General features: G+C 69.2%; 57 protein-coding genes (2 of these 57 only partly in view). 25 read left to right on the top strand and 32 right to left on the bottom strand.

All coding sequences use genetic code 11. The features are described 5' to 3' along the window. Positions 1-258, top strand: partial view of an MFS transporter gene (locus tag OG555_RS23645; protein WP_329474709.1) — the 3' portion only. It extends 990 nt beyond the left edge of the window; only the last 258 of its 1,248 coding nucleotides appear in the window; the start codon falls outside the window, past its left edge; its stop codon occupies positions 256-258. 108 nt (positions 259-366) lie between these two features. Here OG555_RS23645 and OG555_RS23640 read toward each other — a convergent pair whose 3' ends face one another. Genes OG555_RS23640 through hpnC form a run of 8 tightly spaced genes read right to left on the bottom strand, consistent with a single transcriptional unit; the run spans position 367 to position 10,601 of the window. After that, entirely contained in the window at positions 367-2,151 is a 1,785-nt protein-coding gene (locus tag OG555_RS23640) for a 1-deoxy-D-xylulose-5-phosphate synthase (RefSeq protein WP_329474708.1), read from the bottom strand. Next, positions 2,148-3,146: an adenosyl-hopene transferase HpnH gene (gene hpnH / locus OG555_RS23635; RefSeq protein WP_329484860.1), complete on the bottom strand. Its 999-nt coding sequence runs from the start codon at positions 3,144-3,146 to the stop codon at positions 2,148-2,150. Before hpnH ends, OG555_RS23640 begins: the two co-directional genes overlap by 4 nt. Positions 3,147-3,154: 8 nt before the next feature. After that, the gene (ispH, locus tag OG555_RS23630) at positions 3,155-4,621 is read right to left on the bottom strand and encodes a 4-hydroxy-3-methylbut-2-enyl diphosphate reductase (protein WP_329474707.1); all 1,467 of its coding nucleotides are present in this window, start codon (positions 4,619-4,621) and stop codon (positions 3,155-3,157) included. After that, the gene (shc, locus tag OG555_RS23625; RefSeq protein ID WP_329474706.1) at positions 4,618-6,525 is read right to left on the bottom strand and encodes a squalene--hopene cyclase; all 1,908 of its coding nucleotides are present in this window, start codon (positions 6,523-6,525) and stop codon (positions 4,618-4,620) included. The genes ispH and shc overlap by 4 nt, the downstream gene beginning before the upstream one ends. Then, positions 6,522-7,535 (bottom strand): polyprenyl synthetase family protein, encoded by a 1,014-nt coding sequence (locus OG555_RS23620; protein ID WP_329474705.1) that lies wholly within the window; start codon positions 7,533-7,535, stop codon positions 6,522-6,524. The genes shc and OG555_RS23620 overlap by 4 nt, the downstream gene beginning before the upstream one ends. Next, positions 7,532-8,869, bottom strand: coding sequence for a hydroxysqualene dehydroxylase HpnE (hpnE, locus tag OG555_RS23615; protein WP_329474704.1), 1,338 nt, complete (start codon positions 8,867-8,869; stop codon positions 7,532-7,534). The genes OG555_RS23620 and hpnE overlap by 4 nt, the downstream gene beginning before the upstream one ends. Beyond that, positions 8,866-9,729 carry a presqualene diphosphate synthase HpnD gene (hpnD, locus tag OG555_RS23610; protein WP_329474703.1) on the bottom strand — a complete coding sequence of 288 codons (864 nt, stop codon included), beginning with the start codon at positions 9,727-9,729 and terminating at the stop codon, positions 8,866-8,868. The genes hpnE and hpnD overlap by 4 nt, the downstream gene beginning before the upstream one ends. Further along, complete coding sequence (hpnC, locus tag OG555_RS23605; RefSeq protein ID WP_329474702.1) at positions 9,726-10,601, bottom strand: squalene synthase HpnC; 876 nt, start codon at positions 10,599-10,601, stop codon at positions 9,726-9,728. The genes hpnD and hpnC overlap by 4 nt, the downstream gene beginning before the upstream one ends. A 176-nt stretch (positions 10,602-10,777) precedes the next feature. On the opposite strand from hpnC, the gene OG555_RS23600 reads away from it, so the two are divergent. Continuing rightward, a complete protein-coding gene (locus OG555_RS23600) occupies positions 10,778-11,962 on the top strand; it encodes a PucR family transcriptional regulator (protein WP_329474701.1) in 1,185 nt (394 codons plus the stop codon). Here the strand turns inward: OG555_RS23600 and OG555_RS23595 are convergent. The 4 genes from OG555_RS23595 to OG555_RS23580 all read right to left on the bottom strand — a co-directional run bounded on the left by OG555_RS23595 (position 11,918) and on the right by OG555_RS23580 (position 15,122). Further along, positions 11,918-13,222, bottom strand: a complete 1,305-nt coding sequence (locus OG555_RS23595; RefSeq protein ID WP_329474700.1) for a wax ester/triacylglycerol synthase domain-containing protein — start codon at positions 13,220-13,222, stop codon at positions 11,918-11,920. The genes OG555_RS23600 and OG555_RS23595 overlap by 45 nt on opposite strands. A 27-nt stretch (positions 13,223-13,249) precedes the next feature. Then, positions 13,250-13,993: an SDR family NAD(P)-dependent oxidoreductase gene (locus OG555_RS23590; protein ID WP_329474698.1), complete on the bottom strand. Its 744-nt coding sequence runs from the start codon at positions 13,991-13,993 to the stop codon at positions 13,250-13,252. A gap of 85 nt (positions 13,994-14,078) precedes the next feature. Then, positions 14,079-14,543, bottom strand: coding sequence for a hypothetical protein (locus OG555_RS23585; protein ID WP_329474697.1), 465 nt, complete (start codon positions 14,541-14,543; stop codon positions 14,079-14,081). 111 nt (positions 14,544-14,654) lie between these two features. Next, positions 14,655-15,122: an SRPBCC family protein gene (locus OG555_RS23580; RefSeq protein ID WP_329474695.1), complete on the bottom strand. Its 468-nt coding sequence runs from the start codon at positions 15,120-15,122 to the stop codon at positions 14,655-14,657. Between the two features lie 215 nt (positions 15,123-15,337). Between OG555_RS23580 and OG555_RS23575 the strand changes: the two genes are divergently transcribed. The 3 genes from OG555_RS23575 to OG555_RS23565 all read left to right on the top strand — a co-directional run bounded on the left by OG555_RS23575 (position 15,338) and on the right by OG555_RS23565 (position 17,208). Then, positions 15,338-15,637, top strand: a complete 300-nt coding sequence (locus OG555_RS23575; protein WP_329474694.1) for a hypothetical protein — start codon at positions 15,338-15,340, stop codon at positions 15,635-15,637. 61 nt (positions 15,638-15,698) lie between these two features. Then, on the top strand, positions 15,699-16,430 hold the full coding sequence (locus OG555_RS23570) for a GAF and ANTAR domain-containing protein (RefSeq protein ID WP_329474693.1): 732 nt from the start codon (positions 15,699-15,701) through the stop codon (positions 16,428-16,430). A 49-nt stretch (positions 16,431-16,479) separates the two neighbouring features. Continuing rightward, positions 16,480-17,208, top strand: coding sequence for a GAF and ANTAR domain-containing protein (locus tag OG555_RS23565; RefSeq protein ID WP_329474692.1), 729 nt, complete (start codon positions 16,480-16,482; stop codon positions 17,206-17,208). A gap of 98 nt (positions 17,209-17,306) precedes the next feature. Here OG555_RS23565 and OG555_RS23560 read toward each other — a convergent pair whose 3' ends face one another. From OG555_RS23560 to OG555_RS23535, 6 genes are all read right to left on the bottom strand, one after another. Beyond that, entirely contained in the window at positions 17,307-17,978 is a 672-nt protein-coding gene (locus tag OG555_RS23560) for a GAF and ANTAR domain-containing protein (protein WP_329474691.1), read from the bottom strand. After that, complete coding sequence (locus tag OG555_RS23555; protein ID WP_329474690.1) at positions 17,971-18,741, bottom strand: YihY/virulence factor BrkB family protein; 771 nt, start codon at positions 18,739-18,741, stop codon at positions 17,971-17,973. The genes OG555_RS23560 and OG555_RS23555 overlap by 8 nt, the downstream gene beginning before the upstream one ends. Next, the gene (locus OG555_RS23550) at positions 18,692-19,324 is read right to left on the bottom strand and encodes a DUF3618 domain-containing protein (protein WP_329474689.1); all 633 of its coding nucleotides are present in this window, start codon (positions 19,322-19,324) and stop codon (positions 18,692-18,694) included. The genes OG555_RS23555 and OG555_RS23550 overlap by 50 nt, the downstream gene beginning before the upstream one ends. After that, positions 19,300-19,725 carry a phage holin family protein gene (locus OG555_RS23545; RefSeq protein ID WP_329474688.1) on the bottom strand — a complete coding sequence of 142 codons (426 nt, stop codon included), beginning with the start codon at positions 19,723-19,725 and terminating at the stop codon, positions 19,300-19,302. The genes OG555_RS23550 and OG555_RS23545 overlap by 25 nt, the downstream gene beginning before the upstream one ends. Before the next feature lies 1 nt (position 19,726). Beyond that, positions 19,727-20,413 (bottom strand): hypothetical protein, encoded by a 687-nt coding sequence (locus OG555_RS23540; RefSeq protein ID WP_329474687.1) that lies wholly within the window; start codon positions 20,411-20,413, stop codon positions 19,727-19,729. 237 nt (positions 20,414-20,650) lie between these two features. Then, positions 20,651-21,628 (bottom strand): GlxA family transcriptional regulator, encoded by a 978-nt coding sequence (locus OG555_RS23535; protein ID WP_329474686.1) that lies wholly within the window; start codon positions 21,626-21,628, stop codon positions 20,651-20,653. A gap of 92 nt (positions 21,629-21,720) precedes the next feature. Here OG555_RS23535 and OG555_RS23530 point away from each other — a divergent pair, with 92 nt between their 5' ends. Together OG555_RS23530 and OG555_RS23525 are read left to right on the top strand one after the other, a co-directional pair. After that, the gene (locus OG555_RS23530; RefSeq protein ID WP_329474685.1) at positions 21,721-22,518 is read left to right on the top strand and encodes a dienelactone hydrolase family protein; all 798 of its coding nucleotides are present in this window, start codon (positions 21,721-21,723) and stop codon (positions 22,516-22,518) included. A gap of 71 nt (positions 22,519-22,589) precedes the next feature. Further along, positions 22,590-23,219 (top strand): MSMEG_1061 family FMN-dependent PPOX-type flavoprotein, encoded by a 630-nt coding sequence (locus OG555_RS23525; RefSeq protein WP_329474684.1) that lies wholly within the window; start codon positions 22,590-22,592, stop codon positions 23,217-23,219. Here the strand turns inward: OG555_RS23525 and OG555_RS23520 are convergent. Beyond that, entirely contained in the window at positions 23,216-23,956 is a 741-nt protein-coding gene (locus OG555_RS23520) for an SDR family NAD(P)-dependent oxidoreductase (protein ID WP_329474683.1), read from the bottom strand. The genes OG555_RS23525 and OG555_RS23520 overlap by 4 nt on opposite strands. A gap of 158 nt (positions 23,957-24,114) precedes the next feature. Between OG555_RS23520 and OG555_RS23515 the strand changes: the two genes are divergently transcribed. Further along, entirely contained in the window at positions 24,115-25,116 is a 1,002-nt protein-coding gene (locus tag OG555_RS23515; RefSeq protein ID WP_329474682.1) for a sigma-70 family RNA polymerase sigma factor, read from the top strand. A gap of 438 nt (positions 25,117-25,554) precedes the next feature. Here OG555_RS23515 and OG555_RS23510 read toward each other — a convergent pair whose 3' ends face one another. Both OG555_RS23510 and OG555_RS23505 read right to left on the bottom strand, forming a co-directional pair. Next, positions 25,555-26,793 (bottom strand): IS30 family transposase, encoded by a 1,239-nt coding sequence (locus OG555_RS23510; RefSeq protein WP_329474681.1) that lies wholly within the window; start codon positions 26,791-26,793, stop codon positions 25,555-25,557. Between the two features lie 314 nt (positions 26,794-27,107). Then, positions 27,108-27,347: a PaaI family thioesterase gene (locus tag OG555_RS23505; protein WP_329474680.1), complete on the bottom strand. Its 240-nt coding sequence runs from the start codon at positions 27,345-27,347 to the stop codon at positions 27,108-27,110. Between the two features lie 377 nt (positions 27,348-27,724). On the opposite strand from OG555_RS23505, the gene OG555_RS23500 reads away from it, so the two are divergent. Continuing rightward, a complete protein-coding gene (locus tag OG555_RS23500; protein ID WP_329474679.1) occupies positions 27,725-28,741 on the top strand; it encodes an SDR family oxidoreductase in 1,017 nt (338 codons plus the stop codon). A 10-nt stretch (positions 28,742-28,751) separates the two neighbouring features. Beyond that, the gene (locus tag OG555_RS23495; RefSeq protein WP_329474678.1) at positions 28,752-29,237 is read left to right on the top strand and encodes a DUF6328 family protein; all 486 of its coding nucleotides are present in this window, start codon (positions 28,752-28,754) and stop codon (positions 29,235-29,237) included. Between the two features lie 2 nt (positions 29,238-29,239). Here the strand turns inward: OG555_RS23495 and OG555_RS23490 are convergent, their stop codons facing one another. The 10 genes from OG555_RS23490 to OG555_RS23445 form a co-directional block, all read right to left on the bottom strand. After that, on the bottom strand, positions 29,240-30,412 hold the full coding sequence (locus OG555_RS23490; RefSeq protein WP_329474677.1) for a serine/threonine-protein kinase: 1,173 nt from the start codon (positions 30,410-30,412) through the stop codon (positions 29,240-29,242). Between the two features lie 37 nt (positions 30,413-30,449). Further along, a complete protein-coding gene (gene groL, locus OG555_RS23485; protein ID WP_329484859.1) occupies positions 30,450-32,144 on the bottom strand; it encodes a chaperonin GroEL in 1,695 nt (564 codons plus the stop codon). A gap of 20 nt (positions 32,145-32,164) precedes the next feature. Then, positions 32,165-33,190 carry an NAD(P)-dependent alcohol dehydrogenase gene (locus OG555_RS23480; protein WP_329474676.1) on the bottom strand — a complete coding sequence of 342 codons (1,026 nt, stop codon included), beginning with the start codon at positions 33,188-33,190 and terminating at the stop codon, positions 32,165-32,167. Beyond that, positions 33,187-33,891 (bottom strand): iron-sulfur cluster assembly protein, encoded by a 705-nt coding sequence (locus tag OG555_RS23475; protein ID WP_329474675.1) that lies wholly within the window; start codon positions 33,889-33,891, stop codon positions 33,187-33,189. The genes OG555_RS23480 and OG555_RS23475 overlap by 4 nt, the downstream gene beginning before the upstream one ends. An 11-nt stretch (positions 33,892-33,902) precedes the next feature. Then, on the bottom strand, positions 33,903-34,946 hold the full coding sequence (locus tag OG555_RS23470) for an amidohydrolase family protein (RefSeq protein WP_329474674.1): 1,044 nt from the start codon (positions 34,944-34,946) through the stop codon (positions 33,903-33,905). Between the two features lie 12 nt (positions 34,947-34,958). Beyond that, complete coding sequence (gene mimD / locus OG555_RS23465; RefSeq protein WP_329474673.1) at positions 34,959-35,333, bottom strand: propane 2-monooxygenase effector subunit MimD; 375 nt, start codon at positions 35,331-35,333, stop codon at positions 34,959-34,961. Continuing rightward, positions 35,330-36,514 (bottom strand): hypothetical protein, encoded by a 1,185-nt coding sequence (locus OG555_RS23460; RefSeq protein ID WP_329474672.1) that lies wholly within the window; start codon positions 36,512-36,514, stop codon positions 35,330-35,332. The genes mimD and OG555_RS23460 overlap by 4 nt, the downstream gene beginning before the upstream one ends. Next, complete coding sequence (locus OG555_RS23455) at positions 36,511-37,554, bottom strand: NADH:ubiquinone reductase (Na(+)-transporting) subunit F (RefSeq protein ID WP_329474671.1); 1,044 nt, start codon at positions 37,552-37,554, stop codon at positions 36,511-36,513. The genes OG555_RS23460 and OG555_RS23455 overlap by 4 nt, the downstream gene beginning before the upstream one ends. Before the next feature lie 93 nt (positions 37,555-37,647). Next, positions 37,648-39,297, bottom strand: a complete 1,650-nt coding sequence (locus tag OG555_RS23450; RefSeq protein ID WP_329474670.1) for a hypothetical protein — start codon at positions 39,295-39,297, stop codon at positions 37,648-37,650. A 93-nt stretch (positions 39,298-39,390) separates the two neighbouring features. Next, on the bottom strand, positions 39,391-39,636 hold the full coding sequence (locus OG555_RS23445) for a hypothetical protein (protein WP_329474669.1): 246 nt from the start codon (positions 39,634-39,636) through the stop codon (positions 39,391-39,393). 162 nt (positions 39,637-39,798) lie between these two features. Here OG555_RS23445 and OG555_RS23440 point away from each other — a divergent pair, with 162 nt between their 5' ends. From OG555_RS23440 to OG555_RS23430, 3 genes are all read left to right on the top strand, one after another. Beyond that, complete coding sequence (locus OG555_RS23440; RefSeq protein ID WP_329474668.1) at positions 39,799-41,604, top strand: sigma-54-dependent Fis family transcriptional regulator; 1,806 nt, start codon at positions 39,799-39,801, stop codon at positions 41,602-41,604. Positions 41,605-41,695: 91 nt separating this feature from the next. After that, the gene (locus OG555_RS23435; RefSeq protein ID WP_329474667.1) at positions 41,696-42,913 is read left to right on the top strand and encodes an MFS transporter; all 1,218 of its coding nucleotides are present in this window, start codon (positions 41,696-41,698) and stop codon (positions 42,911-42,913) included. Further along, positions 42,910-44,112: an MFS transporter gene (locus OG555_RS23430; protein ID WP_329474666.1), complete on the top strand. Its 1,203-nt coding sequence runs from the start codon at positions 42,910-42,912 to the stop codon at positions 44,110-44,112. Before OG555_RS23435 ends, OG555_RS23430 begins: the two co-directional genes overlap by 4 nt. 6 nt (positions 44,113-44,118) lie before the next feature. Here the strand turns inward: OG555_RS23430 and OG555_RS23425 are convergent, their stop codons facing one another. Beyond that, positions 44,119-45,081: a helix-turn-helix domain-containing protein gene (locus OG555_RS23425; protein WP_329474665.1), complete on the bottom strand. Its 963-nt coding sequence runs from the start codon at positions 45,079-45,081 to the stop codon at positions 44,119-44,121. Between the two features lie 109 nt (positions 45,082-45,190). On the opposite strand from OG555_RS23425, the gene OG555_RS23420 reads away from it, so the two are divergent. The 12 genes from OG555_RS23420 to OG555_RS23365 all read left to right on the top strand — a co-directional run. Continuing rightward, on the top strand, positions 45,191-46,318 hold the full coding sequence (locus OG555_RS23420) for a hypothetical protein (RefSeq protein ID WP_329474664.1): 1,128 nt from the start codon (positions 45,191-45,193) through the stop codon (positions 46,316-46,318). A gap of 34 nt (positions 46,319-46,352) precedes the next feature. Further along, positions 46,353-48,272, top strand: coding sequence for a putative Ig domain-containing protein (locus tag OG555_RS23415; protein WP_329474663.1), 1,920 nt, complete (start codon positions 46,353-46,355; stop codon positions 48,270-48,272). A 79-nt stretch (positions 48,273-48,351) separates the two neighbouring features. Beyond that, positions 48,352-49,380 carry a LacI family DNA-binding transcriptional regulator gene (locus tag OG555_RS23410; protein ID WP_329474662.1) on the top strand — a complete coding sequence of 343 codons (1,029 nt, stop codon included), beginning with the start codon at positions 48,352-48,354 and terminating at the stop codon, positions 49,378-49,380. A gap of 78 nt (positions 49,381-49,458) precedes the next feature. After that, positions 49,459-50,559, top strand: a complete 1,101-nt coding sequence (locus OG555_RS23405; RefSeq protein ID WP_329474661.1) for a glycoside hydrolase family 172 protein — start codon at positions 49,459-49,461, stop codon at positions 50,557-50,559. A 9-nt stretch (positions 50,560-50,568) separates the two neighbouring features. Beyond that, a complete protein-coding gene (locus OG555_RS23400; protein ID WP_329474660.1) occupies positions 50,569-51,921 on the top strand; it encodes a glycoside hydrolase family 32 protein in 1,353 nt (450 codons plus the stop codon). Further along, on the top strand, positions 51,918-52,913 hold the full coding sequence (locus tag OG555_RS23395) for a hydroxyacid dehydrogenase (RefSeq protein ID WP_329474659.1): 996 nt from the start codon (positions 51,918-51,920) through the stop codon (positions 52,911-52,913). Before OG555_RS23400 ends, OG555_RS23395 begins: the two co-directional genes overlap by 4 nt. A gap of 72 nt (positions 52,914-52,985) precedes the next feature. Then, a complete protein-coding gene (locus tag OG555_RS23390; protein ID WP_329474658.1) occupies positions 52,986-53,633 on the top strand; it encodes a fasciclin domain-containing protein in 648 nt (215 codons plus the stop codon). Positions 53,634-53,635: 2 nt separating this feature from the next. After that, positions 53,636-54,253 carry an ECF RNA polymerase sigma factor SigK gene (sigK, locus tag OG555_RS23385; protein WP_329474657.1) on the top strand — a complete coding sequence of 206 codons (618 nt, stop codon included), beginning with the start codon at positions 53,636-53,638 and terminating at the stop codon, positions 54,251-54,253. Next, a complete protein-coding gene (locus OG555_RS23380; protein ID WP_329474656.1) occupies positions 54,246-54,968 on the top strand; it encodes an anti-sigma factor in 723 nt (240 codons plus the stop codon). Before sigK ends, OG555_RS23380 begins: the two co-directional genes overlap by 8 nt. A 20-nt stretch (positions 54,969-54,988) precedes the next feature. Then, positions 54,989-55,429 carry a PaaI family thioesterase gene (locus OG555_RS23375; RefSeq protein ID WP_329474655.1) on the top strand — a complete coding sequence of 147 codons (441 nt, stop codon included), beginning with the start codon at positions 54,989-54,991 and terminating at the stop codon, positions 55,427-55,429. Positions 55,430-55,437: 8 nt separating this feature from the next. Beyond that, on the top strand, positions 55,438-56,448 hold the full coding sequence (locus OG555_RS23370) for a zinc-binding dehydrogenase (protein WP_329474654.1): 1,011 nt from the start codon (positions 55,438-55,440) through the stop codon (positions 56,446-56,448). Positions 56,449-56,542: 94 nt separating this feature from the next. Beyond that, positions 56,543-56,761 carry the beginning of a DHA2 family efflux MFS transporter permease subunit gene (locus OG555_RS23365; protein WP_329474653.1) on the top strand. It continues 1,167 nt past the right edge of the window, so the window shows 219 of its 1,386 coding nt (coding positions 1-219); the start codon lies at positions 56,543-56,545; its stop codon lies off the right edge, out of view.

Here is a 56,761-nt window from a genome sequence, read left to right as displayed (position 1 = left end):
GTCGTCTACCTGATCATCGTCCGGTCGACCATGCTGCAACACACCGTCGAGCCGCACCTGCTCGGCCGCGTCGGCTCCGTGATCCGGCTCGTCGAATGGGGTCCGGGCCCGCTCGGCGGTCTCTTCGGAGGCCTGCTCGGCGCCGCCATCGGGCTACGGCCGGCGTTGCTCATCCTCGGCATCGGCACCCTGTCCGCCGTTCCCTGGGTCGCGGTGGGAGCGGCCCGCGGACACCTCACTCTGCCGGACGAACGGTAAGGCGACCGTCCGGCCATGGGACCGGGGAGGGTTTTACCCCCGGAACGGCACAAAATCCTCCCTAGATGCACACCCCCATGTCTCGCAGCCGCCAGTGGTGGGGCAGCGCTAGCTCAGATGGCGGGTGACCGCGTGCGTGATGCCGTCGGCGTCGAGGCCGTGCGCGTGCAGCAGGTCCGCACGCTCCCCCGCGGCGACGAACTCACCCGGTAACCCGAGCGTGATGAGCTCAGGTCGTGCCGCCGTACGCCGGAAGGCCCGTCCGAGCGCTTCCCCGAAACCACCGGTCACGGTGTTGTCCTCGATCGTCACCACCACGCGGTGCTCGCCGGCGAACCGGACGAGTTCGGGATCGACCGGGATGATCCACCGGGGATCGGCGACGGTCGCGTGGATGCCCAGCTGCCGCAGCCGGCGCGACGCCTCCACTGCTGCCGCCGCCAGCGGACCAACAGGCACCAGCAGCACCTCGCGGACCTCCGGCCGATTGTCGGTCAGCAGTTCGGCCGCACCGATGGTGCCGGTGGCGCGCAGGACAGCTCCGCCCCGTCCGCGCGGGAACCGAAGCATGGTGGGACCAGCCTCGTGATCGACGCAAGCCCGCAGGAGGAGCCGCAGCTGCTGGGTGTCCCTGGGCGCCGCGATCCGCATGCCGGGCACCAGTCCACACAGCGCCAGATCCCACATCCCGTGGTGCGACGGACCGTCCGGACCCGTGATGCCGGAGCGGTCGAGGACGAAGGTGATCGGCGCCCGGTGCAGCGCCGCATCCATCAGGACCTGGTCGAAGGCGCGGTTGAGGAAGGTCGAGTAGATCGCGACCACGGGATGCAGCCCAGCGGTCGCCAGCCCGACCGCCGACGTCACCGCGTGCTGCTCGGCGATCCCGACGTCGAACACCCGCGAGGGATACCGGCACGCCATCGGAAACAGTCCGGTAGGCCGCATCATCGCGGCTGTCACGGCGACCACGTCCGGACGCTCGTCCGCGATCGCCACCAGTTCCTTCCCGAACACATCTGTCCAGGCGGGTCCGTGGACCTGGCTGGTGGCAGCCGCCGGGTTGACCGTGTGATGGTGGTCGGCCTCGTCGAGTTCGGCGGCAGCATGGCCGGCGCCCTTGCGGGTGAGGCAATGCACCACGACCGGATGCTGGAGGACGGCGGCGGTCCGCAACGCCGCCTCGACGGCCAAGGTGTCGTGACCGTCGACCGGACCGAGGTAGGCCAGACCAAGCTGCTCGAAGACGTTGCCCCGGGCGGTGCCCGTACTCAACGCGCGCAACTGGACGGCCAGCGATCCGGCGGTGGGTTCGTACGATCGCCCGTTGTCGTTGAGGACGATCACGACCGGCCGGTCCGGCGCGGCCGCGATGTTGTTGAGCGCCTCCCAACACATCCCACCGGTCAACGCACCATCACCCACGACCGCGACGACCCGCCGTTCGAGCGAGCCGGTGAGCTGGAACCCCTTCGCCAGGCCGTCGGCGTACGAGAGCGCGGTCGAGGCGTGTGAGTTCTCGATGACGTCGTGCTCGCTCTCGGTCCGGCTCGGGTAGCCCGACAGCCCTCCCGCCTGGCGCAGGGTGTCGAAGCGACCGAGCCGGCCGGTGAGCATCTTGTGCACGTACGACTGATGACCGGTGTCCCAGACGATGACGTCCTGCGGCGATGTGAAGACCCGGTGCAGCGCGATCGTCAGCTCGACGACACCGAGGTTCGGGCCGAGGTGACCTCCGGTCCGGGTGACGAGGCGGACGAGCTCGGCCCGGATCTCGTCGGCAAGTCCACGGAGCTCAGTCGCAGGTAACCGCCGGAGATCCGCCGGTGAAGTCAGCGTGTCCAGGAGCCGAGTGCTGGGGCGTGGCCGCTCGTCGACACCCGGCGCGCTCATGATCCGACCGCGGCACGGATGGTCTCCCGCAGCGACCCCATGGTCGCGACCACCGCGGTCGGCTCGTAGCCGCAGTGCGCCATGCAGTTCGCACACCGCGGATCCTTGCCCCGGCCGTACGCCGACCAGTCCGTGTCCTCGAGCAGTTCCTTGTACGTCCCGACGTACCCGTCCTCCATCAGGTAGCACGGCCGCTGCCAGCCCTTCAGCGAGTACGACGGGATCGCCCACGCCGTACAGGCGAAGTCGGCCTTGCCCTCGAGGAAGTCCAGGAACAGCGGCGAGTGGTTCAGCCGCCACTTCTTCCGGCGGCCACCGGCGAACGCCTTCGCGAACAGCTGCCGGGTCTCCTCGGGACCGAGCCAGTGCTCCTGGTCCGGCGCCTTCTCGTACGCGAACCCGGGCGAGATCTGCATGTTGTCGACGCCGAGCTCGTCGTTCAGATAGTCCAGTACGTCGATCACGTCCTGCGGCGTGTCCGTGTCGAAGAACGTGGTGTTGGTCATCACCCGGAACCCGGCCGCCTGGGCCTGCTTGATCGCGGCGACCGCCTCGTCGAACACGCCGTCCTTGCAGACCGACGCGTCGTGGCGCTCACGCAGCCCGTCGATGTGGACCATCCAGGCGAAGTTGCGGTGCGGCGTGAACTTGTGCAGGTGCTTGGGCAGCAGCAAGGCGTTCGTACACAGGAAGACGATCTTCCGGCGGGCCAGCAGTTGCCGGACGATCTCGTCGATCTGCTTGTGCATCAACGGCTCGCCGCCGGCGATCGACACCATCGGTGCGCCGCTCTCCTCGATCGCGGCGACCGCCTGCTCGACCGGCATCCGCTGCTTGAGGACCGAGGCGGGATGCTGGATCTTGCCGCAGCCGGCGCAGGCCAGATTGCAGGCGAACAACGGCTCGAGCTCGACCAGCAGTGCGAACTTCTCCCGTCGCAGCAGCTTCTGCCTGAGCAGATAACCACCGAGGCGGATCGACTGACGCAGTGGCATGGCCACGGTCAGCTCACCTCCCTGGGCAGGGTGAATCGGATGTCCTCGTCGGCGACGCTGATCTCGGTGACCGCGACCCGGCCGAGACCGGACAGGCAGCGGACCAGATCGTCGACAAGCTGAGGTGGTGCGGATGCTCCCGCGGTGACGCCGATCCGGCGGACGCCGCGCAACCAGCGCAGGTCGACGGCGCTCGCATCGTCGACGAGGTACGCCGGGACCCCATCGGCCGCCGCGACCTCCGCGAGCCGGTGGGAGTTGGAGGAGTTCGCCGATCCGAGGACGAGCACGAGGTCGGCCTCCCGGGCGACGGCTCGGACGGCCTGCTGCCGGTTCGTGGTGGCGTAGCAGATGTCGTCGCTGCGCGGGCCGCCGAGCGCGGGGAAGCGATCCCGGAGAACGGCCGCCGTCTGCTCGGCCTCGTCGACGGCGAGGGTGGTCTGCATGACGTAGGAGACCCGCCGCGGATCGGCGACGCGCACCCGCCCGGCCTCGTCCGGATCGGCCACCACGACCACCTGGCCGGGCGCCTCACCCTGGGTGCCGACGACCTCCTCGTGATCACGGTGCCCGATCAGGAACACCGTGTTGCCCCGAGCAACAAAGCGGCGTACCTCGCTGTGCACCTTCGCGACCAGCGGGCAGGTGGCGTCGATCACCCGGAGGTTGCGGGCCGCGGCGTCGGTCCGGACCTGCGGGGCGACGCCGTGGGCGGCGAGCACCGTGACGCTGCCCTCGGGAACCTCGGCGACCTCCTCGACGAAGACCGCGCCGCGTCGCTCCAGTTCACGCACGACGTGGCTGTTGTGCACGATCTGCCGGCGGACGTACACCGGCGGGCCGTACTTCACCAGCGCACGTTCCACGATCTCGATGGCGCGCTCGACGCCCGCGCAGACGGATCTCGGGCCGGCGAGCAGGACCTCGCGATCGCCGGTCGCGGCCGCCCAGGCGTCGATGACGGGAGCGGCGCGACGCAGGGCCCACAAGGCCTTCGGCCCCCGCACGAGCGTCCCCGGACGGAGCAGGCGATGGTCCGGCGTGTCGACGACGGCACGGACCACCGCCGCCTGTCCTGGCGGTGCGGCCGCGGCGACCAGTGCGGATTCGGTGTCGGCCGCCAAGGCTCCGGTTGCTGCGAGTGTACGGCGAGCATCCGGCGCGTCGACGATTCGCCGGGTCGTCACGATCGGCCCGTGGTGGACCCGGACACCGGCCCGCCGCAACGCACCCACGAGCAGCGGGGACACGTGACTGGGCAGGGGTTCGGCGTCGCCCCGGATCTCGTCCGCGACGACCAGGTCGCCCGGCCGGAGTTCGTTGCCGAGAGCACCGGCCACGCCGGCGACCAGGACTGGCTGCCCATCGGTCAGACCGCCGCTGGACGAACGTCCGGTGCGTACGACGTCGGCCGTGAGCCGGTCGTGGAGTGCGAGCCACTCGGACCACAACGGCGTACTGACGATTCCGGTCATCGGGTGCTCCGCGCGACGTAGCGGCCGAGCGCCCAGATCGGGAAGACCAGCCGGTAGATCTCGTAGTTGATGTAGAAGTCGCCGGGGAAGCCAGTGCCGGTGTAGAGGTCCTCGTCCCAGCCGCCGTCCGCGCGCTGGGTACGGACGAGATACTCGACGCCTCCGTCGACCGCGGCCGAATGCTCGCCCGCGGCAAGTAGCGCGAGCAGCGCCCATGCCGTCTGCGAAGCGGTCGACTCACCCCGGCCGATCCAGGCGGGATCGTCGTACGAGCGGAGGTCCTCGCCCCAGCCGCCGTCGTCGTTCTGGTGATCCTCCAGCCAGCGGAACGCCGCTCGGACGGCGGGCGCGCCGTCGGACATGCCCGCGGCGATCAGGGCCGGGACGACAGCACCCGTGCCGTAGACATGATTGGCGCCCCAGCGGCCGAACCACGAGCCGTCGGCCTCCTGCGCGTCGAGCAGCCACCGTACGCCGCGACGGCACGGCTCCTCATCCGTACGACCTTCGGCCGCGAGCATCTCGACCACATGGGCGGTGACGTCGGCCGACGGTGGATCGATGACGGCGCCGAAATCGCAGAAGGGCAACGCGTTCGCCAGTGTGTGGGTGTTGTCGGCGTCGAACGCACCCCACCCGCCGTCGCGCGACTGCATCCCGGTCGTCCACACCACCGCACGATCGATCACGGCCCGCACCCGGGCAGGATCCGGATGACGCACGCGGCGCAGCGCAAGCACGATCTCGGCGGTGTCGTCGGTGTCGGGATAGTTGTCATTGGCAAACTCGAAGGCCCAGCCGCCCGAGGGCAGCTCAGGCCGGCGCACCTGCCAATCACCTCCGGCCCGGATCTCTTCGCCCAGCAACCAATCGGTCGCCTTGAGGACAGCCGGATCGTCGGCCGGAACACCCGCGTCCAGCAACGCAGCAAGAGCAAGCCCCGTGTCCCACACCGGCGACTGGCAGGCCTCCAGCCACCGGACCGGGCCGTCGGGCGAGGAGGCACGGACGGTGAACCCGTCGAGCCCTTCGATACCGGCGCGCACGGCGGGATGATCGAGCGGATAGCCCATCAGGTGCAGTGCGATGAGCGAATACACCCACGGCGGCTGGATGCCGCCCCAGCCGCCGTCGGCCTCCTGGCGCGCCAGGATCCACTCGACGGCGAGGCGCATCGCCTTCTGCCGCAGGCGTTTGAGCGGTCGGCGACGATAGCCGTGCAGCACGGTGTCGAGGCGCTCGAAGAACCCAGAGATGCTGTACGCCGGTTGCCGTGGCGGCGGCGGAGTCCCGGTCTTCAACTCGGCGATGCCGAAATCCACCGGATGCACGGGCTCGAGGGCGCTCACGATGGTGAGCGGCACGATCGTCTGCCGAGCCCAGCAACCCCAGTTGTAGATGTTGAGCGGCGCCCACGCCGGCAGGTACATGATCTCCGGCGGGAGCGCCGGACAGTCGTCCCAACTCCACAAGCCGAACAGCGCAAGCCAGATGTGGGTGAATACGCGAGCCCGCTCGACCCCGCCCTCGGTCTTCACGAACTCGGCAGCCCTACGCAGCTGCGGGGTATCGGGCTGATCACCGGCGAAACGCAGGGCAACCCAAGCCTCGACCGTGGTCGACAGATCGCCCGGGCCGCCGTGGAACGTCGCCCACGAACCGTCGGCCCGTTGCTGGGAACGAATCCAGCGAGCTGTCTCCTCGTTCGTCCGCGGCGTGGCGATGCCGAGGAACGTCCGCAGCATCAGATCCTCGGCGTCCATCGTCACGTTGGTCGCGAGCAGGCCCTTCCACCAGCCGTCCTCGTGCTGGCGCGCGCGCAGGTGTTCCACGGCCGCGTCAAGGGCAGTCCGTACGCCGGCCGTCGTACCGATGACTGGATCGACGCGTTCGCCAGCGGTCATGACTGCCGCTCGATCACGAAGCGGGCGAGCTCACCGAGCCGATTGCGGGCGATGTCGTCGAGCTCGGTGCCGTCGAGAGCCTGCTCGGCCAGACCGATGCGGTCCCGCGCCTCCTGGACGGCCCAGTCCCGGCCACCGGCCCGCTCGATCAGCTGGGCGGCGTACCGGAGCTCGTCCTCCGTCGGACTGCCGTCGCGACACAGCCAGGCGGCCAGCTCCCGCCCGGCGTCGCCACCGTGATCGAGCGACCAGGTGACCGGCAAGGTCTTCTTACGCGCGATCAGATCGGAGAACACCGGCTTGCCCGTGACCTCCGGCGATCCCCAGATCCCGAGCAGGTCGTCGACGAGCTGGAACGCCATCCCGAGCTCGGCACCGAACCTGGACAACCCGCCGACCACGACCTGCGGCGCACCGACCAGGATCGCGCCGATCGCGGCGCTGACCCCGAGCAGAGCTCCGGTCTTGCCCGCTGCCATGTCGAGGCACTCGTCCAGCGTCACGTCGTTGCGTTGCTCGAAGGCCAGATCCAGCACCTGCCCGCGAATCAACTCCCGGGTCGCGATCGCCAGCGCCCGGCCGGCTGCTTGACCGTCCGGAGACTCACCCTCGGTCAATATCTCGTGGGCCAGGGACAGGAGCGCGTCACCAGCCAGTACGGCGGTCGCATCGCCCCAGACTGCCCACACGGTCCGGCGATGGCGGCGTTCGGTGTCGCGATCCATCAGATCGTCGTGCAGCAAGGAGAAGTTGTGGACGAGCTCGACCGCGACCGCGCCCGGCAACCCCGGCTCGGGCCGGCCGGTGACCGCTTCGGCGGCGAGCAGCGCGAGTGCCGGCCGCAGGGTCTTGCCCGGGTTCGCCACAGTCGGCGTCCCGTACTCGTCGGACCAGCCGAGGTGGTACGAGACGACCAGCCGGGTGAACGGATCGAGGCGCTCGACGGCCAGGCGCAAGGCCGGTGCGACCATGCCACGACTGCGGTCGAGGGTTTCCGCGGTGATCGTCATATCACTGCCTCCCGACGTTCTGCGGGGCGTCGTTCGAGCAGTGCGGCCACTGCGGCCTCACCGCTGCGGACGGCGCCCTCCATGGTTGCGGGCCAGCCGGTGTCGGTCCACGCACCGGCGAGGTAGAGACCGGGCAGCGCCGTACGCGCCGATGCGCGCAGGCTGGAGGTGCCCGGCCGCTGCCGGAACGTGGCCTGCCGCTCCCGGGTGACGAAGAACTCCAGCACCCGCGCGTCGGTGATCCGCAGCAGTCGCTCCAGATGCGGCAGCAAGCGGTCACGCAGCTCCGGGACCGGTGTGTCGATGAGGTCGTCGGCCGCCGACAGCGACACGGCGATGTACTGTCCTCGGCTGAGTCCGGCCTGACGGGTGCGGTCGAACACCCACTGCAGCGGGCTGTCGACAGCCGCGAAGAACGGCTCGTCGAGCACGACCCGGTCATAGATGACGTGCAGGTTCACGATCGGCGTACTGCCCAGCTCCTCCGCCCACCCCGACTCAAGCTCGACCGCTCCGGCCGGCACGAGCGTCTCCGCAGCCGCCGGCGGAACCGCGAGTACGACGTCGTCGAACGCAGCACCGTCAACGGTCCAGCCGTTGCCTGCCGGTACGACGTCACGGACCTTGGATCGGGTCCGCACGGTCACTCGCGCAGCCGTCAGCGCACGCGCCGCCGCGTCGCCGTGCAGTTCCTGCAGCGGCACCAGCGACCAGCCGATGTCCGCCGCCGCGGCGGACTCCAGCAGCCCGAGTTGGAAGACCGTCGCGGCCAGCGCCAGGGAAGCCCGCTCGGCCGGAGCATTCAGGGTCGCGATGCCGATGAGGTCCCAGACGGTCTCGATGGCCCGCTGATCCTGCCCGTGCGCGGTGAGCCAATCTCCGAAGGACTGCCGATCGACCTCGGGATCCGTGCGATCCACCCGGCCCAGCGCCAGCGCCCCGCGCACGACCCGCGCCCGAGCTGCCGGGCTCAACCACCGATACCGCGCCAAGGTCGACCCCAGGTGAAGAGGCGCAGGCAATCCCGTCCGGCGAAGTCGCCCGGCCCGTGCATCGAGCTCACTGCGAACCGGTACGTCGAGCCGGTCCTGCACCGTCACCCGGTCAGAGACGCCCAGCCGCTCCAGAAATCCCTGGTACGCAGTGCAACACCGCAAGAACACGTGTTGGCCGTTGTCGATCCACAGTCCGTCGCGCAGGAACGAGTGCGTGAGACCACCCAGCCGGGGACGTGCTTCGAACAACGTGACCGCGAAGCCTTCGTCGGCGCATCGCAGTGCCGCGGTGAGGCCCGCCAGGCCACCGCCGACCACTCCGACGCGCCGGGCGGTCATCGCCGTCCTCCTCCGGCCAGGGCGGTCACGGCGACGCGCGCCTTCTGGGCGACGCTCAGCGACAGCCGCTGGTCGTAGACGAGAACCGGATCGCCGGCGATCCGGCCCAGCAGATGGTGATAGATGCCGGCCATCGCCCGGCAGCACGCCGCGCTGCGCCGGTCGAGGTGCGGGACGAGCCGCAGGCCGAGCGAATACCAGTCGCCGGCGCGACCGGCGGCGTACCGGATGTAGGCGGCGAGCCGGCCGGCCGGGTCCTCCAGCGTGCCGAGGTCGTCGACGCGCAGGTCCACGCCGTACCGAGCGAGCTCGTCCTGCGGGAGGTAGACGCGGCCGTTGCCGAGATCTTCGCGGATGTCGCGCAGGATGTTGGTCTGCTGCAGGGCGATCCCGAGCTGGTCGGCGTACAGGGACGTCCTCGGGTCGGTGGTGCTGCTGCCGAAGATCGACAGGCACAGCCGGCCGACCGACCCCGCGACGTGCCGGCAGTACACGACGAGTTCGTCGAAGTCGGCGATCCGGACGTCGCCCAGGTCCAGCTGGACACCGTCGATGAGTTCCTCGAACGCGCCCAACGGCACCGGGAATCGGCGGGCGGAATCGTTCACCGCGGCCAGCACCGGGTCGCTGCTGTCGGCCAGCCTGCCAAGGTCCTTGCGGACCCCGGCGAGGGCTGTCTCCTTGTCCGCGGTCGCGTCGTCGCCGTCCCCGATGTCGTCGATCCGGCGCGCGAGCGCGTAGATCGCACAGAGCGCCGTGCGCTTGTCCGGCGGCAGCAGACGGATGCCGTAGTAGAAGTTGCCGGCTTCGGTTCGGGTGATCTGCTCGCAGGTGGCGTACGCCTGCTCGATCGTGCTCATCGCACCGACCGCCGGCTCGCCAGCAGGCCGACGGCGCGGATCGCCGTCGTACGGCGCGACGGCCGGGCGGATCGGGCGAGCACGTCGCCCTCGGTCTGCGTCAGCGCCGACACGGTGGCCTGTCCTCCGGCCACGAAACCGGCCACGCTGACCTTGCCCCATCCCTGCAGTTGCCGCACGATCGCCGTCCCTTCAGCGAGCAGACCGGCGGCCCGCTCGATCTCGAACCGCATCAACTCTCGAAGTTGTGGACCCGCGCTCTGCTGATCGAGGTCGTTCTCGGCGACGCCGTACCGGCGCAGATCTTCCTGGGGCAGATACACGCGACCGGCCCGCCTGTCCTCACCGACGTCCTGCCAGTGCTCGAGCAGTTGCAGCGCGGTGCACACCTGGTCGGATCGCGCGATGGTCTCCGGGGTCGCCTGCCCGAAGATCTCCAGCACCATCCGGCCGACTGGTTCGGCCGACAGGGCGCAGTACCGGCGGAGGTCGTCGAAGGTCTCGTAACGCGACACCACCTGGTCCTGCAGGTTCGCCTCGATCAGCCGCTCGAACGGCTCGGCCGACATCCGTCGGGCGTGCACAGTCGGGGCCAGCCTCCGCAGTACGGCGTCCGACGGCTGACCGCCCGACCAGATCGTGCCGAGGTCCGCGGCCAGCTCGTGCAGCCGGGCCGTCCGGTCACCGGTGAACGTGTCGCCGATCTCGTCGACCATCCGGGCATAGCCGTAGATCGCGTGCAGGTGGTCACGATGCCGGCGCGGCAGGAAGCGCAGGGCGACGGGGAAGTTCTCGGCGTTCTCGCGAGTACGGAGCGCTTCCTCGCCGCTTGACGGGGAAGTGCGGGACGGCCGGGGACGCGAGCTCGCCATATCAGCCATCTTCGGTCCGTCCGGATCGCCAGGTCTGCCGCCGCCGGAGTGATTCCTGGACCTGAAAATTGTCACGACCGTACAATCCGGAGCAGGGCCGCCCGTTCGGACTCGCAGCAGGAACGGTCGGTCGGCGACATCGGCGCGAGGGTGCGAGGGGGCACACGAGACAGCAGATGACCACGGACGCGGCGCAGGGCCGGGCGCAACTGGAGCTTGCCCTCGACAGCCGGCTGCCGGAGCTGATCGCCGAGGTGCGGGATCTGCTCGCCGACGGCTGGCCGGAGTACGCCGCGTTCCTCGACCAGAACCCGGACGGCATGCAGCAGGCCGCCGAGCTGTTCGTCCATCGGCTCCTCGACATGGCCGAGCACGGCCGGTCGGCGTCCCGGATCGACCGGCTCGAAGGCGCGCAGACGATCCAGATCGTGTTCGAGCAGATCGGCCGCCGCCAGTGGCAGGCCGGCGAGGATCTGACCCGCCTACTCACCGCCTACCAGCTCGGCGCCCGGACCGCCTGGCGGCATGTCTCTGCCACCGCGCTGGCCCTCGAGGTCCGGCCGGACGTGCTGGCCGCGCTCGCCGAAGCCGTCTTCGACTTCATCAACCAGCTCTCGTCGGCGTCCGCGCGCGGCTACGTCCTGGAACAGGGCGAGGACGCCTCGGCCCGGGAACGTAGCCGCGAGGAACTGGCCGACCTGCTGCTGTCCGATCGCTCGGGCATGACCGCGATCCGGGAGGCGGCCGCGCGGGCGAACTGGCCGCTGCCCACGACCGGGGCCGTCGTCCTGGTGGACGCGAACGCCGACGTCGCACGGCGGGTGCTGTCCCACGTGGACGCGGGATCGCTGCCGGTGCGGCACGAACAACTGTCCGGCCTCATCGTCCCCGATCCCGGCCTGTCCGGCCGCCGGGAGCAACTGCGGCGCGCCCTCCGGGGAGCGAACGCGGTGGTCGGCCACACCGTGCCGCTGGAGTACCTGCCGCGCAGCGTCACGATCGCGCAGATCGCCGTACGGCTCAAGCAGCAAGGCATTCTCACCGACGACCCGGTGTTCGCCGACGAGCATCTCGACACGATCATCGTCCATCGCGACGAACGCCTGATGGGATTCCTCCGCGAGCAGTTGCTCGCGCCGCTCGACGACCTCCCGGCCGGCGCCCGGGAACGGCTGATCGAGACCCTCACCGCCTGGCTGCGGCACATGGGCGACCGGACGGCGATCGCCGAGGAACTGCACATCCACCCGCAGACCGTGCGCTACCGGGTCGCCCAGCTGCGCGAACGGTTCGGCGATCAGCTGGACTCGCCGCGGTCACGCGCGCGTCTCTTCCTCGCGCTCGTGTGGCCGATGCGGTGAGACGTTCAGGACGTGCGCCATCCGGGCGGCGAGGACGTCCGCGTCGAAGACCGCCGGATCGGTGGCCAGACCGATCCCGAGCGAGCCGGCCCAGCTCAGCGCGCCCGCGGCGATCGGGGACCCGGGCGCCAGCGGCAGGATCGGGTAGACCGACGCGATCGTGATCCCGTCCATCGACAGGGGCAGCGTCGAGCCGGGCATGTTCGACACGATGGCGTGGAAGAACCGGCGCCCGTAGACGGTCCGCGCGAACCACCCGGCCAGCGGCTCGGGCAACGCGCGCAGGCCGGTCGCCATCACGAACCGCGAGGCCACCGCCCGGCTCGGCGTCCGCAAGCGCCCGGTGCGCCGGCTGATCTCGAGGACCAGCTCGTCGAACGGACGGCCGTCCAGCGGCACCTCGACCATCACGGCCGCGGTCGCGTTGGTCTCCGCCGCCGAACCGGAATCGCGCACCATCAACGGCACCGCAACCCGCATCCGGCCGCGCAGCCGGGCGGCGACCTCGGTATGGGTGGCAGCGACCGCCTCGGCGACCAGACCGAGGACGACATCGGTCACCCGGACACCCCGATCCGACGCGGCCCGCCGTACGGCGGAGAGGTCGAGAGCGGCCGTGGCGAACTCCCGTCGTGCCGATCCGCTGTCCAGACGTGCTCCCGCTCCGCCGTCGGTGGCCAGCTGGGCGAGTCCGGCGATGGTTGCTCCAAGCAACTTTGCGCGACCGGGCGCCGGACTGCGCAGGCCGGGCAGCTCGATCCGCGGCCGGAGCAGGTTCAGCGCCTGGATCACGGTGCCGATCCCGTCCGCGACGGCGTGGTGCAGCAGCAGGATCATCGCCGAAGCTCCCGGCGCCGCGTCGCGGACCATCACGAGTCGCCACAGCGGACGGTCGCGGGGCATCGGGGTCTCGGCCAGCTCGGCGATGATCCGCCGTACGCCGGCCGGACCGTCCGCCGAGCGGCGTTCGCTGACGTGCCACGACCAGTCGATCTCGGCGACGTCGATCCACCGCTGCCGGCGCCAGCGCGACCGTGGCCCCAACCGCTGGCGGAATCGGGGCAATCGGTCGAGCTCACCCTTCACCAGCTCGGTCACCCGCTCGAGCGACAACGCGTCGCCCTCGCTCGGCTCGAACACGACCAGCCCACCGACATGCTGCGGCGCCGCGGCTGTTTCTACCTGCAGGAAGAAGCCGTCACTCGACGGCACCACCACGCCCGCGCGGGCGGCCCGATGCGTCGATCCTCCGTCGGCCACGCATTCGTCATAGCACAAGCAGTCCGGTCACCCGGACCGGATCGACTCTCCGAAGCGGGTGGCGAGTCGCCGGAAGCCGGCTGGAAACAGCGCCCGGACGACGGCCGCGAGCCGGATCCAGCGCGGGATCCACGTCTCGGCCCGGTCCTGCTCGATCGCACGGACGACGGCTCGTGCGACCGCCGCCGGCTCGACCGGTCGCGGTACGCGCCGGTCGTAGGCGCGACCCCGGGTGGCGAAGAAGCCGGTGTCGACCGCCGCGGGAACGACGACGCCGACCTGGACGCCCGTCCCGGCCAGCTCCAGCCGCAGACTCTCCGCGAACGCGTCCAGCCCCGCCTTCGCCGCCGCGTAGACCGCCTCCCCCGCGACGCCGGTCCGCCCCGCGACGGACGTCACCAGCAGCAGACAGCCGGTACGACGCTCGACCATCCCCGGCACCAGCATTCGGGCCAGCCGCATCGTGGTGGTCAGATCCACGGTGACGAGGTCCGCGATCTCCTCGTCACTCATCTCGACGAACGGCCCGGACCACCCCTGACCGGCGTTCGCGATCAGCACATCCAGCCGTCCATGCGCGGCCAGGGCTTCCCCGGCCAGCGACTGCACAGCGCCGTACTCACGCAGATCGGCCTGCACCGCAACGCCGTTGACCTGATCCGCGACGTCCTGCGTACGCCGTACGTCGCGCCCGTGCACCACGACCACCGCCCCGGCCGACGCGAGCTCGAGACAAACGGCCCGCCCGATCCCGGCCGACCCGCCAGTCACCAACACCACCGCGCCGCCCAGCTCCAAGGCCCACCTTCCAGTGCTCCCGACCGCGCTGACTCACGATACTCGCCCGGTGGACGCCTCAACCGCCGGCGGCACTCCGCTCCTCGGCCAGCTGGATCAGTGATTCGGCAACCATCACACAGCGCTCCTCGGCGCGAGATCGGGCCGGTCCGGCGTATCTCAACCGAGCCGAGGCGGTGATCGGATCCGCTCTGACCTCGATCAGGCTCCCTCCAGGTCGTGGCTGCACCCTGATCGTCAATCGGATCCAGCCACCCAATCCACTCCGCAGGCGGAGGACCAACTCCTGAGGCGGCAGCCAGGACTCGACGACCGCCACGGTCAGATGACGGTCGTAGGAGTGCCTGCCGTGCGGCTCCCGATCGGTGTCCTTCCGGACGATGCTGCCGGTTTCCGGCCACCTCCGGTCGGCGTCGACAGGAGTGGGAACGCCGACCACCCAGTCCTCGAACAGCTCGGCCGTCGCGACAACCGCCATCACAGCCTCGGCGCTCACCGCGCCGAAGCGCCACGCCATCACCATCGAAGAACTCTCGGTCGATCAGACATCCGACGGCCTGTCTATCAGTCACGCGGACCAGGAGCGATCACATCCGGCGAGTTCCATGCCGAGTGTTGCCGTCCAGGGGCCGCGTCACCTCGTCGAGGTGGACTGGGTTCTGTGCAGGCCCGCGCGTGATTCGGCCAAGTAGGCGAGGCGACGCAGCGTTTCGGTGTTGCGCCAGTGCAGGACGGGGTCGACGGCGGCATGCGGAAGGATGTGCACGGGACCTTCCATGCTCTCTTCACGCATCACCAGCAGGCAGCCGTCGGGGCGGGTGGTGGTGACGAACTCGACCCGGCCGGCGCCGGCCGGCCAGACGCGGACCTTGATCACCAACCGGTGGTCCGGCTCGAACTCCTCGACCGTGGTCACGTCGTTCACCATGAACGGCCAGACACCGACCGAGTGGTGAAGACTCGTCCCGGGCGCCGGAAACCCTTGGTCGACCGACCGGACGCGCGCGGCGCCGACCACCCACCCGGCGTACGACCACCCGTCGCCCAGCACGGCGAACACATCCGCGCTCGAGGCCCGCACCACCCGCTCGTTCTCACTCATGCCTGACCTGTACCCACTACGCACGCAACCGGAGCAGGCGCCACTGATCACTTCAGTGAGGGCCGGCGCCGATGACAACCGCGCCGTGGTGGCGCATGCTCGAAGTCTAGGGATCCCCGCAGTTGTGCGGTCGGCCGCAGCGGGTACCTGCACGGCAGTGCTTGCCCCGGACCACGGCACCTTCTCCACAGTACGACGGCTGAAGAGGTGACCCCATGGCCTCGGCAACGACATCCCCCGCGTGGCGATCCACCGCGGTGGCGCGGGCCTACGGTGGCTCGGCGCACGGACAGTGCTGGGCGATCGAAGGCGAGGACCCACCGGAGGAAGTCGCGGTCGTCCCGGACACTCCGATCTACCGGCTGATCCACCATCCCCGCACCCACCAGCCCGCCAAGGACCACCTGGGCAACTACCTCTACATGCCGGTCGGCCCGCAGGCCGACGGCAGGGCGTCGGTGCGCCCGGTGGACTTCGCTCCGTACGCCAGGCAGGCTGAGGCGGCGACGTCATGACCGGATCGGCCGGTCGGGTGGTGCAAGGCGCGCGGATGGCGACTCCGAGGTGAGCTGATCCGTGGCATCACCGCGAGTCCGGCAGATCCTCCTCGAGGTCCTCACCGATCCCCCCGGCCGGACCAGCACGGCCGAGCAGATACTGCGGCGTCTGTGCACAGCTTTGATCGCCGCGCTGCCCGTCGACGGCGCGGGCGTGGCATTGATGACGGCGGCCGGCCATGCGGGTCTCCTGGTCGCCAGCGACGTGCCGGCGGCTGCGATGGAAGACCTGCAACAGACCCTCGGTGAGGGACCGTGCTTGGACGCCTCACGTGGCGGTAGGCCGGTCCTGCTGCCGGATCTGGTCCAGTCCGGTACGAACCGGTGGCCGACCTTCACCATGTCCGCAGCCGACGCCGGGATCGCCGCAGTGTTCGCCTTCCCGCTCCAGGTCGGCGCGATCCGGCTGGGCGTGCTCGACCTCTACCGCCGTACCACCGGATCGCTTGACCGGCTCGAGCTCGCCGAGGCCCTCGACTTCGCGTCCGCCGCCACCACGATCCTGCTGGAGTTGCAGCACGGCGCTCCCATCGGCCAGTTGCATCCGCTGCTGGCCGACGCCGCCGACGGGCACCGGGAGGTCCATCAGGCCACCGGGATGGTCTCGGTCCAGGCTGCGATCGGGCTGACCGAGGCCTTGCTCCTGCTGCGAGCGAGGGCGTATTCGACCGGGCGGCCGCTGCTCGACATCGCGAGCGATGTTGTGCACCGGCGGCTGACTTTCCCACCCGACAGCGACAATGATGAGTAGGCGGGGCAATGCGAGGATTCGACCGATCGACCAGGAAAGGAATCAGGTCATGACCAGAGAGCAGCGTCTAGGGCGGGTCTTCGTCGAGCTCGCCGACACTCTCGTCGACGACTTCGACGTCATCGACCTGATGCACCAGCTGTGTGACCGCAGCGTCGAGCTCCTCGAGGCCGACGCAGCCGGGCTGATCCTGGCCGACCAGCGCGGCGTGTTGCAGGTGATGGCCTCGACGACCGAGGAAGCACGCCTGCTCGAGCTGTTCGTCCTGCAGAACGACGAGGGTCCCTGCCTGGACTGCTACACCACGGGTCAGCAGATCACGAATGTCGACCTCGGCGAGTTCAGCCAGCGATGGCCGCGGTTCCACGCCGCCGCCACGGCCGCGGGCTTCCACTCGACCCACGCGCTGCCGCTCAGGCTGCGCGGCCGGGTCATCGGGGCACTCAACCTGTTCTGCGCCCAGCGCTCGACGCTGACCCGGGAGGACATCGAGCTCGGGCAGGCGCTGTGCGACATCGCCACTGTCGCCTTGCTGCAGGAGCGCGCCATCCGCTCCGGCGAGATCCTCGCCGAGCAGCTGCAGAGCGCCCTGAACAGCCGCATCGTGATCGAACAGGCCAAGGGCATCCTCGCGGCAAGCGCGGGCCTCTCGCTCAACGCCGCCTTCGGCCTGATGCGCGCCCACGCCCGCAGCAACCACCTGCACCTCAGCGCAGTCGCCGCAGAAGTCATCGCCCACACCCTCACCGCCACCGACCTCGAACCCGCCAACGGGTGAGTCAATCGCCGGCCTGGCCGCCGTGCAGCTGCTGATCCTGGCTGTACGCACCGGCCCTCGCCGTACGGATCTGTGCACAAAGTGACCGATCCCGACCGCTATCCGCGGGTGGTGGCGATGAGGCGTTTGGCCACTTCTCGCAGTTTGATGTTGCCGTCCTGCGAGAGGCGGGTGAGGAAGGCGAAGGCGCGGTCGTCGGTCAGGTGGTAGCGCTCCATCACGATGCCGACCGCCGTACCGATCGTGGTGCGCGTGTTGACCGCTTCGCGCAGGTTCTGGATCTCGCGGGCGTAGTCGATCGCCATCGCCGCCTGGTGCTGGAAGAGCACGCCGAGCGTTCCCAGGTCGCGGAAGGCCCCGACCTGCTTGGCATACAGGTTGAGGGCGCCACGCGACTTCGGAGCATTGAAGAGCGAGAGACCCGCTTGCGCGTGAACACCGGCCGCCAACGCGCTCACGGCGTACCGGGGAAAGCGCTCGTCCCGGGCCAGATCCGGCGACGCGACGTGCACAGCATCAGCCGCCGCCTCGTAGCAGGGACCTTCACGCAGGTCGTACTGTGCCTCGTCGAGAGTCAGCAGGAACTCATCCGTCGGCGCGGCCGTCTCCAGCCGGCCGTCGGCGTGCAGGATCGTGATGCTCGCGTAGTCGGTCTCGGGCAGCGCCTCGACCGCCGCAGCCGTGATGCGACTGAGCGTGTGGTCGAGGTCGCCCGGAGTCAGCGACTTCCCCAGCCGCTGCGCCAGATTCAGGAGTCGGTCCTCATTCACGCCACAACCGGTACCCGAATCGCCCACATGCACGCTGCTCCGCCTCGGCGTTGATCTCGGCTCCGAGCAGTACGGCGTACACGGTGAGCCACAGCCACAACATCAGGACCACCACCGCGGCCAGACTGCCGTAGGTCTTGGCGTAGTTGCCGAACGTCTCGACATAGATCGAGAAACCGATCGACGCGATCAGCCAGATGACGGTCGCGACAATGGCGCCCGTGGACACCCAGCGGATGCGTGGGGCGTCCCGATCCGGCCCCAGCCGGTAGGTGACCGCGAGCGCCACCGTGATCAGTACGACGGCCAGCACCAGCCGTACCGCCTCGAGCAGGATCCGGACCGGCGTGGCCACATCGTTCCCGATCGCCGCGCCGGCCGTGAACAGGGCGATCGCGAGCAGGACGAAGACGATCGCGCCCAACGTCATGCCCAGTGCCAGGAGCTTGCGGCGGACGAATCCGCGTGTCTCGTCCTCGTCGTACGCGAGGTTGACAGCGGTCAGGAGGTACCCCGCACCTCCTGACGCGCTCCACAGCGCAGCCACCACAGCGATTGCGACGCCGATCCCCAGCCCCTGCCGTGGCGCCGAGGTCAGAGCGTCGAGCTGCTGGAGCAGCAGATCGCGCCCTGACGCCGGCATGGCCGCGGTCAGATCCTTGACCTGGTTGCGGATCTGAGTCGGGTCCGCGACCAGCCCATAGGCCAGCTCATCAGCTCGAGGGACCGGCCTGCCGGATGGTGTCCGCCGAGTGCTTGGCATCGTCCGCGACCTGGTGAGCCGCCGAGCGGCTCTCGTCGGCCACGTCGGTCGCTGCCTGGGATGCGGACTGCTTGACGTTCTCGACAGCCTGCTGGGCCGGCTCCTGGAGGTTGTCCTTCACCTCGTGCGCCATCTGGGCGGCCTGCTCCTTCACCGGACCGGCGGCCTCCATCGCCTTGTCCTTGGTGTCCTGCGCAAGGTCGCGTTCCCGCGTCGACGCCGGAAGCGCGGCGGCCGCGACCCATCCGGCCGCGAACGCGATCAGCCCGGCGGCCAGCGGCGTACCGCGAGTCCGCGCCCGGGCCATGTCCGGCGCGGAACTGACAGCGTCACCGACCTTGCTGCCCGCGTCCTGCACGGTCGACACGGCCGAACCGGCGGTATCGCTCACGGATCCGCCCACGGACTCTGCCGAGCCCATCACGTGCTCCTTCAGCCGATGGACCCCACCGCGAGCCCGGTCGACCCGCCGGCCGACGACGCGACCAGGACTGACCTTCTCCGTCAAGGCGTCCACGTCGCGGCCCACGTTGCGCCGCGTCTGCTCGATGTCGCGCTTCAGCTCTTCCGGGTCTTCAGCCATTTCGCATCCTCCTTGAGTGATTCGACCGTCTGGTCGGGTTTCGGATTGACTTCCTGGAGCTCCTTGCGTCCCGTCGTCGCCAGTACGGCGGCCACGACCGCCCAGATGGCGGCAACGATGAGCGCTGCCCAGATGAGATCCATGGCCTCGTCGAGAGCCCACATCACCGTCAAGGAGAGGAAGAGGGCGACCATCCAGCCGGCGAACGCCGCGCCGCCGAGCATGCCTGCGCCCTTGCCGGCCTTCTTCGCCTCCGCCTGGAGTTCGGCCTTGGCCAGCGCCAGTTCCTGGCGCGTGAGTTGCCCCAGGTCGGTGGTCAGCTGGGAGACCAGCTGACCGACCGACTCGTCCATCGACAGCCGGGCCGGACTGCTGCCCGGCGGTGATCCGTCGACAGTCATGTCACAGCCCCGGTCCGGGCGAGTACCTGGACTGGACCGGGGCGCCGAGATCCTGGTTGGGCGCAACCGGCGGCGGGACGAGATAGTCGTCGACATCCGCGCCACCGACCGGTTGCCCCGGCATGCCGTTGCCGCTTACCGATCCATTGCTGTACGGCGTACCGCTGCTGCCCGACGCATTGGTGCCGCCCGCGGCCAGGGCACGCGTGAGGCGACCGGCCACGACGCCGGCGGCCGCGGCCACCAGCAGGAACGTGCCAGGCTTGCGCCGCGCGAATCCGCGGACCTCGTCCAGCAGATCGCCAGGCTCGTGCTGCTGCAGGAAGTCCGCAGCCTGATCCGCGAAGCCCGCACCGTGCCGTGCCAGCTGAGCACCCAGGCCAGACTGACCGTGCTCGGCCATCCCGCGCAGCTCATCGCTCACCGAACGGAGTCCGTTCGTGGCCCGGTCCTTCTGCTGGCTTGCCTGCCCGACCAGCTCGTTCCGCGTCTGATGGGCCAGCCGCCGGGTCTGCTCCCGGACGTCCGATGTCACGTTCGATGCCTTGTCCTTCACGGTCCCCGCAACCTGACGGGCGGCGTCGGCCGACGTCTCCTTCAACTGCCCGGCTTCGTCCCGGGCTGTCCCGGCGACACCTTCGGTGGGCGGACTGTCCGAGTCCATCCAATGGTTCGTTGTATGCGTCATGTGACGGCTCCTTCCAGGAGCATTGATCGACGTCGTGGGTCAGCCCGCGTCTGATCCGCCGTACGAGAAAGCACGGCAACACAGGGCTGAGGAGGGTGGCCTGGCTAGGCCTGAGGGCGCAGCATCTCTGCCTCGCAACAAGGACTTACCGAAATGGCACTCTTCCGTACCACCACTGAAACTAGCCGCCCGGTACCCGTCACCAAACGGCCCCACGCAACAATCTGGAGCCCTGGATCAAAAGCCGTCACGACAGCGTCGGAACGCTGCCCGGTATTCGCTGGGCCGCTGTCCCAGCTGCCTGGTGAAGAGAGCCGCAAACGTTCCGGGATTCTTGTACCCGACCGCGGTAGAGATGCTGGTGATGGTCCGGTCCGTGGTCTCCAGGAGATGCCGGGCACGACTCACGCGCGACGCCTGAAGGTAATCGAGCGGGCTCTGGCTGGTCTCGGCCGCGAACCGCCGGAGCAACGTGCGAGTACTTACATCGAACACGGCCGCCAACGCGACGAGGTCGTAGCGGTCGGCGAGGTTCTGGTCGAGCTGTCGCATGACCCTTCGGGAGAACTCGCTTCCCGGCTGGGGCAGGAGTGTCGCGTCGACGTACGGCGTCTGCGACGTGCGCGCGTCATCGACAAGTGCGACCCTCGCGGTCGTCCTCGCGACCGCCGCACCGTGGTGTTCCCGGATCAGGGCCAGCGCGAAGTCGTACATCGCACTGAACGCGGCCGTCGTCGTCACTCCCGTGTCGGTGACGACCAGTTGCTCGGGCCGGACCTCGGTGTCCGGACAGCGTCGAGCCAGTTCGTCCGCGAAGAGCCAGGACGTCGTAGCTCGGCGCCCCGCGAGAAGGCCGGCCTCGGCGAGCAGGAATGCACCGACGCAAATCGATACAACTGCGTTGCCCGCGGCAACATGCGAGCGGATCACGGCGACTTCCGGGCGGAGCGGCGCAAGCGTCGCGTCCACGTGAATGTCCTGCGAGAGCTCGAATCCCGGCACGACGAGGACATCGACGTCACGTACGGCGGAGACGGCCAAGCGGGCGCCACCCGACGCGACGACGTGCCGGCGAGGCGACACGACCGACACCTCGTAGCCGGCCTGGTCCGGGCCGGCGACGTGTGTGGCCATGGTCAGCAGATCGGGTACGCCGTACACCTCGGACGCGAAGCAGCCCGGATAGGCCAGCACACCAACCCGCAGGACACTCATCCCTCGGCTCCTCACGTCTTTGGCGAGATTACCGCCAACTATGGCGATCTCGCCTCTCGCGGTCGGCCGATGGATCGCTTCAGGCTGTGCGCATGAGCATCTCGGACTTCTCCCGCCGACTCGTCGACGTGGACGGGGTGGTGAAGACCGTGTACGTCGCGGGCGCCGGGCCGGCCGTGATCCTGATGCCGGAGATGCCCGGCATCAGCCCCGACGTACTGCGGCTGGCGCGGTGGGTGCGAGACGCGGGCTTCACTGTCCAGGTCCCTTCGCTCTTCGGGAGTGACGGCGCCTACCCCACGGCCGAGGGAGGCAAGGAAGTTGTCCGGCGCGCGTGCGTCAGTGCAGAGTTCCGTGCGTTCGCCGGGGGCGGCACGAGTCCGGTCACTGCGTGGTTGCGTGGGCTCGCCCGCCAAGCCCACGCGGAATGCGGTGGTCCTGGTGTCGGCGCGATCGGGCTGTGCTTCACGGGCAACTTCGCGCTCACCATGGCGCTCGAGCCGGCCGTCATCGCACCGGTGGTCAACCACCCGTCGCTGCCGCTGGACGACCCGGCCGGACTCGAGCTCAGCGCGGAGGACGCGATCGCGGTCCGGGACCGCATCACCCGCGACGGGCTGACGGTTCTCGCCTACCGATTCGACAGCGACCGCTGGTGCACCGGTCAGCGCTTCGCCGCCTACCAAGCTCTTCTCGGCGACGCCTTCGACGGCCGCGTCCTCCCCGGCAGTGCGGCGAATACCAACGCGCCCCCGTTCTTCCGCGACGTCGTCGAGACACCCCACAGCGTGGTGACCGCCCACCTCGTCGACGAGGCCGGCCACCCCACCCTGAAAGCACGAGACGAGATCCTCACCTACCTGACCGACCGCCTGAGACCCGCCAGGTAACCACCGACCTGTCACAGGACCCGGACTCCGATCGTCTGATTGTCGACAAGCGTCCGAGCGGCAGGAGCATCATGGAACCGTTGACCCCTGTGACCACCGTCGAGCAGCTCGAGGCGTTCGGCGTACCCAAGCCCTTGGTCCGGGACAAAGTGCTCGGCGCCCTCGAGGACACGCACCGCGAATGGATCGCCGCCGCCAGTCTGGTGTTCGTGGCCACGTCCTCGGCCGACGGGCGTTGCGACGTCTCGCCCAAGGGCGACCCAGCCGGGTTCGTGCGCGTGCTCGGCCCGACCCGGCTGGCCATCCCGGAACGCCCTGGCAACCGGCGGATGGACGGCTTCCACAACATCCTCGAGAACCCGCACGTCGGGTTGATCCTGATCGTTCCGGGCCGGAGCGACACGCTGCGCATCAACGGTCGCGCCAGGCTGATCACCGACCTGCCGAACCTCGACGACTTGGTGGTCAAGGGACACAGACCGTCGCTGGCCCTGCTCGTCGACGTCGAAGAGGTCTTCTTCCACTGCACAAAGGCCTTCCGCCGCTCACACACGTGGATGCCCGAAACCTGGCAACCGACCGCGGCCCCTGCCCCCGCCGACATCGCCTTGGCCCTCTGGCGCAGGGGCCAGCCGGAAGACCAGGTCCGCCGCCGCTACGCCGAACTCGACCGCGAGGACCTCTACTCCGAACAGGACTAGGCGACCGACCTGGCTGAGGACTTGGCGGTCTCTGGTACGAGGGCGGCGAACTGGAGTTCAAGGGCCTTGGCTGCGCTGGAGCGCCAATTCTCGGCCATGGACTCCGACATCGGATCCGGGAAGATGTCGTCCTCGCCCTTCTCCACACCGTCGAGGATGGCGCGCGCGACGTACTCCGGAGAGGCCTTGGGTACGTCGAGGTCGCGGGACATCTCGGTGTCGACGGGACCGGTCAGGACGGCGTGGACGCTGACACCCTGGCCGGCCAGGAGGCCGCGCAGCGACTGCGACAGGGAGAACGCGGCCGCCTTCGAGAGCGAGTACGACGGAATCAGCGGCAGCGGCGCGAACGCCATCACCGACAACACGTTGACGATCGCTCCCCCGGAACCGACCAGCAACGGCAGGAAGGCCTGGGTCACGCCGTACGTGCCGTAGAGATTGACGGCGAGGCTCTGTTCGATCGCGGCCCGGTCGCCCAGGTCGTCGTACAGCGCGATGCCGGCGTTGTTGATCAGGACATCGAGCGATTCGACGCTCTCGACCGCCGCCTGGATCTGCGCCGCGTCGGTCACGTCCAGAGTGAGCGGCGTGACGCGCTCATCCGAGTGGACCAGCGGCCGGCGCGTACCGGCGTACACCCGTCTCGCCCCTCTCCTCAGGGCGTCCTCGACCAGTGCCTGACCGATGCCGCGATTGGCACCGGTGACCAGCACTGTCTTGTCTGCGATTGTCATTGCACCGTCTCCTAGCTGGGGAATTCGAGCTGTCGAGGAGGTAGACAGCACGGCGCCGGGAAACTGGTCGCGCGCCGACCGCCCAGTTCGCGGCTCGGCCGGTGTCGATACTGGTGAGCGGGACAAAGACTGCGGAGACGTGACGCGAGGGTGGAGTGGTGACAACCGAGCTGATGATCAAGGCGCGGGCCGGCGACGGCGGTGCGTTCCGGGAACTCACCGAGCCCTACCGCCGAGAGCTACTGGTGCACTGCTACCGGATGCTCGGCTCCTTCCAGGACGCCGAGGATGCCCTTCAAGACGCACTGCTGGCGGCCTGGCAGGGCCTCGGTGGATTCGAGGGACGCGCATCGATCCGTACCTGGCTCTACCGGATCGCGACCAATCGGTGCCTCAACGCGCTCCGCTCGGCCAAGCGACGCCAGGCCAAGGAGTGGGACGTGCCCGAGATCGAACCGCCCGAGCCGACCGGGTTCAGCGAAGTCGTGTGGCTCGAGCCCTATCCCGACGCATTGCTCGAGGGTGCGATCGACGGGCCACTCGGCCCGGAGGCGCGCTACGAACAGACCGAAGCGCTGTCGCTGGCGTTCGTGACCGCATTGCAGGTCCTGCCCGCTCGCCAGCGCGCCGTACTCATCCTGCGCGAGGTGCTCGGTTACCACGCCGACGAGGTGGCCGAGATGCTCGACTCGACCGTTGTCTCGGTCAACAGCGCGCTCAAACGCGCCCGCGCCGGCCTGCAGCGCCGCCTACCGACGGGCGAGCACTCGGCCCCGGCGCCGAACTCACCTACCGAGCAAGCGCTCGTGGCGAAGTTCGTCCGCGCGTACGGCGCCGGCGACGTCGACACGCTCGTTGCGTTGCTCACCGACGATGTCCGCGTGTCCATGCCGCCGATCCCCCTCGAGTACCGCGGCCGCGATGCCGTGTCCCGTTTCTACGCCAGCATCATCAGCCACCGCAGGTACGACCTCGTGCCGACGCGAGCGAACGGGCAGGTGGCGTTCGGGACCTACCTCTACGCCCCCACCGACGGCATCCGCCACGGAACCGGTCTGCTCGTCCTCACCCTCACTGGCGACCGGATCTCCGCCTTGACCCGCTTCGACAACAGTGTCCTTCCGTCGTTCGGCCTGCCGCGATCACTGCCTGGCAGCTGACGCGCGATGCGGCAGCTCGAGAGCTAGTGCCGCGTCAAGCAGCGTTGGGGGGTAATCGGGGTCGGCGGTTCTCAACCTCATTGGCTCGCGTCGATGGGGTCCGGTGGCGCCCAGCTCACCCTGCGCTCCCGGGCTCTTCTGCTCGACGCATGGGTGATCGCCAGCCGGGTGGTCGGGATAGGGGGCGATGTCACTGGGGTGCGCAAGGAGGCAAGGTGGAGGGTGTGCCGAGGCCGGGCCGGGCGGTTCCGGCGGGCTGTTCCCCCGCGGATCGGTCCACCTCTGGTGGGCCGGGACAGGTCCCCGGCCGGCGCTGTGTGTCGGCGCGGACATGGTCCCGAGCGACCCATTTCATGGGTTGACGTCCGAGATGGTGGGTTGGCGCCCCGGATTTCAGTACGGCAACCCACGGCGGAGTCCAGTGTTCGAAGCAACGGTTCATGCTGCTGCCGGGTTGGCGAGCAGTTCGGCCAGCGCTTGGGCTGGGGTTTTCAGGTTGAGTGTAGGGCGGGGGCGTTGGTTGAGGGTGGCGGCGATCCGGTCGAGGTCGGCGGCGGTGTGGATGGACAGCTCGCTGCCCTTGGTGAGCCAGAACCGCAGGAGCCGGTTGGTGTTTTCGTTGGTGCCGCGTTGCCAAGGGGAGTGGGGGTCGCAGAAGTAGACCGGCATGTCGAGGTCGAGCTGGATGCGCCGGTAGGCGGCTAGTTCGGTGCCGCGGTCCCAGGTCAGCGAGCGGCGCAGGTGGTCGGGCAGGGTCCGCATCTGGGCGATCATGGCCTCGGCGACGCTGTCGGCGTCGTGCTGTCCGGGCAGGTGCAACAAGATGGTGAACCGGGTGCTGCGCTCGACCAGGGTGCCGACCGCGGAGGTGTTGGCGGCGCCGATGATCAGATCGCCTTCCCAGTGCCCGGGCACGGCACGGTCGGCGGCCTCGGCGGGGCGCTGGCTGATCCGGAACGCCTCCCGGTACGGGCCTGTGGACTGGCGCCGGCCGCCGCGGGGCTTGCGCGCCGAGCGGCGCAGGCTCAGCTGCCGGTGCAGGTCCTGGCGCAACTGGCCACGGGTCTGCACATACAACGCCTGGTAGATGGTTTCGTGCGACACACGAGCCATCTTCTCCTCGGCGCTGGCGCCGGGGTGATCGCGGCGCAGAACCGTCGCGATCAGGCCCGGGGACCAGCCGGCGTCCATCCAGTCGGTGATCCGGGCGCACAGCCCCGGATCGGCGGCCAGCTTGAACTCCTTGGGCCGTCGCCGCCGCTCATGCGCGCCACGGTGAGCCACCGGCGCCCAGTACAACCCGTCCGGGCCACGATTGCGGGCCACCTCCCGCCAGATCACCGACCTGTCCCGCCCGATCGCCTCCCCGATCCCGGCATACGACAACCCCTGCCGCAGCAACACCGCGATCACCGCCCGGTCCTCACTGCTCAACGCCCGCCGGCGCCGCGGCCGCTCACCGGCCGCCGCACCCGGGAACGAGGCCGGCGCACTGCCTACCAATCCACCAGCCCTACCCCGCCGCATCGATGGCTCCACAAGCCCCGATGCTCGCCACCACAACCTCCCCGCCTCCCACGACACGCCGGCCCCCACCGCAGCCGCCTGCAACGACTCCCCACCACACACCAGCGCGAAGAACCGCTCACGCACCTCATACGGATACGCCTTCGGCATCAAACAACACCTTCCAGTAGTCGTTGCTTCGACCACTGGAGTCCGCCCACCATCTCGGACGTCAACCCACCAAATGCGCACCCGGTCCGCCTACCACCTGGGCGAGGTGCCGAACCGCCGGACAACCAACGCGACGGCGTGCCCGGCAACCTCGTCGCGTGCCCGGCAAACCTGTGCGGCCGGTGGTCTCACCGATGACCTACCGCCCGTCACATCACCCACACATCAAGCCGAAGAGCCGGTTGACCCCTCACAGGGAGGCGGCGGGTCGGCAGTACGTTCGGGGGTTCTCCCGATCAGGTGAGTTTGTTGCGCTAGGCAACGTCTACGACGAGGGCGGTGGCGGTCGCGGTGGCGATGATCTGGTCGTCGGCGTCGTACAGGGTGCCTTCCAGGATGGCGTTGTCTCCGTTGCGGGTGACGACGCGACCACGTCCGGTCAACCGGCCGGTGGCGGTCGGGCGGACGAAGGTGGTGTTGAGGTCGAGGGTCTTGATGAAGCGGCCGGGCGGGAGGGTGGCGAGCAGGGCCGGGCCGACGGTGTCGTAGAGCATCGCGGCGAGGAACCCGCCGAGGACCTCGCCGAACGGATTGGTGAAGCCTTCGGCGCCGTCGTACGCCGCCTGAACGCCCGCTCCGTCGACGCCCTGGCCAACGCATTACCGGCCAACGCGGTCACAGCAGGCGACCGGGACCTCCTCGAGTCCATCTGGTCGAACACTGCCACCACCCTCGCCCGGATCCTCCTCCACAACGAATCCGAGCCGACCCTTCGCGCCACCATCACCACCTTCTGGCATTACCAAACCGCCGGCCTGACCGCCCTCCTCCGCCACCTCGCCCACCGCGGACGACCAAACGACCTTCGCGCCGCATCAGGTCTGTTCGACCTGGGTACCGGGAGCGTCACAGTGATCCGAGGAGGTCTGTGGTGCCGAAGGACCGGCAAGTTGTCGTGGTGACCGGAGCGAGCGCTGGGATCGGGCGGGCGAGCGCGATCGCGTTCGGCCGGCGGGGTGCCAAGGTCGCACTGCTGGCGCGGGGCGAGGCAGGGCTGGACGGCGCGGCACGGGAGGTAGAGGCCGCTGGCGGTACGGCGCTGACGATCCCGGTCGATGTCGCCGACTACGAGCAGGTCGAGAAGGCCGCTGCACAGGTGGAAGCGGAACTGGGGCCGATCGACGTCTGGGCGAACGTCGCGTTCACCTCGGTGTTCGCACCGTTCCTGCAGATCGATCCGGACGAGTTCAAGCGCGCCACCGAGGTCACGTATCTCGGCTACGTCTACGGCACCCGTGCCGCCCTGGACCGGATGGCCCCGCGCGACCGCGGCACGATCGTGCAGGTCGGGTCGGCCCTGGCCTACCGCGGCATCCCGCTGCAGTCGGCGTACTGCGGAGCCAAACATGCCGTCCAGGGTTTCCACGACTCGTTGCGCAGCGAACTGCTGCACGACAAGTCCAACGTGCACGTCACCATGGTCCAGATGCCCGCGGTCAACACACCGCAGTTCTCCTGGGTGCTGTCCAGACTGCCCAGACACCCCCAGCCGGTGCCCCCGATCTACCAGCCCGAGGTGGCCGCCGACGCGGTTGTGTACGCCGCGGATCACCCGCGCCGCCGCGAGTACTGGATCGGCGGACCGACCATGGGCACCGTGATCGCCAACAAGTTCGCGGCCGGCCTCCTGGACCACTACCTGGCGCGGACCGGGTACAAGTCGCAGCAGACGAACCTGCCCGAAGACCCCCGCGCCGCGAATCTCTGGCATCCGGCCGACGGCTACGACGGCCACGACTTCGGCACGCACGGCGCCTTCGACGACCGATCGACGAGCCGCAGCTACGAGTTCTGGATGTCCCGGCATCGCACCCTCGTCGGTGTCATCGCCGCCGGTGCGGCGGCGGCAACCGGCATCATCGCCGCCCGGACGGCCCGCAGCCGGTAACGAGGTACCGATGATCCGCTACCAGCGAGAGGAAGAGGACTCCGGCGAGCAACTGGATCGCCATTGGAACGAACTGCTGCAGGAACTGCGCCTGGCCCAGACCGGGACGCAGATCCTGTTCGCCTTCCTGCTGAGCATCGCATTCCAGAACCAGTTCCACGCCGCTGACGGGTTCACCCACGGCGTGTACGCCGCGACGCTGGTCGCCTCGGCGCTGGCAGTCGCACTCTTCCTCGCGCCGGTGTCGTTCCACCGCATGGTCTACCGCCAGGGGCTCCGCGATCGGCTGGTCACCATCACCGATCGGCTCGCCCGCGCGGGCCTGGTCTTCCTGGTCGCCGCGATCTGCGGTGGAGTGTTGATCGCGCTGGACGTCGTGATGTCCAGAACGGCCGCGATCGTCATCGTTGCGGCCGTCCTGGCGTGGTTCGTCACCTTCTGGCTGGCGATTCCGGCGTACGTCCGCGCCACCCACGAACCCGAGCCGCACGACTGAGCTCAGGGCTTAGGCTTCTTCGGCTTGTTCTGGCCGGGTTTGTCGGGTTTCCCGTGCGGGGGGCTGGCGCTGTGGGTCGTGGGCGCGTGTCGTGGCGAGGCGGCTGAGGGCCGAGACGTCGTCGTGTGGACGGCCACGGGCGATCGCGGCGTACTGCGAATCGCCGGCGACGGCGTGAACTGCTCGCCCGGCGACAGGTCGTTCGTCGCCGGCACGTCCACATCCCTTGTCGACAAGGCGATCCCGAGGACAGCCGACGCCAGCAGAGTGATCGCCGCAGCTGTCCCGGCAAGCACCGGCCTGGCCGGCGTCCGGCGTACCGGAAGAACGCTGGTCGTGTCCGATTCGCCGGCGAGGACGACCGGCGGCTTGATGCCCTGGGCAACTTGCGCCGCAGTCGGACGACGCGCCGGGTCCTTCGCGAGCATCCACAGCACCAGGGCCTCGAGATCCCCAGCCACGTCCGGCCGGAGTTCGCTCGGCGGGATCGGCGCGCGTTCGACGTGCTGGAACATGATCGACGCCGGCTCGTCGGCCAGGAACGGCGGATGCCCGGTGAGCACCTGGTACAGCACACAACCGAGCGCATAGACGTCGGACGGCGGCTCAGCAGGCTTGCCCAGCGCGCGTTCCGGCGCGAGGAAGTGGCTCGTCCCGACGATCTGCCCGGCCGAGGTCATTGTCGTACTCGCGTCGTCGAGCAAACGCACGATGCCGAAGTCGGCCACCTTCACCGACCCGTCGCCGGCCAGCAGCAGATTGCCGGGCTTGATGTCACGATGCACGATGCCCTGCCGGTGAGCGGCGGCCAGTCCGGACGCGGCCTGCCGAATGACGCGCTCTGCCCGGTCCGGCGGGAACGGGCCCTCGCATCTGAGCTCCTCACCGACCGTGCGATGGCCGACCAGTTCCATGGCGAGGTAGCAACAGCCGTCCTCGTCGCCGAAGTCGTACGCCGCGACGACGTGCGGGTCGCGGATCCGCGCCGCGGCGCGCGCCTCCCGCAGGAAGCGCCCGGGGGCGGCGAGCGTCCCCGGGACGGGCAGCATCAGCTTCACTGCCACGTCCCGTCCGAGGACCTCGTCGGTTGCGCGGTAGACGTCACCCATCCCGCCGCGGCCAAGGGCCGCGGCGATCCGGTATCGCCCCGCTATCAGGTCTCCCGCTCGCCTCACCCACCGGTCGGTACCCGTGACCGAACCGGCGCATGTATCACCCGACCGAGGGGCCGAGGCCCAGGGATTGCGGTGTGCTCGGGTCGGGGGATGGTTGGTGGAGGCCTTCGTCGAGGGCGCCGTACTCGGTCATCAGGGCCGCGCTGCCGCCCCACGGGGTTTGCTCCTCAGCCACCAGGGTGTTCGTGGTGAGCAGCAGGCCCGCGACCGAAGCGCCGTTCTGGAGGGCCGATCGGGCTACTCGCAGCGGGTCGATGATGCCCATCTCGAGCATGTTGCCGTAGCGGCCTTCGAGCGCGTCGAAGCCGTCGTCGACACCCATCTGGGTGGTTCGCTCGAGCACCTCCGCGCCCGAGTAGCCGGCGTTCGTCGCGATCAGGTACGCCGGCTCCCGCAGGGCGCGCCGGACGATCTCGACACCGGTCGCGTAGTCGCCCTTCACATCCAAGGCGTCGAGCGCGGGCGCGGCATGGAGCAAAGCCATCCCGCCGCCGGCGACGATGCCCTCGGCCATCGCGGCCCGGGTGGCCGACAACGCGTCCTCGACCCGGTGCTGGAGTTCCTTGAGCTCGGCCGGCGTCGGCGCACCGACCCGGATGACCGCGACCTTGCCGGACAGGGAACCGATCCGTTCGGTCAGCACGTCCTCGTCGACGCCGAAGGTCGCACGCTCCAACTCGGCACGCAACTGCGCGATCCGGAACGCGACCTCCTGCTCGCGCCCGGACGACGCCACGATCGCCGTACGATCCGCATTCACCCGGACCTGGTCCGCGCGGCCCAGTTGGGCGACGGTCATCGTCTCCAGGCTGAAACCGGAGTGCCGGCTGTAGACCGCGCCGCCGGTGATCGCGGCGATGTCCTCCAGTTTGTGCAGCCGCCGGTCGCCGAAGCCCGGTGCCCTGATCGCGACGCACTGGAACAGCCCGTTCACATGGTTGTGCACCAGCATGCTGAGCGCGGTCCCCTCGAGGTTCTCCGCGATGATCACCAGCGGCCGCGGCTCACGCATGATCTTGTCCAGCAGCGGCATGATCTCCTGAACCTTGGTGATCTTCTCGCTGCACAACAGGATGTAGGGGTCGTCGAGGTTGGCCTGCAGGCTGCCCGGGTCAGTCACCATGTACGGCGAGAGGTACCCGTTGTCGAACTCGAATCCCTCGACGAAGTCGACGCCCATGCCGTGCGTGGCCGACTCCTCGACGGTGACGATGCCGCCGTCCCCGATCGTGAACAGGGCCTTCGCGATCGCCGCGCCGACGAGGTCGTCGTCGTTCGCCGAGATCGCCGCCACCCGGGCGAAGTCCAGCTCGGTCTCGACCGGGTGGGCGACCTCGCGCAGCCGCTCGACCAGCTTGCCGACGGCCAGATCGATGCCCCGTTTCACCAGGACGGGGTTGCCACCGGTGCCGATCGCGGCCATACCCTCGCGGATGATCGCCTGGGCGATCACGGTCGCGGTGGTGGTGCCGTCGCCGACGATGTCGTTGGTCTTGATCGCCGCTTCCTTGACCAGCTGGGCACCCATGTTCTCGAACTGGTTCTTCAGGAAGATCTCCCGCGCGATCGTGACGCCGTCGTTGGTGACCACCGGCGACCCGGTGATCTTCTCCAGGATCACGTTGCGGCCCTTGGGGCCAAGTGTCGACTTCACCGCGTCCGCCAACTGGTCCACCCCGGCCAGCAGCAGGTCGCGGGCGTTCTCACCGAATCGCAGTTCCTTGGCCATCAGAGCCCTCCCAGGTCGTGAACTTACGGAACGAGGATCGCGCGGCCGCGGACCCGGCCGGCGTCGAGATCAGCGACCGCCTCGGCGGCCGCGGCGAGCGGATAGGTCCGGGTGTGCAGCGTGACCTTGCCGGCCTGCGCGAGGGCCATCAGCTCGGTGAGTTCGTTGAACGTGCCGACGATGTTGCCGACGATGTTCCGCTCGGTCGAGATGATGTCGAGGGTCGGGATCTGCACCTGGCCGCCGTAGCCGATGACGAAGTACGAACCGCCGGCCGCCGTCATCGCGAAGCCGTCCTGCTCGGCGCCCTGCTCGGCGACGAAGTCCAGTACGACGTTCGCCCCGGCGCCGCCGGTGAGGTCGAGCACGGTCTGGACCTGATTGCCATCGGCAACCACCGTCTGGTCCGCGCCGAGCTGCTCGGCCAGCTTGAGCGCCTCGGGGTTGCGGTCGACGACGATGATCCGGGTCGCGGTCAGCGCCGCCAGGCACTGCACGCCGATGTGCCCGAGACCACCCGCGCCGATCACGACACACGTCGTACCGGGTGGCAGCAGCGGGATCGCCTTGCGGACCGCGTGGTACGCCGTGATGCCGGCGTCGGCGAGTGCCGCCACGTCTTCTGGCCTGGTGCTCGGGTCGAGCTTCACGCAGGCGCGTGCCGAGGTGAGGAGGTACTCCGCCATCCCGCCGTCGCTGTCGAGGCCCGGGAACGTGCTGTTGGAGCAATGCATGTCGTTGCCGGCGCGGCAGGCCTGGCAGAGGCCGCACGTCGGTGTCGGGTGCAGGATGACCGTGTCACCGACCTGCACATTGGTGACGGCGGAGCCGATCTCGTGTACCCAGCCGGCGTTCTCGTGGCCGATCGTGTACGGCAGGGTCGGGTGCATCGCCGCGTCCCACTGCCCCTCGATGATGTGCAGGTCGGTGCGGCACACGCCGGCGCCGCCGATCTTGACGATCACATCCAGCGGTCCCTTGACGACCGGTTCCGGTACGTCCTCGACCACTGGCTGCTGGTGGTATCCGTGCAGTCGAACGGCCTTCATCCCTCTGCCTCCTCGCCTGCACCGGTCTCGGCGTACCGGTGCCGCAGCATTCCCCTACAGATGCCGGTGTTGGCCTCGATCCCGGTCCGGGTGAGGCGTGCCATGCCCAGATAGTTCGGCGCCCCGGCGCCGGTGATCGCGGTACCGGTGCCGGGGTCGATCAGGAGCGGTGCGGCCGGGTCCGTCCGCAGTCCGAGCTCGGCCCGCCGCCGCAGCAGCCGGTCGAGCTCGGTCGATGCCGGTACGTCGCCCAGCGTCAGGCCGGTCAGGTCCCCCCGATCGGTGCCGGCGGCCATCAGTTGCCGGCACACCTGGTCGGTTCCGGCCAGCATCGCCTTGGTCACGAAGGTCCGGCGCAGCTCGTCCAGTTCGTCGACCGCCTCACCCGCGAACGACGCGACGAAGCCCGCCCGGGCCGCGACCCCGGCGTTGATCTGATCGGCCGCGAAGTGATCCTCGAGCGCCACATCGGCAGTGCGGACTTCGGGGAGCGCGGACACCACGTCGTACGCGTCGGCGACCATCAGGAAGGCGAAGTTCGGCGCACAGAAGTACGTCGGCAGGCGCAGCCGCACGACGGCATCGCCGGCCGCCGAGACGACGCAGGTGGACACGAACCCCAGCGTCGTGATCGGCTCGTCCAGCTCCGGATCCCGAACCGCGTCCAGGGCGGTGAGCGCCGCCCTGGACCGTTCCGTCACCAGTGCCGTCATTACTGCGTGACCAGCTTCGCGTCGTCAGGCGCGGCCGGCGTCGCCTCCTTGAGTTGATACTCGTCGGGCACCTTGAGGTCGTACAGCTTGGCCGCGTTCAGCCCGAGGATCTTCTTCTTGCCCTCGACCCCGAGCCGCGGGTAGTCGGTGAACTCGTCGCCTTCGGGGAACTCCCAGTCGACGAAGCCCTCGATCTGCCACTTCGGCTCCCAGATGCCGTAGTCGCTGCCGAAGGTCATCTTGTCCTCGCCGACCCAGAACAGCAGCTCCCCCATCACCTTCGCGAAGAACCGCGGCCGGGCGTGCATCAGGCCGCCGATGACGACGGACAGACCGGCGTACACGTTGGGCTCCTGGGTCGCCATGAAGCAGAAGTCCTCGATCCGCGGCAGCCCGACGTGCTCGACGATGAAGTTCAGGTCGGGGAAGTCGGTCGCGGCGTGGTCGATGTCGGAGACGTCGAACGCGTCCTTGTCCAGCGGCCAGATCGTGGGGCCCTTGTGGACGTGGATGTTCTTGATCCCGAGCTCCTGGGCCTTCGCCAGGTAGCGGTACGCCCCGGGGTCGCTGAGCTTGTAGCCACGCGATCCGTTGTTCCACTCGGCGGTGTAGAGCTTGACGCCGCGCGAGCCGTACCGGTCGACGTTGCGCTTCAGCTCCTCCAGCCCGTTGTCGCCGTCCCGCGGGTCGAACCGGGTGTTGTGGACGAACATGCCCGGGTGCTTCTCACCCAGCGCGGCGTTCTTCTCGGTGGTGTTGAACCCGTCCTTGTACCACTCCTTCAGGTACGTCGGCTGGAACACCGCGACGTCCACATAGCCGTCCTCGAAGACGTCCTTCATCAGGTCGTCCTCGGAGTACTTCATGAACTTCTCGATGGTCCAGTGGGTCTCCTTCGGCGCGAGACTCTGGTAGGCGTGGAAGCACTCGATCCAGCCCTTCGCGTACTGTTCCGCGCCCGGCACCCAGTTGTCCGGACCCGCGTCCCAGAAGTGCATGTGGCTGTCGACCACGTAGTACTTCTCGCCGTTCTTCTCGTACACGTCCGGACCCCCTTACTTGGTTGCGGTCAGGTCGAAGCCGAGGTACTCGGCCGCGTCCTCGGGATTGGCGACCAGGATCGTCCGGTCGTCGGTGTGGATCATCCGGCCGTAGTGCGTCGACATGTTCTCCTCGAACTCGGCCTGGTCGAAGTAGCCGGGCTCCTCACCGAGAGCCTCGGAGATCTGGTCGTACACGACGTCCATCCGGCCGACTGCGTCGACGCGGATCATCGACGGCAGCGGCGTCACGGTCACGTTGTCCTTGTGACTCATCACCTCGGCCACGACCGCGCCGACCTGATTGTTCATCAGGGTGAATCCGGCCTTGTTGGACGCGGTGCTGTTCGACTTGAAGGGGCTCTCGTGGACTGCCTTGAGCGTGGTCACTGTGCCAACTCCTTCGGTTCTTCGAGGCCCAACGAGGACAGGATGCCGCTGAACCGGCTCTTGACCCGGTCGAGGCCGTCCTCGAACCGTGGCGGTTTCGCATCCGGCTGCGACCACAGCGGCTGCAGGATGCGGGCCGCCTCCAACGAACGCGTGGTCCAGTCCGAGGCCCAGTCCTGCATGATCGCCCTGTTGTGGTCGGCGAACTCACGGTCGTTGGTGAGCAGCTCGAACATCGCCGTCGTGTAGCGCAGGTCGCGCTCGGCGAAGTCGTACTCGGCGGCGCCGATCACGGTCGGGGTGACGAAGTCGCCGTTGCGCGGAGCGGCCTGCTGGACCAGCTGGCTGCGGAACAGTTCGCCGACGAGCGGCTCGAACACGACGTTCGCGGCGAAGATCGCCTCACACCAGTCGTCGATCGCGGTCAGCCGCTCGGCGAGGTCGCGCACGCCCTGCCAGGCCGGGTCGGACTTCCACGTCTCCAGGTGGGCGGTGCCGTCGAAGCCCTCGATCTCTTCGGACAGGGTCAGGTTGTACAGCGCGAGGTCCTGCGCGGCGCGGATCCGGTGCATGCTGTTCACCGAGATCGCGTTGTTGTGCATGTTCGTCGGCGCGCGCCGGTTCGCGTTGGCGTACAGGTAGAGGCCGAGACCGTGGTCCACGTGCATCCAGGCGCCGATGTGGTGCTCGACGAAGCGCACCCAGTTGGTGTTCCACTGCTCGAAGGCCTTCGACTGCTTGGCGGCCTCGACGTTCTGGGTGACCTGGCGGACGACGTTGGAGTTGTAGCGGTAGAGCGTGAGCTCCCACTCCTCGTTCGGGTCCCGGAACTCGTGCCAGCCGGTCGCCGGCCACTCCTTGACGACCATGCCGCCGGTGCCTATTCCGCGCTGCGGCTCGGGCTTGTCCGAGCCCCACGCCTTCAGCACGGTCCAGTCCAGCGGATATCCGCCGCGCCCGTCGGCGAACCCGTACAGCCAGCCCTGGGTGAGGTAGTGCCGCGGATCCGGTTGGACCTCGACGGTCACGTCCTCGTAGTGGCTCTGCTTGCGCTTCTGCGGCGTGTAGTAGTTGTACCGCCGTGAATCCGAGTCCGGGAACACGCGAGCGCCAGCTTCGGCGTCGGTGAAGACCGGCTTCGGCACGCTCCGCTCTGCGGCGGAGTCTTGTGTGGTGGTCATCGGCTCTCTGCCTCCAGCACCTTCGAGTCACCGGCGTCGCCGGTCGTGGTGAACTTGTCGTAGTAGATGCGCTTCGTGACGACGCCCAGGCCCTCGAGCATCGGGATTGCGGCCTCGACCATCGGGGGCGGCCCACACACGTAGGCGTCGGCGCCGGTCAGGTCCGGCTCGTGCCGGCGGACGACATCGGTGATCAGACCGACCTCCCCGTCCCACTCGTCCTCGGACAGCGCCGGCACGTAGCGGAACCGCGGCAGCGTCTCCTCGAGCCGCCGGAACTCCTCGTCGAAGCACAGGTCCCGGCGGGTGCGGGCACCGTAGTAGTACGTCGTGGGCCGGTCGATCCCCCGCTCGGCCATCGACCGCAGCAGCGCCAGGATCGGCGCCATCCCGGCCCCGCCGCCCAGAAAGATCAGCCGGGCGTCGGGGTTGTCCCGCAGCGTGAAGACCCCGAACGGCCCGGACAGCTCCAGCCGGTGACCGACCTGCAGTTTCCGGTCGAGGAACTCCGAGAAGATGCCGCCCGGGTAGACCTTGATGACGAACTCCAGCTGACCGCTCTCCCGGCTGGACGTGTTCGCCATCGAGAACGAGCGAGTGGCCTCCCAGCCCGGCACCTGGATGTCGACGTACTGACCGGGGAAGAACTTCAGCTCGCCGGGATCCACCAGCTTCAGGACGAGATGGCGCAGGTCGTGGGTGACCGGCGTGATCGCGACCACCTCGGCGCTGCGTTCCTGGATCGGCAGCCCGGAGCGGATCATGTCCTCGTCGTAGTTGAGCAACTCGATCGTGAGGTCCTCGTACGGATGCGCGCGGCACAACAAGGTGTAGCCCTCGTCCAGCTCGTACTCCGGCAGTGCGAACGTCGAGTACCGCTCGAGCTCGATGTCATCCCCGTCCAGGACGAAGGATTTGCAGGACGAGCACTGTCCCTCCTTGCAGCCGTGCATCAGCATCACGCCCTGCTCCGCCGCGGCGCGCAGGATCGTCTGCTCCTCGTCGACCTCGATCTCGATGCCGACAGGTTCGAACCTCACGACATGTTTCTCGCCCATGGCTCCTGCTGCTGGTCCGGGGGATGAATCGGGGCGGGCGGGTACCAGGCGCACCCACCCGCCCCTTGGAGGGGTTCAGGCGTCGGCCGGTGCCCGTCCGGCAGGGCCTCCGCGTACGTAGCGAGCGGCGAACGCGGTCCGCTCGTCGTCACTCATCTCGTTCAGCAGCACGTTCGGGCTCGCCAGCGGCGGGCACCTGCGCAGGTGGTCCAGCGTCCACATCTTGCTCGGGTCGAGGTTGAGGTGTGGCTGCGCGACCATCGTCTTGCCGTCGTCACGGACGAATCCCATGTCCGAGACCACGTCGGCCCAGTTCCAGCCGTGGTACAGGGTCTCCCACTCGCGGTGACCGATCAGCTGGCCCATGTTCGGCGTCTGCCGGCCCTGGTACGTCGGCCGGAACGCCGTCTCGTCGGTCCACTTGCACATCTCGTGGCAGTAGGTCCGCCACTGGCCGTCGACCTTGGCCATCACCATGTCCTCGCGGACCAGGCACGGGACCATGCAGGTCCAGCACCGGTGCGGGTACTCGTAGTCGACGTCCTCGAACACGATCGGCTTGTGTCCGTTCGGCATCGACAGCCGGTTGTAGTTCTCCCACCACGCGCCGTACTTGTCGTACCAGCCCGGGTACTTGTACTCGAACCACTCGAAGTCCTTGTCCGTCATCGGGTCGATCCGCCAGTAGTTGGCGAGCCAGCCGGTGGCGAAGAACTGGGCGACCTCGTGCACGTAGCCCTTGTTCCAGATCTGGTTCCAGGACTCCTCGATCAGGTCGTGCGGGATCTCGAGGCCGTACTTCTCCAACGGGACGAGGTAGCTGCGGTAGTAGTCGTCGTAGATCCACCGCCGCCACATCTCGGCGTAGCTCTCGCGGTCCTTGCGGCGGTCCTTCGTGCCGTACTCGATGAAGGTCCCGATCGCGGCGTCGACGACGCGGTGGTTGTTCCACCACGCGTACCGCAGGTCACGGGCGAGCAGCTGGTGGTTGCCCTCGTCGGCGAGTGCCATCAACAGCGTCGCGTACCCGTTGCTGATGTGCCGCGACTCGTCGGACTGCACCGAGTGGAACACCGTCGGCAACAGGTAGTCACCGTTCGCGGCCGCCTCGGCCGGCATGGCGACGAACAGCGTGTTCGTGAACGCCGTCTCGGCAACGATGGTCAGGTAGATGCTCGCCGCGGTGATCGCGTCACCGGTGATGAAGCCTTCGGCGAACTGGCGCCCGATCGTGCCGCAGTAGTCGCTCTGGAAGTCTCGCAGGCTCGAGTTGAACCCCGCCGGGTCGATGTAGTTGTTCATGTACAAGCGTTTGAGGTTCTGCTGGATCGTCGAGTGCCTGACCTCGTCGATCATCTGGATCGCCTGGCCGTTGTGCAGCTCAGGGTTCGGCACCGTCCGGAAGAGCAGCGGCATCGCCCGGGCGGCGGAGATCTCCGGCAGCGGAATGATGCTGAGGAAGAGTTTCTGCCACTCCAGCCAGCGCTCCTGCACCTGGCGGAACATGTTGCCGCGGATCGCGCCGTCCGAGGCGCCGTACACCCGGTGGTCCTTCTCCTCCTGCATCGGGAAGTACGACCGCAGGACCTGCTTCAGCGGGTCCTTCTTCTGTGCCTTCTGGAACGTGTAGTCGGTTCCGTACTGGGAGACCGGCTCGTGGTACGCCGGTTCCCAGGACAACTCCTGGATCTTCTGGTGGGCCCTCGCCACACTCTGGCGACTCATGGCACTCCTCCCGCTCGCGTGGCCGACTGTTCTTGCAGTACATGCCCGCTGCCACCGCGGAGAGGTCTCAAATTGAGATGCGCGTCACAGACTTCACGGCTCGCCGAACATCGCCTGCCGGAGCTCGGCCAGCCGGGCGTCCTTCTCCTGCGCGAGACGCTGATCGCCTTGCAGATCAGGGTGGATGCCGAAGCACCGCAGCAGCTCGGCGGCCGGCTCGCCCGGGTGCCCGGTTGCGCCGAGGACCGGATGGAGGCCGACGTCGGCCAGGTGTTCGAAGACGACGTGCACGACGGTCCACGGGTTGTACGACTCCTGGCTCGGGATACCGTTCTCCATCGGAACCTCCTGATCGCCCTCCTCGCATCACAAGCCCGGAAACCACGGCTGGTTGTCTCAATCTGAGACACCGCTTGCGGCTGGCTGTACTAGGCTCGAAGTGCGAGTCACTGGGTGGGGCCCGAGCGGATCCGCTCTCCCTGCCTGGTGTCGGGAGGCTCCGTGGACGAACTCACCCCTTCGGCCGAGGACAGTCGCCGAGCCGCAACGGCCCGGCTGAACTTCCTCACCCTCGAACCGGTCCGGCCGCAAGACGTCCGGCCGCCGATCCTCGCGTCCTGGGTGCGATCGCGGCGGCACTGGCACCTGCCCGCCGACCGGATCACCCTGCCCTTCGTCGAGGACCCCGACCTGGACATTCCCCTGACCCGCAGCGCGCTCCCGGTGTTGCAGCAGTTGCACGAGAATCTCGACGGTCAGCCGATCAGCGTCATCCTCACCGACCGGACCGGCATGGTCCTACAGCGCCTGACCGCGGACAGAGAACTGAGCCGGCACCTCGACAAGGTCAACCTCGCGCCGGGCTTCAGCTACGCCGAGGAGTTCGCCGGCACGAACGGGATCGGCACCGCCCTCGAGGGCGGCGGCCCGATGCACGTCTTCGGCCATGAGCACTACGCCGAGGACCTCGAGGACCTGGCCTGCGCCGGCGTACCGATCCGGCACCCGATCACCGGCAAGACGGTCGGCGCGATCGACCTGACCTGCTGGCGCAAGGACGCCGGCTCCCTGCTGATGGCGCTCGCCAAGACTACGGCGGAGAACATCCGGTCGGCCCTGCTGAAGGACAGCTCGCCCCGGGAGCTGACGCTGCTGCAGGCGTACCTGCAAAGCAGCCGCCGGCTCGGCGACATGGTCCTCGCGGTCGATGAGGACCTCCTGCTGATGAACGCAATGGCCCGGCAGTCCCTCGACACCGCGGATCAGCGCGCGGTGCTCGGGCACGCCGTGGAGATGCTGGCTCGTGGCGGCTCCGACGCGGTCGTCACGGAGTTGCCCACCGGCAGTCGGGTCCGGATCACCTGCCGCCCGGTGCCGGTCGGTGGTCGAGGTGGTGCGGGGATTATCCAGGTCAGCCCGCACAACTCCGGACTGGACCGCGGGACACCGTCCGTCGGCCACCGCCCGCCGCCGCGTCCGGTCCTGCCCGGGCTGGTCGGCCACAGTGCGCCGTGGCTCGGGAGTAGTCGTGAGGTCGACAACGCGTACCGGGTCGGGCAATGGGTGGTGCTCACCGGCGAGCGCGGCGTCGGCAAGGTCGCACTCGCCCGGGCTGCCCATCACCAGAACAACCCGGCCGGCTTGTTCCACGTGCTCGACGCCGCCCGGACGGGCGATGGTTTCGGCGCCGAACTGGAGGCCGAGCTGGCCGACGACTCGGTGCATACGCTGGTGATCCGGCACGTAGAGCGGCTCGACGCGGCCGGCGTCGACGCGACCGTCGAGGCCCTGTACGGCGTTCTCGAGCGCCGGCCGTCCGATCCACCATGGATCGCCCTTACGCTGACCAGCGACGAGACGGAGCCCCCGGACCTCGGGGATCTGCTGACCTTGTTCCCGCTCACCGTCGAGGTGCCGCCGCTGCGGCATCACGTCGAGGACGTCCGCGAGTTGGTGCCGTACTTCCTCAACCAGTTGAGCCACGGTGAGCTGACCTGCGCACCGGAGGCGATGCAGCAGCTGATGCGATCGTCGTGGCAGGGCAACACCGCCGAGCTGTGCCAGGTCCTGAAGCAGGTCGTCCTGCGGCGCCGCCGGACCGGGGTGATCACGCCCGCGGACCTTCCGGCCCGGGTCCAGGCGATCAGTCGCCGCAGTCTCAGCCAGCTCGAGGCCCTCGAACGCGACGCGATCATCCGCAGCCTGGTCGCCAACGAGGGGCACAAGGGGCGTGCCGCGAAGTCCCTCGGCATGTCCCGCGCCACCATCTACCGCAAGATCCACGACTACGGCATCCAGCCGCCATAACGATCACATTTGCGCCGTTAATCGACGGTCGGGACAGATTTGATCAGATTTGGGTTGCCCTCGGTGGGTGGGACAGGGTTCCATTGCAGGGGTGACGGAGACGCGTGCCGCCGGACCGGCGGAGGAGCAGGAATTCTCGTACCGGCCGCTCGTGTGGCTGGCGGTCGCGACGTTCTCGATGGGGATCGACGGGTACGTGCTGGCGGGTCTGCTGCCGGCCATCGCCGGGGACCTGCGCGTCAGTACGGCGGCCGCCGGGCAGCTGATGACGGTCTTCGCACTGACCGCGGCCCTGGCCGGACCGGTGCTCTCGACCGTGACGAGCCGCTGGGAACGGCGTACGACGATCGTCCTGGCGCTCGGCGTCTTCGTGCTCGGCAACCTGATCGTCGGACTGGCGCAGAACTACCCGATCGCACTGAGTGGCCGGGTCGTGGCAGCGCTCGGCGGTTCGCTGCTCAACGCCGCCGTCCTGGGCTACGTGATCGCGATGACGCCGGTCCAGCATCACGGCAAGGCGTTGTCCTTCGTACTCGGCGGCTGGATGGTCGCGACCGCGCTCGGCGTACCGGTCGGGCTGGTCATCGGACAGTCCAGCTGGCGGTTCCCGCTGATCATGGTCGCCGTGGTCGGCAGCATCGCGCTGGTCGGCATCATGATCGGGCTGCCCCGCCTGCACCTTCCGGCCGCATCGCTCGCCGACCGGCTCCGCCCGCTCGGTCAACCCCGGCTGCTCGCCGCGCTGCTCGTCACGACCGGCATCCTCTGCAGCAGCTACACCTGCTTCACCTACGCGGTGCTGATCCTCGGCCCGCACCTCGGCGCTGACTGGATGATCATCGCGGTCATGTTCGGCTACGGCGTCGCCAGCATGGTCGGGAACGCGGTCACCGGCCGGCTGACCGACCGTTTCACCCCTGTGCGCGTGCTCACCGTGGTCCTGACCGGACTCCTGCTGAACTCGGTCCTCGGAATGACCGGGCTGATGCTCTCGCCGGCCGTCCTGGTCACGGTGCTCGGCCTGCTCTGGTTCTTCCTCGCCGGCGTCGGCAATGGGGGCGCCGCCGTCCCCCAGCAGGCCCGCCTCGGAGCGCTCGCCCCCGCGTCCGCCGCGATCGTGATGGCCTTGAACGGCAGCGCCATCTCCCTCGGCTCCGCGCTGGGCAGCGGCCTCGGCGGCGTGGCGCTCACCACCGGCCTTCCCCCGAACGGTCTGCTCGGCGTCGCCTCCGTCGTCCTCGCCATCACCGTCACCCTCCACCTGATCGTCTCGCGCTCGTCCGCCGCCGCAAAAGTCGCCGTCGAGTGACGAACACGTGCGCCACGGAGACGATTGAGGAGCAGGAGTTCTCGTACCGGCCGCTGGTCTGGCTGGCGGTGGCGACGTTCTCGATGGGAATCGACGGGTACGTCCTGACCGGGTTGCTGCCGGCCGTCTCCGCGGACCTGCACGTGAGCGCGGCGGCCGCGGGCCAGTTGATGTCCGCCTTCGCGCTGACCGCCGCCTTCGCCGGGCCGGTGCTCGGAACGCTGACGAGTCGCTGGGAACGCCGTACGACGATCGCCTCGGCGCTCGCCGTCTTCGCCCTCGGCAACCTGATCGTCGGGTTCGCGACGACCTACCCGCTCGCGTTCGCCGGCCGGGTGGTGGCGGCGCTCGGCGGCTGCCTGCTGAACGCCGCCGTCAGCGGGTACGTGATCGCGGTGACTCCGGTCCGGCATCGTGGGAAGGCCTTGTCGTTCGTGCTCGGCGGGTTGCTGACCGCGACCGCGCTCGGCGTACCGGTCGGCCTGGTGATCGGGCAGTCCAGCTGGCGATACCCGATGATCCTGGTCGCCGTGATGGCAACGATCGCTCTGGCCGGCATCCTGCGCGGCCTGCCTCGCCGGCACCTCCCCGCGGGACGGCTTGCCGACCAGCTTCGCCCGCTCGGCCGGCCGCGGCTGCTCGGCGCTCTGCTCGTCACCACCGGCATCCTCTGCGGCAGCTTCGTTTGCTTCACGTACGCCGTCCTGATCCTCGGCCCGTCCTTCCCCGCCGGCTGGATGATCATCGCGGTCATGTTCGGGTACGGCGTCATGAGCGCGTTGGGTAATGCGATCACAGGCCGGCTGGCGGACCGCTTCTCGGCACCGCGCGTGCTCACCGTCGTCCTGATCGTGCTGGTGCTGAACTCGATCCTCGGCATGGCCGGCCTGATGCTGACCTCGGCCGTCGTGGTCGCGGTGATCGGCCTGATCTGGTTCTTCGCCCAAGGCATCGGCAACGGCGGCGCCGCCGTACCGCAGCAGGTCCGGCTGGCCGGCCTCGCCCCGGCGTCGCCCGCGATCGTGATGGCCCTCAACGGCAGCGCGATCTCGCTCGGTTCGGCGCTCGGTAGTGGACTCGGCGGTGTCGCGCTGGCCGCCGGGACCGCACCGAGCGGCCTGCTTGGCGTCGCGGCCGTCGTCCTCGCCGTCACACTGGGCCTGCATCTGGTCGTCGTCAAGTTCAGAGTGTCGTCCTGACAGCGGTCAGCGCCAGCCGCGGCGGGCGGCTTGAAGGCCGGCCTGGAAGCGGCTGGTAGCGCCGAGCTGGTCCTGGACCTCGGCGATCCGGCGGCGCAAGGTCCGGCCGCTGACGCCGAGCTGGCGGGCGATCGCCTCGTCCTTCATGCCGCTGGCGAGCAGGTTGATCAGCGTCGTGACCGGATCCGTGGCCGCGGACGCTGTCAGCCGGAGCGGCGAGGCCTGGCCCCACAACTGATCGAACAGAACCTGGAGGGCGCTGGTCAGTGCGGAGTCCGTGACCACAACGGCGCGCGCCTGGCCCGGCGTGGACGGGCCGTCGCCGGCCAGCGGGAGGATCGCGGTCCGGCCGTCGACGATCAGCAGCTTCACCGGGACCTGCGGCAGCACGCGAGCCTGTTCCCCCCGCTCAGCCATCGATCGCAGCCGGTCGACCCAGCCGGGGTGGTCCAGCACCTCGGCCGCATAGATCGCCCGGAACCGGACGCCACGATCCAGCAGTGCCAGTTCGGCGCTCGACACCTGGTGACTGCCGTCCGCGACGTACGGCGGGGTGTCCGTGCCGACCGCCTGTTCGGTCGCCCCACGCAACATGTCGTCGATGCGGGCCTCGATCGCGTCGCGGCCGACCGCGATCTCGATCAGGCGGCTCGGCTCGGCCTGCAACTGCCCGGCGCTGAACTCGCGGGCGAGCTGGTCGGTCATCGCGGCGACCCCGTCCAGCGCCGCCCGTCGTTCGCGCACGAGCATGCCGAGCCCGGAGCGCGGGTCGACCGCCGCCGGCGCGGCCTCGGATCCGCCGCGCACCAGCCCCGCCGCGACCAGTCGGCCGACCGCCGCCTGGACCGCCGCCACCGGCACCTCCAGGACCTCGCTGTGCTGCCCGACCGGTACGCCGGGATCGCGCAACAACTGCTGGTACACCCGCGCGTCCACAGCGGACAGTCCTACTGCTTCCCAATCAGCCACCGTCCGAGCCTAGTTGGCCGGAATCGGCGTTTGGCCGGATCCGGCGCCAAACCGGCCGAACCAGCGCTTAGCGTGTCCCCAGGAAGCACCCCTGTCCGAGGAGTGAACTGTGCGTTTACATGCTGGCCGTTCCGCGATGGCCCTGGCAGGTGCGGTTGCGACCGCCGTTCTCGTCGGCTCCGGCGCCGGCGTGGCGACCGCGCAACCCAACGAACCCGCCTTCGCACCGCAGTCGATCGTCTGGCCGACGCAGAACGACGGTTACCTGCTCGGCGGCGTCCAGTGCGGGACTGCGCCCTGTCCGGCCGCGGTCAAGGCCACCCACGACGGCGGCAGGACCTGGACGACCGCCGGCCGCACGCACAACGGGCTGGCGATGAGCGGTGAGCCGGGGCTGACCAGCCTGCAGTTCGCCGACCAGAAGTTCGGCTGGGCGTACGACCCGTTCCTCGAGGTCACCCGGGACGGCGGCAAGACCTGGACCCAGGTCCCAGTGCCCGGCGGCGACGCCAAGGTGCTGAACCTGCTGGCCTCGTCCGACGGCACGTACGTCGTCACATCGGGCTGCGCGATCGGGACCGGGATCTGCGACGACCGGCCACTCAAGGTCTGGCGCGCGCCGGCCGGGAAGTCCACCGGCTGGAAGCAGCTCGACCTCGCGGTGGGGGCCTATGACCACGTCACCTGGGCCGCCGAGGGCTCGACGGTCTACGCCCTCACGGCGGGGTTCAACGGACCGGGCCGGCTGTCCACCCTGCGCAACGGCACGGTTCGCTCGACCAGCACGGTCAGCTGTGCGGACCCGGACGACGCCGCCATCACCGACCTCGCGACGAACGGCCCGAACCGTCTCTTCGTGCTCTGCATGGCGAACTACGGCCGCGGCCACTCCGACAAGACGCTCCTGGTCTCGGGTGACGGCGGCAAGACCTTCCGGTACGACGCCATCCCCGGCGGCCTCGGTCTGGCCGGCCAGCTCGCGGTCGCGCCGGACGGCGCGGTCATGCTCTCCACGCTCACCGCGAGCCTGGTCTACAACCGCCCGGCGCTGTCGAAGGCGTGGCGCGTCGACCAGACCTGGCTCGAGAACAGCGAGCACATCCACGACCTGGTCTTCCAGTCCGGTACGACCGCGTGGCTCGTCGAGCGCGATGCGGCGTACACCCCGGACACCAAGCTCTGGGTGACCCGCGATGCCGGCCAGAGCTGGCAGCAGGCCACCGTCGTCCCGGCGTGACGCCGATCCACTCTCGAATCATCGGAGTACACCTGTGATCTCACTGCGCCGGTTGGCGATCCCGCTCGCCCTCGTCCTCGTCGGCGCCACCACCACGGTGGCCGCCGCGGACGTCCAGGAGTCCCCGAAGGTCGTGGCCAGCTGCGACCAGAAGGTCGAGCCCGGACACTTCACCTGCTTCGCGCAACGCCGTGCCGACCTGGGCTTCCGGACCCGGGTCGCCGGTGCGCCGGCCGGCTACGGTCCGGCCGACCTGCAGGCGGCGTACAAGTTGCCGTCGGCATCTTCTGGTCAGGGACAGCGGGTCTACGTCGTCGACGCGTACGACGACCCGACCGCCGCGGCGGACCTGGCCGTCTACCGTCAGCAGTTCGGCCTGCCGCCGTGCACGACCGCGAACGGCTGCTTCCAGAAGCTCAACCAGGACGGCCTGCCGAGCCCGCTGCCGGGGCCGTCGCGCTCCTGGTCGGGTGAGATCTCGCTCGACCTCGATTCGGTGTCCGCGGTCTGCCCGCACTGCGGCATCACGCTGATCGAGGCGGACTCCGCCAGTACCGACCTGCTCGCGGCCACCAAGACCGCGGACCGGCTGGGCGCCAAGTTCGTCTCGCTGAGCTGGGGTGGCCCGGAGTCGGCCGACCTCGCCGAGCTCGACAGCACGTACTTCAACCCGCGGGGCGTCGTCTACGCGGCATCCACCGGCGACAGTGACTACGACGCCGGTGTCTCCTATCCCGCGAGCTCGGAGGCCACCACCGCGGTCGGCGGTACGACGCTGACGAGAGACGACTCGGCGCGCGGCTGGACCGAGACGGTCTGGAACAGCTTCCCCGGAGACGGCACCGGTTCGGGATGCTCCAGCCTGATGGCCAAGCCGAACTGGCAGTCGGTCATCCCGGCCGCGGTCTGCTCGCAGCGCGCCGTCGCCGATGTCTCCGCGGTGGCCGACCCCGCGACCGGCGTCGCCGTCTACCAGACCACCGGTGGCGCCGGCTGGGCTGTGTACGGCGGGACCAGCGCAGCGGCTCCGATCGTCGCTGCGATCTACGCACTTGCCGGTGACCCGGACCCCGCCTCCCGTCCGGCGAGCTATCCGTACGGCGTCACCGGCAACCTCAACGATGTTGTCCAAGGCAACAACGGCGACTGCACCCCCGCACCGCTGTGTACGGCGCAAGCCGGTTGGGACGGCCCGACCGGCCTCGGTACGCCGAACGGCACCCAGGCCATGAAGTCGCCGACGACCGCGAACCGGATCACGGTCGACGCACCGGCACAGCAGTCCAGTGCCGTCGGCGATGTCGTCGTACTCCGGGCGCGCGCCACGGACTCCGGCCGGCGCCCGGTCCGGTTCACCGCCACGGACCTGCCGACCGGTCTGCGGCTCGATGGGTCGACCGGCATCATCTACGGCCGGCCGACTCGGCCGGGCACCCACTCCGTCACGGTCACCGCGACCGACTCGACCAAGGCGCGGGGCAACACCGTGATCAGCTGGGTCGTCAGCACCCGCAAGGGCGCGCGTGGCGTGGTCAACGGCGACTTCGAGTCCGGTACGGGCGGCTGGACGCAGACCGCGGATGTGATCCGCGCCGACGGCCAGTACAGCCACGACGGTCTGGGCTACGCCTGGCTCGGCGGCACCGGAACGACCCACACCGACTCGCTGAGCCAGAGGGTCAGCGTCCCTTCCGTCGGGCATCCCGGTGTGCGCTTCGCCCTGCGGATCGCGAGTGAGGACACCTCGGCTGCGAACCACGACGTACTCCAGCTGACCGTCGACGGCCACCCGGTCCGGACGTACACGGCTGCCCAGAGCAGATCGTCGTACGGCGATCAGGTCGTGGACCTCACGCCGTACCGCGGCCGGACGGTCACGCTGGCGTGGACGAGCAGCGAGGACGACGCGACCCCGACCACCTTCCTGCTGGACGACATCAGCGTCGCGCGCTGACGAGCTGTCCCAGGCATCGCGACCGAAAGACCAGCGGCCGCGTGAGATGCTGAGACGCCAGGCGATCGAGGACGGGACCATGAGCAAGCGGCGGGTGACGTCGACCGACATCGCGAAGGCGACCGGGGTCTCCCGGTCGGCGGTGTCGCTCGTGCTCAACGGTCGCGGCGACGGCATGGTCGACGCCGGGAAGCAGGCCCGGATCCGCGCGGTCGCCCGTGAACTCGGGTACGTGCCGAATGCCTCCGCGGTGAACCTGCGCCGCCAGCGGACAGCCACCATCGGTCTGGTCACCGACGCGATCGCGAGTGCCCCGTTCGCCGGGCCGCTGCTGTCGGCGGCCAGTGACGTGGCGCTCGAGGCCGGGTACATGATCCTGACCATCGACACCTGGCAGCACCCCGATTACGTCGATGGCGCGATGGCCACGCTGCGGGCCCGCGACGTCGACGGACTGATCTACGCCGACGCCGGTCTGCGTCAGATCGAAGGTCTCGAGGCACCACTGGGCATTCCGCTCGTCCTCGCCAACGCGTACGTCGCGGACGACTCGCTGCCGGCCTTCATCCCCGACGACGAAGGCGGCGGACGCGCCGCGGCCGAGCTCGTCCTGCGGGCCGGACACCGCCGGATCGCCTTCATCACCGGCAATCCCGACTCGCCTGCCACCGTGCAACGTGTCCGCGGGCTCACCGCCGCGCTGAACGACGCCGGCCTGCCGGTCGGCGACAGCATCGTCCCGGCCCTCTACAGCCTCAGCTCCAACCACGCGGCCGCGCTCGAACTGCTGCGCCGCCCGGATCGGCCGACCGCGATCCTCGCCGCCAACGACCGCGGCGCGACCGGGGTCATCCTCGCGGCGGCATCGCTCGGCCTCTCCGTGCCGGGCGACCTCTCCGTGGTCGGGTACGACGACGAGCAGTTCCTCGCCGCGGAGGTCCCGCCAGGACTCACGACCATCGCGCTGCCGCACCGCGAGATGGGACGGCGTGCCACCGCCGACCTCCTCGCCCGGATCGCGGGCGAGGACCGTCCGTACGGCGGCACCCAGCGTCTCCACTGCGTCCCGGTGGTCCGCGGAACCGTCGCTCCACCGCCCGTCGCCTGAGCCCGAGGCGGCTCTTGACAACGTTGACCTAACACCTGTTAGGTACTGCCCGGGGTCAAGCGGATGTCGGAGGATCACATGACTGACTGGGCGGCACTGACCCGATCTCCCGGCCGGCGCCGGAGCCGCTCGATCAACGCCGAGAACCCGACCGGCGCACCCGGACACGCCGCCACGACCGCCTCGGCCCTCGGCCCCTCCCGTAAGGGCCGCCCGGCCATCTCACTGGACTCGGGTGAGACGGCAACGCTGGCCGACATCGACGGCCCGGGCGTGATCCGGCACATCTGGATGACCGTGCCGGACAAGACGTCCGCGGGGCCTTGGGTACTGCGCGACCTCGTCCTGCGGATGTGGTGGGACGACGAGGACCGGCCGGCCGTCGAAGTACCGCTCGGGGACTTCTTCTGCAACGGATTCGGCCAGCGGGCGCTCGTCACCTCGGAGCCGATCGTGGTCGCGCCGACCGGCGGGCTGAACTGCTACTTCCCGATGCCGTTCCGGCGGCACGCCAGGATCGAGCTGACCAACGAACACCCCGGGCCGGTCGGCGGCATCTATTACCAGCTCGACTACACGGTGGACGACGACCTGACCGGCGACACTGCACTGTTCCACGCGCACTGGCGCCGCAGCAACGCCTCCACGGCCTTGGGTGAGGACCATGTGATCCTCGACGGGATCGTTGGCAGCGGCAACTATGTTGGGACCTACATCGGGCTGACCGCGCTGGAGCGGTTCTGGTGGGGCGAGGGCGAGGTCAAGTTCTACCTCGACGACGACGACGCGTACCCGACACAGTGCAGCACCGGGCTGGAGGATTACGCCGGTGGCGCGTGGGCCTTCCAGGATGCGTTACGCGCCAACCCGTCACCGGTGCCGTTGACCTTCAGTGCGCCGTACTGCGGGTATCCGTTCTACTCGGCGGAGGATCGCACGGGCCACTCGCCGTTCGTCACCGCCACACTGCAGTCGCATGGCATGTATCGGTGGCATCTGCCGGATCCGGTGATCTTCCATCAGCGACTGCGGATCACCCTGCAGCAGATCGGCGCCTGGGATCACGGGCACTTCGAACGCAGCGACGACATCTCCAGCGTCGCGTACTGGTATCAACTGCCCGGCGGCGGCAACGACCTGCCCGCCCTGCCGTCGCGTGAGTATCGCCGTCCCCGTTGAGAGGCTTCTGTGACCGACTACCACGAGACCAACCGCGGTCAGTTCCACTTCAGTCCCCGTTGCGGGTGGATGAACGACCCGAACGGGATGCTGCACTACCGCGGCACCTACCACTTCTACTTCCAGCACGCCCCCGGCAGCCTGGTCTGGGACACGATGCACTGGGGGCACGCCACCAGCCCCGACATGGTCCACTGGACGCAGCAACCGATCGCCCTCGATCCCGCCGTACATCCGGGTGAGTTGTGGTCGGGCGGCGGTGTGGTCGACGTCGGCAACACCTCCGGGCTCAAGGACGGGGACCACGACCCGATCGCGGTCTTCACCGGCACGCAGGGCGTCCGGATGTTCTACAGCCTCGACGGTGGCATGACGTTCACGGCGTACGACGAGGGCCGGGTGATCGCGCAGCCGAGCGGTCACGAGAGCCGGGACCCGAAGGTGGTCTGGCACGAACCCTCGCAGACCTGGGCGATGGTGGTGTGGTCGGACGACAACGGGAACGGAGCGGACTTCTTCGTGTCGCCCGATCTGTGCACGTGGGAGCGGACCGATCGGTACGTCGCGGACTGGGTGTTCGAGTGCCCGGACTTCACGCCGATGGATCTCGACGGAACGCCGGTCTGGGTCCTGCGCGACGGACGCGGATCATACGTCGTCGGCGACTTCGACGGACGGGAGTTCCGTACGTCGTGGCCGGAGCCGCGCACGGTCACCATGAACCCGGGTGGAGCGGCCGGTCACTACTACGCCGCGCAGTCCTTCGAGAACATGCCGGACGGCCGCGTGGTCACGATGGCGTGGCAGGGGCTCAACCGTGGCTCGACCTGGACCGGTAACGCGAGCTTCCCGGTGCAGCAGCGGTTGGCCTCGACGCCGGACGGTCCGCGGCTGTTCAGCCTGCCGGTCGACGAGCTGGCGTCTTTGCGCGAGTCGACGAAGTCGTGGGGCCCTGAGGAACTCACCCCGGAGTCCGCTCTCGTCCTCGACGACGCCGCCACGAGCTACGAACTCGAAGCAACCTTCGACCGTCCTGAGACTGGCACGCTCGTCTTCCGCCTGCGGACCGGCGCCGACGGATCGTCCGCTCGTGACGTCGTCTACGACATCGGATCCGGACTGCTCGACGGCCTGCCGCTGCCGGAACCCGATGGCACGCTCACGATCCGGCTCCTGGTGGACCGCGGTCAGCTCGCCGTCTTCGCCGCGGACGGCGCGTACTACGCCTGCTACAACGTCGACTTCGACACGACCGCCACTGGCGAGGGTGTCCAACTCGTCACAACGACTCCCCTTCAACTGACGTCCCTCACCCTTCATCACCTGTCCTCCATCTGGCCGGCCGATACAGTCGCGCCATGACCCGAACTCTGCTGGTGGCGACGCCGTCGTTCCGGGAGATGGTGTTCTCCGCGCGGAGTGTGTCGCGGCTGGAGCGTCTCGGGCAGCTCGTCGTACTCGACGATCCGGCGGATGCCGGCACGCTGATGGCTGCGCTACCGGAGACCGAGGTGCTGATCACGTCCTGGGGTGCGACGCCGCTCACCGCCGAGGTGCTGGATCACGCGGATCGGCTGCGGTTGATCGCGCACAGTGCCTCGTCGGTGAAGCATTTCGTCACCGACGAGGTGTTCCGGCGCGGCATCCGGATCACCCAGGCCGGACAGGCGATGGCCCGGCCGGTGGCCGAGGTTTCGCTCGCGTTCACGTTGGCGATGCTGCACCGGATCCATCGGTTCGACCACGCGCTGTACCGCGGCGCCGCGTGGCGGGACGCGATCGGCGCGCCACCGCAGCACGGCATCGCCGGTTCCCGGATCGGGGTGGTCGGCGCCTCCCGGACGGGCGTCGAGTACATCGCGATGGTCGTTGCCCTCGGCGCCGATGTCGTTGTCTACGACCCCTACCTGACCGACGAGCGCGCGGCGGAGCTCGGCGTACGGCGGATCGACCTGGACGAACTGCTCCGGACCAGCGCCGTCGTCGCCCTGCACGCACCGACGCTGCCGGAAACCCACGAACTGATCGGTGCGCATGAGCTGGCGCTGATGCCAGACGGGTCGTCGCTGGTCAACACCGCCCGATCCTGGCTGGTCGACTCGGACGCGTTGCTGGCCGAACTCCAGACCGGCCGGATCGACGCCGCGCTCGACGTCTTCGACGAAGAGCCGCTGCCGTCGGACAGCCCACTCCGCGGTCTGCCCAACGTCCTGCTCACCCCGCACCGCGCCGCCGGAACGGTCGAGTGCTACCTCGAGATGGGCGAGATCGTCGCGTCCGAGATCGAGCGCTACGCCTCCGGCTCGCCGCTGCAGTACGAACTGACCGAGGCCGCGCTCGCCCGCATGGCCTGACCCCACCCATCCGGTGACGTCGCGGCTCCGAAGGGTTGTTGTCAGCAACCACTTCGAGAAAGCGAACTCGTCATGCCCAAGAACCTTGTCCGCGTCGGCCTCGCCGTGTCCGCACTGGCCCTCGTCCTCGCGACGTCGGCGTGTGGCAGCGACGACAAGACCGCCTCCGCCGGCTCCACCCCGTCCACGACCACGAGCGCCGCTCCTTCGATGGACGCCGCCGCGGCCGGGCTCGTCGGCCCGGGCTGCGCCGACTACGCGAAGGCCAACCCGAGCGGTGCGGGTTCGATCGACGGCATGGCCGCCGCGCCGGTGGCCACCGCCGCGTCCGGCAACCCGTTGCTGACCACCCTGGTCTCCGCCGTGTCCGGGAAGCTGAACCCGAAGGTCGACCTGGTCTCCACCCTGAACGGCGGCGAGTTCACCGTCTTCGCCCCGGTCGACACAGCGTTCCAGAAGGTCCCGGCCGCCACTGTCACCACGCTGAAGACGAATGACGCACTACTCACCAAGATCCTCACTTACCACGTGGTCGCCGGCCAGCTCGACCCCACGGCCGTGGTCGGAACGCATCCGACCGTGGAGAAGCAGAACGTCACCGTGACCGGGTCCGGCGACAGCCTCAAGGTCAACGGCGCCAACGTCATCTGTGGGGGTGTGAAGACCGCCAACGCTACTGTGTATCTCATCGACTCTGTCCTGATGCCGCCGGCGAACTGACCGTGACCGATCCGACTTCACTGCCTTGGCCCACCGGGTCGCACCAGCGACCCGGTGAGGTCTCGGACGGCGAGCTGCTGGTGATGACCGCCGGTGGCGACACGGCCGCGTTCAGCGCCCTCTACGACCGGGTCACGCCCTCGGTGTTCGGCCTGGTCCGGCGGATCCTGCGCAACCCGGCCCAATCGGAGGAGGTGACGCAGGAGGTGATGGTCGATGTGTGGCGCACCGCGACCAGGTACGACGCCGGCCGCGGCTCGGCGCACGCGTGGATCCTCACCATCGCCCACCGCCGCGCCGTCGACCGCGTCCGCTCCGAACAGGCCGCGGCCGATCGCACCGAACTCGCCGGCATCCGGTCCGCCGAGGTCGACTTCGACCAGGTCGCCGACACGGTCAGCACGCGGCTCGAGGCGGAGCAGGTACGGCGCTGCCTCGGCACGCTGACCGAGCTCCAGCGGGAGTCGATCGAGCTGGCGTACTACAGCGGCTACACCTACCCCGAGGTCGCCCACCGGCTCGGGGCGAAACTGCCGACAGTCAAGGCGAGAATGCGCGACGGCCTGATCCGGCTCCGCGACTGCCTCGGAACCACCGAAGGGGGCGTACGCCATGACTGATCCAGACGTACACACTCTGACCGGGCCTTACGTCCTCGACGCCTTGCCGGAGGACGAACGAGCCGGCTTCGAGGCGCATCTCGCCGAGTGCGCGTTCTGCACCACGGAGGTCGCCGAACTGCGCGAGGCTGCCGTCAAGCTCGCCACCCCGGTCGCGACTCCGCCACCGCCCGCCCTCAAGGCGAACGTGCTGGCCGCGATCGAGCACACCCGCCAACTGCCCCCGCTCGTACCCGGCGAGTCCCCGACCCCGGTCGCCCAGCGCCGGTTCAGCCGTCGATCCGTGCTGGCGCTGGCCGCGGCGGCTCTCGCGGTCGCCGGCGCCGGTGGTGTCGCCATCGACCAGTACCGCGAGAAGACCGACGCCGTCCAGGCCAACGAACGGATGGCCGCCGTACTCACGCAGCCCGACGCACGCACCGTCCGCGGTCCGGTCGCCGGCGGCGGTCAGGCCACGGTCGTCGCGTCCGCGCAGGCTGACGCGGCAGTCGTCGTACTGCGGAATCTGCCGAAGCTATCCGGCAACCGCACGTGGCAGCTCTGGATGATCGATCCGTCGCAGACCGCCCACTCCGTCGGTCTGGCCTCAGGTGACGAGGCACAGGTCCTCAACGGCGACGTCACCGGCATGGTCGCCTTCGGCCTCACCGTCGAACCGCCCGGCGGCTCGACCAAGCCGACCCTCCCCGCCGCAGCGCTGATCCCGATGACCTGAGGACGGGTACTGTCGCCCAGATGGAAGAGGCTTCCGCTGACGTGCAGGCCCGGGTGCGGGCGAGCTTCGAGCGCCAGGGTCTGATGCACCACCTCGGCGCTCGCATCGCCCACATCGGCCCGGGCCGCGTGCACATCGTCCTGCCGAGCCGGCCCGAGGTCACCCAGCAGCACGGCTACTTCCACGCGGGTGCCACGAGCGCGATCGCCGACAGCGCCGGCGGCTATGCGGCCTTCACGGTGTTCCGCGAGGACAGTTCGGTCCTCACGGTCGAGTACAAGATCAACCTGCTCGCGCCGGCCGAGGGCGATCAGCTCGAGGCGATCGGGACGGTCCTGAAGTCCGGCCGCACCCTGACCGTCTGCACCCTCGAGGTCTATGCGAGCCAAGGCGCCGATCGAACCCTCGTCGCCAGCGGCCAGCAGACCCTGATCCAGATCCAGGCCCGTCCGGAACGGTGAGGAGGACCATGCGGGCGATCGTCATCCGGGGCAAGCTCGAACTCGTCGAGGCCGAGCTGCCCACTCCGGTCCCACAGGCCGGCCAGGTCCGGCTGCGGATGGCGTACGGCGGGATCTGTGGCTCGGACCTGCACTACTACAACGACGGCGCGAACGGCGCGTACGTCGTCCGCGAACCGCTGGTGCCCGGACACGAACTCTCGGGCACCGTCGACCTCGACCCCTCCGGCGAGCTGGCGCCCGGCACTCCGGTGACCATCCACCCGGCCACCTTCGGCACGCCGGCGGCGGGGATCGAGGATCGCCCGCACCTGTGGCCGGACGGCGCCTACCTCGGCAGCGCGGGCACCTGGCCACACACCCAGGGCGGCATGAGCGAGTTCGTTGTCGTGGGCAAGGACATGGTCCGCACGCTGCCCGCGACACTACCGTTGCGCCGTGCCACGCTCGCGGAACCACTCGGCGTGGCCCTGCACGCCGTCCACATCGCCGGTGGCGTCGACGGGCGGCGGGTGCTGGTCTCGGGTTCGGGCGCGATCGGCCTGCTGGCGGCGGCCTCGGCGCTCTCCGCGGGCGCGACCGAAGTGGTGTCGACCGACGTTCTCCCAGGTCCGCTGCGGCGGGCCCGCGAGCTCGGCGTCCACGGCACGATCCAGGTCGGCACCGACGAGATCCCCTCGGAGTACTTCGACGTCGTCCTCGAGTGCACCGGCGTACCCGCGGCCATCACCGCCGCGCTCGACGCGGCCCGCCGGGCCGGCATCGTCGTCCTCGTCGGCGTCCCGCCCAACGAGCCGCGCGGCGTGAACCTCTCCCCGTTGGTCTCCCGCGAACTCCAGCTCCGCGGCACCCTCCGCTTCAACGACGAGATCGACCGCGCAGTCCAGCTCCTCGACGCCGATCCGCGGCTCGAGCAGGTGATCACCCACGACTTCCCGGCCGAGCAGGCCGTCCGGGCGTTCACCACCGCCGCCGACTCGAACACCTCCGGCAAGGTCCTGATCTCCCTCTGGCCCTAGAAACGCACCCTGCTGAAATTCGCACTCATCGCGGCGATGAGTTCGGCTGCCGCCGCTGGTCTGTACAGGTGAGAGCAATTTCCTGGAGGAACCTGTGCGGACGACAAGTGAACAACGATGGGTGCTGGGGCTGGCCTCGATCGGGTCGGTCATGGTGGCACTGGATGTGCTGGTGGTCGCGGCCGCGCTGACCACCATCCGGGCGGATCTCGGCGCCTCGGCCGAGCAGCTCGAGTGGACGGTGAACGCATACGCCCTGAGCTTCGCGATGCTTCTGATGACGGCCGCCGCGATCGGTGACCGCCTGGGCCGG

It is taken from the genome of Kribbella sp. NBC_01484 (assembly GCF_036227145.1).
Taxonomy (GTDB): Bacteria; Actinomycetota; Actinomycetes; order Propionibacteriales; family Kribbellaceae; genus Kribbella.
Note: the sequence above shows the minus strand (reverse complement) of the source record. Positions and strands in the feature narration are given on the sequence as shown.

Excerpts from the sequence above, each read along its gene's own strand:
- OG555_RS23640 (WP_329474708.1), bottom strand. The coding sequence starts at position 2,151 with ATGAGCGCGCCGGGTGTCGACGAGCGGCCACGCCCCAGCACTCGGCTC.
- hpnH (WP_329484860.1), bottom strand. The coding sequence starts at position 3,146 with ATGCCACTGCGTCAGTCGATCCGCCTCGGTGGTTATCTGCTCAGGCAG.
- ispH (WP_329474707.1), bottom strand. The coding sequence starts at position 4,621 with ATGACCGGAATCGTCAGTACGCCGTTGTGGTCCGAGTGGCTCGCACTC.
- shc (WP_329474706.1), bottom strand. The coding sequence starts at position 6,525 with ATGACCGCTGGCGAACGCGTCGATCCAGTCATCGGTACGACGGCCGGC.
- OG555_RS23620 (WP_329474705.1), bottom strand. The coding sequence starts at position 7,535 with ATGACGATCACCGCGGAAACCCTCGACCGCAGTCGTGGCATGGTCGCA.
- hpnE (WP_329474704.1), bottom strand. The coding sequence starts at position 8,869 with ATGACCGCCCGGCGCGTCGGAGTGGTCGGCGGTGGCCTGGCGGGCCTC.
- hpnD (WP_329474703.1), bottom strand. The coding sequence starts at position 9,729 with ATGAGCACGATCGAGCAGGCGTACGCCACCTGCGAGCAGATCACCCGA.
- hpnC (WP_329474702.1), bottom strand. The coding sequence starts at position 10,601 with ATGGCGAGCTCGCGTCCCCGGCCGTCCCGCACTTCCCCGTCAAGCGGC.
- OG555_RS23600 (WP_329474701.1), top strand. The coding sequence starts at position 10,778 with ATGACCACGGACGCGGCGCAGGGCCGGGCGCAACTGGAGCTTGCCCTC.
- OG555_RS23585 (WP_329474697.1), bottom strand. The coding sequence starts at position 14,543 with ATGGTGATGGCGTGGCGCTTCGGCGCGGTGAGCGCCGAGGCTGTGATG.
- OG555_RS23580 (WP_329474695.1), bottom strand. The coding sequence starts at position 15,122 with ATGAGTGAGAACGAGCGGGTGGTGCGGGCCTCGAGCGCGGATGTGTTC.
- OG555_RS23575 (WP_329474694.1), top strand. The coding sequence starts at position 15,338 with ATGGCCTCGGCAACGACATCCCCCGCGTGGCGATCCACCGCGGTGGCG.
- OG555_RS23565 (WP_329474692.1), top strand. The coding sequence starts at position 16,480 with ATGACCAGAGAGCAGCGTCTAGGGCGGGTCTTCGTCGAGCTCGCCGAC.
- OG555_RS23555 (WP_329474690.1), bottom strand. The coding sequence starts at position 18,741 with ATGCCAAGCACTCGGCGGACACCATCCGGCAGGCCGGTCCCTCGAGCT.
- OG555_RS23550 (WP_329474689.1), bottom strand. The coding sequence starts at position 19,324 with ATGGCTGAAGACCCGGAAGAGCTGAAGCGCGACATCGAGCAGACGCGG.
- OG555_RS23545 (WP_329474688.1), bottom strand. The coding sequence starts at position 19,725 with ATGACTGTCGACGGATCACCGCCGGGCAGCAGTCCGGCCCGGCTGTCG.
- OG555_RS23540 (WP_329474687.1), bottom strand. The coding sequence starts at position 20,413 with ATGACGCATACAACGAACCATTGGATGGACTCGGACAGTCCGCCCACC.
- OG555_RS23535 (WP_329474686.1), bottom strand. The coding sequence starts at position 21,628 with ATGAGTGTCCTGCGGGTTGGTGTGCTGGCCTATCCGGGCTGCTTCGCG.
- OG555_RS23530 (WP_329474685.1), top strand. The coding sequence starts at position 21,721 with ATGAGCATCTCGGACTTCTCCCGCCGACTCGTCGACGTGGACGGGGTG.
- OG555_RS23525 (WP_329474684.1), top strand. The coding sequence starts at position 22,590 with ATGGAACCGTTGACCCCTGTGACCACCGTCGAGCAGCTCGAGGCGTTC.
- OG555_RS23520 (WP_329474683.1), bottom strand. The coding sequence starts at position 23,956 with ATGACAATCGCAGACAAGACAGTGCTGGTCACCGGTGCCAATCGCGGC.
- OG555_RS23510 (WP_329474681.1), bottom strand. The coding sequence starts at position 26,793 with ATGCCGAAGGCGTATCCGTATGAGGTGCGTGAGCGGTTCTTCGCGCTG.
- OG555_RS23505 (WP_329474680.1), bottom strand. The coding sequence starts at position 27,347 with ATGCTCTACGACACCGTCGGCCCGGCCCTGCTCGCCACCCTCCCGCCC.
- OG555_RS23495 (WP_329474678.1), top strand. The coding sequence starts at position 28,752 with ATGATCCGCTACCAGCGAGAGGAAGAGGACTCCGGCGAGCAACTGGAT.
- OG555_RS23480 (WP_329474676.1), bottom strand. The coding sequence starts at position 33,190 with ATGAAGGCCGTTCGACTGCACGGATACCACCAGCAGCCAGTGGTCGAG.
- OG555_RS23460 (WP_329474672.1), bottom strand. The coding sequence starts at position 36,514 with ATGACCACCACACAAGACTCCGCCGCAGAGCGGAGCGTGCCGAAGCCG.
- OG555_RS23450 (WP_329474670.1), bottom strand. The coding sequence starts at position 39,297 with ATGAGTCGCCAGAGTGTGGCGAGGGCCCACCAGAAGATCCAGGAGTTG.
- OG555_RS23445 (WP_329474669.1), bottom strand. The coding sequence starts at position 39,636 with ATGGAGAACGGTATCCCGAGCCAGGAGTCGTACAACCCGTGGACCGTC.
- OG555_RS23410 (WP_329474662.1), top strand. The coding sequence starts at position 48,352 with ATGAGCAAGCGGCGGGTGACGTCGACCGACATCGCGAAGGCGACCGGG.
- OG555_RS23405 (WP_329474661.1), top strand. The coding sequence starts at position 49,459 with ATGACTGACTGGGCGGCACTGACCCGATCTCCCGGCCGGCGCCGGAGC.
- OG555_RS23395 (WP_329474659.1), top strand. The coding sequence starts at position 51,918 with ATGACCCGAACTCTGCTGGTGGCGACGCCGTCGTTCCGGGAGATGGTG.
- OG555_RS23390 (WP_329474658.1), top strand. The coding sequence starts at position 52,986 with ATGCCCAAGAACCTTGTCCGCGTCGGCCTCGCCGTGTCCGCACTGGCC.
- OG555_RS23380 (WP_329474656.1), top strand. The coding sequence starts at position 54,246 with ATGACTGATCCAGACGTACACACTCTGACCGGGCCTTACGTCCTCGAC.
- OG555_RS23375 (WP_329474655.1), top strand. The coding sequence starts at position 54,989 with ATGGAAGAGGCTTCCGCTGACGTGCAGGCCCGGGTGCGGGCGAGCTTC.
- OG555_RS23370 (WP_329474654.1), top strand. The coding sequence starts at position 55,438 with ATGCGGGCGATCGTCATCCGGGGCAAGCTCGAACTCGTCGAGGCCGAG.